Origin of the sequence: Smaragdicoccus niigatensis DSM 44881 = NBRC 103563, from assembly GCF_000380645.1 — a bacterium.
Taxonomy (GTDB): Bacteria; Actinomycetota; Actinomycetes; order Mycobacteriales; family Mycobacteriaceae; genus Smaragdicoccus; species Smaragdicoccus niigatensis.
This window is the reverse complement of the sequence record NZ_AQXZ01000012.1, coordinates 1-57,671: the sequence shown is the minus strand read 5'-3', so window position 1 is coordinate 57,671 and position 57,671 is coordinate 1. Positions and strand designations below refer to the sequence as shown.

At 65.2% G+C, this 57,671-nt stretch carries 56 protein-coding genes and 2 pseudogenes (1 of these 58 running past the window's edge); 26 read left to right on the top strand and 32 right to left on the bottom strand.

Features of this window, described 5'->3' with window-relative positions; genetic code table 11:
• The 6 genes from F600_RS0104540 to F600_RS26960 all read right to left on the bottom strand — a co-directional run.
• A protein-coding gene (locus F600_RS0104540; RefSeq protein WP_081628723.1) for a peptidoglycan D,D-transpeptidase FtsI family protein crosses the window boundary here: on the bottom strand, window positions 1-1,135 show its 5' portion. The gene continues 623 nt to the left of window position 1, outside the view; the window shows 1,135 of its 1,758 coding nt (coding positions 1-1,135); it begins with the start codon at window positions 1,133-1,135; its stop codon lies off the left edge, out of view.
• A gap of 157 nt (window positions 1,136-1,292) precedes the next feature.
• Window positions 1,293-1,994, bottom strand: a complete 702-nt coding sequence (ftsL, locus tag F600_RS26965) for a cell division protein FtsL (RefSeq protein ID WP_018159403.1) — start codon at window positions 1,992-1,994, stop codon at window positions 1,293-1,295.
• Complete coding sequence (gene rsmH / locus F600_RS0104530) at window positions 1,991-3,010, bottom strand: 16S rRNA (cytosine(1402)-N(4))-methyltransferase RsmH (protein WP_018159402.1); 1,020 nt, start codon at window positions 3,008-3,010, stop codon at window positions 1,991-1,993. The genes ftsL and rsmH overlap by 4 nt, the downstream gene beginning before the upstream one ends.
• Before the next feature lie 147 nt (window positions 3,011-3,157).
• Complete coding sequence (gene mraZ, locus F600_RS0104525; RefSeq protein WP_018159401.1) at window positions 3,158-3,574, bottom strand: division/cell wall cluster transcriptional repressor MraZ; 417 nt, start codon at window positions 3,572-3,574, stop codon at window positions 3,158-3,160.
• Window positions 3,575-4,127: 553 nt separating this feature from the next.
• Complete coding sequence (locus F600_RS0104520; RefSeq protein ID WP_018159400.1) at window positions 4,128-4,562, bottom strand: DUF3040 domain-containing protein; 435 nt, start codon at window positions 4,560-4,562, stop codon at window positions 4,128-4,130.
• A gap of 158 nt (window positions 4,563-4,720) precedes the next feature.
• Entirely contained in the window at window positions 4,721-5,188 is a 468-nt protein-coding gene (locus F600_RS26960) for an SAV_6107 family HEPN domain-containing protein (RefSeq protein WP_018159399.1), read from the bottom strand.
• 167 nt (window positions 5,189-5,355) lie between these two features.
• On the opposite strand from F600_RS26960, the gene F600_RS0104510 reads away from it, so the two are divergent.
• From F600_RS0104510 to F600_RS0104490, 5 genes and pseudogenes are all read left to right on the top strand, one after another.
• On the top strand, window positions 5,356-5,973 hold the full coding sequence (locus F600_RS0104510) for a GNAT family N-acetyltransferase (protein WP_026306162.1): 618 nt from the start codon (window positions 5,356-5,358) through the stop codon (window positions 5,971-5,973).
• Window positions 5,970-7,538, top strand: a complete 1,569-nt coding sequence (locus F600_RS0104505; RefSeq protein ID WP_018159397.1) for a phytoene desaturase family protein — start codon at window positions 5,970-5,972, stop codon at window positions 7,536-7,538. Before F600_RS0104510 ends, F600_RS0104505 begins: the two co-directional genes overlap by 4 nt.
• Complete coding sequence (locus tag F600_RS0104500) at window positions 7,535-8,329, top strand: carotenoid biosynthesis protein (RefSeq protein ID WP_018159396.1); 795 nt, start codon at window positions 7,535-7,537, stop codon at window positions 8,327-8,329. The genes F600_RS0104505 and F600_RS0104500 overlap by 4 nt, the downstream gene beginning before the upstream one ends.
• 31 nt (window positions 8,330-8,360) lie before the next feature.
• Window positions 8,361-9,032, top strand: a pseudogene (locus F600_RS26955) (LppM family (lipo)protein); the annotation flags it as partial.
• A gap of 190 nt (window positions 9,033-9,222) precedes the next feature.
• On the top strand, window positions 9,223-10,368 hold the full coding sequence (locus tag F600_RS0104490; protein WP_018159394.1) for a glycosyltransferase family 2 protein: 1,146 nt from the start codon (window positions 9,223-9,225) through the stop codon (window positions 10,366-10,368).
• On the opposite strand, the gene metF is transcribed toward F600_RS0104490, so the two are convergent.
• Window positions 10,318-11,280, bottom strand: coding sequence for a methylenetetrahydrofolate reductase [NAD(P)H] (metF, locus tag F600_RS0104485; protein WP_018159393.1), 963 nt, complete (start codon window positions 11,278-11,280; stop codon window positions 10,318-10,320). The two genes, F600_RS0104490 and metF, sit on opposite strands and share 51 nt — an antisense overlap.
• Before the next feature lie 141 nt (window positions 11,281-11,421).
• Between metF and F600_RS0104480 the strand changes: the two genes are divergently transcribed.
• The 4 genes from F600_RS0104480 to F600_RS0104465 are packed head-to-tail and all read left to right on the top strand — an operon-like array spanning window position 11,422 to window position 16,588.
• Window positions 11,422-12,567, top strand: coding sequence for a polyprenyl synthetase family protein (locus F600_RS0104480; RefSeq protein ID WP_018159392.1), 1,146 nt, complete (start codon window positions 11,422-11,424; stop codon window positions 12,565-12,567).
• Window positions 12,567-14,096 (top strand): phytoene desaturase family protein, encoded by a 1,530-nt coding sequence (crtI, locus tag F600_RS0104475; protein WP_018159391.1) that lies wholly within the window; start codon window positions 12,567-12,569, stop codon window positions 14,094-14,096. Before F600_RS0104480 ends, crtI begins: the two co-directional genes overlap by 1 nt.
• Window positions 14,097-14,105: 9 nt before the next feature.
• The gene (locus F600_RS0104470) at window positions 14,106-15,641 is read left to right on the top strand and encodes an alpha-(1->6)-mannopyranosyltransferase A (protein WP_081628715.1); all 1,536 of its coding nucleotides are present in this window, start codon (window positions 14,106-14,108) and stop codon (window positions 15,639-15,641) included.
• A complete protein-coding gene (locus F600_RS0104465) occupies window positions 15,638-16,588 on the top strand; it encodes a phytoene/squalene synthase family protein (RefSeq protein WP_018159389.1) in 951 nt (316 codons plus the stop codon). Before F600_RS0104470 ends, F600_RS0104465 begins: the two co-directional genes overlap by 4 nt.
• Before the next feature lie 143 nt (window positions 16,589-16,731).
• Here F600_RS0104465 and F600_RS0104460 read toward each other — a convergent pair whose 3' ends face one another.
• Complete coding sequence (locus tag F600_RS0104460; protein ID WP_026306160.1) at window positions 16,732-17,097, bottom strand: Rv2175c family DNA-binding protein; 366 nt, start codon at window positions 17,095-17,097, stop codon at window positions 16,732-16,734.
• Window positions 17,098-17,239: 142 nt separating this feature from the next.
• Here F600_RS0104460 and pknB point away from each other — a divergent pair, with 142 nt between their 5' ends.
• Complete coding sequence (pknB, locus tag F600_RS0104455; protein WP_018159387.1) at window positions 17,240-19,108, top strand: Stk1 family PASTA domain-containing Ser/Thr kinase; 1,869 nt, start codon at window positions 17,240-17,242, stop codon at window positions 19,106-19,108.
• 64 nt (window positions 19,109-19,172) lie between these two features.
• Here the strand turns inward: pknB and F600_RS0104450 are convergent, their stop codons facing one another.
• From F600_RS0104450 to F600_RS31050, 11 genes are all read right to left on the bottom strand, one after another.
• On the bottom strand, window positions 19,173-20,561 hold the full coding sequence (locus tag F600_RS0104450) for a class II 3-deoxy-7-phosphoheptulonate synthase (RefSeq protein WP_018159386.1): 1,389 nt from the start codon (window positions 20,559-20,561) through the stop codon (window positions 19,173-19,175).
• A gap of 23 nt (window positions 20,562-20,584) precedes the next feature.
• Complete coding sequence (locus tag F600_RS0104445) at window positions 20,585-21,088, bottom strand: polyadenylate-specific 3'-exoribonuclease AS (RefSeq protein ID WP_018159385.1); 504 nt, start codon at window positions 21,086-21,088, stop codon at window positions 20,585-20,587.
• A gap of 12 nt (window positions 21,089-21,100) precedes the next feature.
• The gene (locus F600_RS0104440; RefSeq protein ID WP_018159384.1) at window positions 21,101-21,832 is read right to left on the bottom strand and encodes a lysophospholipid acyltransferase family protein; all 732 of its coding nucleotides are present in this window, start codon (window positions 21,830-21,832) and stop codon (window positions 21,101-21,103) included.
• A 61-nt stretch (window positions 21,833-21,893) separates the two neighbouring features.
• Window positions 21,894-22,859: an ROK family glucokinase gene (locus F600_RS0104435; RefSeq protein WP_018159383.1), complete on the bottom strand. Its 966-nt coding sequence runs from the start codon at window positions 22,857-22,859 to the stop codon at window positions 21,894-21,896.
• 1 nt (window position 22,860) lies between these two features.
• On the bottom strand, window positions 22,861-23,193 hold the full coding sequence (locus F600_RS30110; protein ID WP_018159382.1) for a hypothetical protein: 333 nt from the start codon (window positions 23,191-23,193) through the stop codon (window positions 22,861-22,863).
• Between the two features lie 8 nt (window positions 23,194-23,201).
• On the bottom strand, window positions 23,202-24,356 hold the full coding sequence (locus tag F600_RS0104425) for an ArsA family ATPase (RefSeq protein WP_026306158.1): 1,155 nt from the start codon (window positions 24,354-24,356) through the stop codon (window positions 23,202-23,204).
• A 32-nt stretch (window positions 24,357-24,388) separates the two neighbouring features.
• The gene (locus F600_RS0104420; protein WP_018159380.1) at window positions 24,389-24,826 is read right to left on the bottom strand and encodes an SRPBCC family protein; all 438 of its coding nucleotides are present in this window, start codon (window positions 24,824-24,826) and stop codon (window positions 24,389-24,391) included.
• Between the two features lie 86 nt (window positions 24,827-24,912).
• Window positions 24,913-25,293, bottom strand: coding sequence for a hypothetical protein (locus F600_RS0104415; protein ID WP_026306157.1), 381 nt, complete (start codon window positions 25,291-25,293; stop codon window positions 24,913-24,915).
• Window positions 25,294-25,304: 11 nt separating this feature from the next.
• On the bottom strand, window positions 25,305-26,438 hold the full coding sequence (locus tag F600_RS0104410; protein WP_018159378.1) for a glycosyltransferase family 4 protein: 1,134 nt from the start codon (window positions 26,436-26,438) through the stop codon (window positions 25,305-25,307).
• 22 nt (window positions 26,439-26,460) lie between these two features.
• A complete protein-coding gene (locus tag F600_RS26945; RefSeq protein ID WP_018159377.1) occupies window positions 26,461-27,483 on the bottom strand; it encodes a basic secretory protein-like protein in 1,023 nt (340 codons plus the stop codon).
• Window positions 27,484-27,592: 109 nt separating this feature from the next.
• On the bottom strand, window positions 27,593-27,889 hold the full coding sequence (locus F600_RS31050) for a hypothetical protein (protein WP_081628712.1): 297 nt from the start codon (window positions 27,887-27,889) through the stop codon (window positions 27,593-27,595).
• Between the two features lie 74 nt (window positions 27,890-27,963).
• Here F600_RS31050 and F600_RS0104395 point away from each other — a divergent pair, with 74 nt between their 5' ends.
• Together F600_RS0104395 and F600_RS0104390 are read left to right on the top strand one after the other, a co-directional pair.
• Window positions 27,964-29,226, top strand: coding sequence for a DUF222 domain-containing protein (locus F600_RS0104395; RefSeq protein WP_162141388.1), 1,263 nt, complete (start codon window positions 27,964-27,966; stop codon window positions 29,224-29,226).
• 38 nt (window positions 29,227-29,264) lie between these two features.
• A complete protein-coding gene (locus F600_RS0104390) occupies window positions 29,265-30,974 on the top strand; it encodes a DEDD exonuclease domain-containing protein (RefSeq protein WP_018159374.1) in 1,710 nt (569 codons plus the stop codon).
• Window positions 30,975-30,983: 9 nt separating this feature from the next.
• Here F600_RS0104390 and trpD read toward each other — a convergent pair whose 3' ends face one another.
• Window positions 30,984-32,021 carry an anthranilate phosphoribosyltransferase gene (gene trpD / locus F600_RS0104385; RefSeq protein ID WP_018159373.1) on the bottom strand — a complete coding sequence of 346 codons (1,038 nt, stop codon included), beginning with the start codon at window positions 32,019-32,021 and terminating at the stop codon, window positions 30,984-30,986.
• A 206-nt stretch (window positions 32,022-32,227) separates the two neighbouring features.
• On the opposite strand from trpD, the gene ctaE reads away from it, so the two are divergent.
• From ctaE to F600_RS0104350, 7 genes are all read left to right on the top strand, one after another.
• Complete coding sequence (gene ctaE / locus F600_RS0104380; RefSeq protein ID WP_018159372.1) at window positions 32,228-32,839, top strand: aa3-type cytochrome oxidase subunit III; 612 nt, start codon at window positions 32,228-32,230, stop codon at window positions 32,837-32,839.
• A gap of 51 nt (window positions 32,840-32,890) precedes the next feature.
• Complete coding sequence (qcrC, locus tag F600_RS0104375) at window positions 32,891-33,754, top strand: cytochrome bc1 complex diheme cytochrome c subunit (protein ID WP_026306156.1); 864 nt, start codon at window positions 32,891-32,893, stop codon at window positions 33,752-33,754.
• Window positions 33,751-34,890 (top strand): cytochrome bc1 complex Rieske iron-sulfur subunit, encoded by a 1,140-nt coding sequence (qcrA, locus tag F600_RS0104370; RefSeq protein ID WP_026306155.1) that lies wholly within the window; start codon window positions 33,751-33,753, stop codon window positions 34,888-34,890. Before qcrC ends, qcrA begins: the two co-directional genes overlap by 4 nt.
• On the top strand, window positions 34,887-36,548 hold the full coding sequence (qcrB, locus tag F600_RS0104365) for a cytochrome bc1 complex cytochrome b subunit (RefSeq protein ID WP_018159369.1): 1,662 nt from the start codon (window positions 34,887-34,889) through the stop codon (window positions 36,546-36,548). The genes qcrA and qcrB overlap by 4 nt, the downstream gene beginning before the upstream one ends.
• Window positions 36,549-36,678: 130 nt before the next feature.
• On the top strand, window positions 36,679-37,170 hold the full coding sequence (locus tag F600_RS26940) for a toxin-antitoxin system HicB family antitoxin (protein WP_018159368.1): 492 nt from the start codon (window positions 36,679-36,681) through the stop codon (window positions 37,168-37,170).
• 14 nt (window positions 37,171-37,184) lie between these two features.
• Window positions 37,185-37,991, top strand: a complete 807-nt coding sequence (locus F600_RS0104355; RefSeq protein WP_018159367.1) for a DUF4097 family beta strand repeat-containing protein — start codon at window positions 37,185-37,187, stop codon at window positions 37,989-37,991.
• Window positions 37,992-38,110: 119 nt separating this feature from the next.
• Entirely contained in the window at window positions 38,111-38,344 is a 234-nt protein-coding gene (locus F600_RS0104350; protein WP_018159366.1) for a LamG domain-containing protein, read from the top strand.
• Window positions 38,345-38,435: 91 nt separating this feature from the next.
• On the opposite strand, the gene truB is transcribed toward F600_RS0104350, so the two are convergent.
• From truB to nusA, 10 genes are all read right to left on the bottom strand, one after another.
• Window positions 38,436-39,308, bottom strand: a complete 873-nt coding sequence (truB, locus tag F600_RS0104340) for a tRNA pseudouridine(55) synthase TruB (protein ID WP_018159364.1) — start codon at window positions 39,306-39,308, stop codon at window positions 38,436-38,438.
• Window positions 39,305-39,955 (bottom strand): 4'-phosphopantetheinyl transferase family protein, encoded by a 651-nt coding sequence (locus tag F600_RS0104335; RefSeq protein WP_018159363.1) that lies wholly within the window; start codon window positions 39,953-39,955, stop codon window positions 39,305-39,307. Before F600_RS0104335 ends, truB begins: the two co-directional genes overlap by 4 nt.
• A complete protein-coding gene (locus tag F600_RS26935) occupies window positions 39,952-40,956 on the bottom strand; it encodes a metallophosphoesterase family protein (RefSeq protein ID WP_018159362.1) in 1,005 nt (334 codons plus the stop codon). Before F600_RS26935 ends, F600_RS0104335 begins: the two co-directional genes overlap by 4 nt.
• A complete protein-coding gene (locus F600_RS0104325; RefSeq protein WP_018159361.1) occupies window positions 40,949-42,286 on the bottom strand; it encodes an MATE family efflux transporter in 1,338 nt (445 codons plus the stop codon). The genes F600_RS26935 and F600_RS0104325 overlap by 8 nt, the downstream gene beginning before the upstream one ends.
• Window positions 42,283-43,236: a DHH family phosphoesterase gene (locus tag F600_RS0104320; protein ID WP_018159360.1), complete on the bottom strand. Its 954-nt coding sequence runs from the start codon at window positions 43,234-43,236 to the stop codon at window positions 42,283-42,285. Before F600_RS0104320 ends, F600_RS0104325 begins: the two co-directional genes overlap by 4 nt.
• A complete protein-coding gene (gene rbfA / locus F600_RS0104315; protein ID WP_018159359.1) occupies window positions 43,223-43,669 on the bottom strand; it encodes a 30S ribosome-binding factor RbfA in 447 nt (148 codons plus the stop codon). Before rbfA ends, F600_RS0104320 begins: the two co-directional genes overlap by 14 nt.
• Before the next feature lie 10 nt (window positions 43,670-43,679).
• Window positions 43,680-43,970, bottom strand: a complete 291-nt coding sequence (locus F600_RS0104310) for a DUF503 domain-containing protein (protein WP_018159358.1) — start codon at window positions 43,968-43,970, stop codon at window positions 43,680-43,682.
• Window positions 43,971-43,981: 11 nt separating this feature from the next.
• On the bottom strand, window positions 43,982-46,942 hold the full coding sequence (gene infB, locus F600_RS0104305; protein ID WP_026306153.1) for a translation initiation factor IF-2: 2,961 nt from the start codon (window positions 46,940-46,942) through the stop codon (window positions 43,982-43,984).
• Between the two features lie 169 nt (window positions 46,943-47,111).
• Entirely contained in the window at window positions 47,112-47,405 is a 294-nt protein-coding gene (locus F600_RS26930; RefSeq protein WP_051090734.1) for a YlxR family protein, read from the bottom strand.
• Between the two features lie 80 nt (window positions 47,406-47,485).
• Window positions 47,486-48,487, bottom strand: a complete 1,002-nt coding sequence (gene nusA, locus F600_RS0104295) for a transcription termination factor NusA (protein WP_018159355.1) — start codon at window positions 48,485-48,487, stop codon at window positions 47,486-47,488.
• 158 nt (window positions 48,488-48,645) lie between these two features.
• Between nusA and F600_RS0104290 the strand changes: the two genes are divergently transcribed.
• From F600_RS0104290 to F600_RS0104275, 4 genes are all read left to right on the top strand, one after another.
• Window positions 48,646-49,098, top strand: a complete 453-nt coding sequence (locus F600_RS0104290; RefSeq protein WP_245541464.1) for a hypothetical protein — start codon at window positions 48,646-48,648, stop codon at window positions 49,096-49,098.
• Window positions 49,095-49,526 carry a ferritin-like domain-containing protein gene (locus tag F600_RS0104285; protein WP_018159353.1) on the top strand — a complete coding sequence of 144 codons (432 nt, stop codon included), beginning with the start codon at window positions 49,095-49,097 and terminating at the stop codon, window positions 49,524-49,526. The genes F600_RS0104290 and F600_RS0104285 overlap by 4 nt, the downstream gene beginning before the upstream one ends.
• A 30-nt stretch (window positions 49,527-49,556) precedes the next feature.
• Complete coding sequence (locus F600_RS26925; RefSeq protein ID WP_018159352.1) at window positions 49,557-50,492, top strand: EamA family transporter; 936 nt, start codon at window positions 49,557-49,559, stop codon at window positions 50,490-50,492.
• 80 nt (window positions 50,493-50,572) lie between these two features.
• Complete coding sequence (locus tag F600_RS0104275) at window positions 50,573-51,412, top strand: alpha/beta fold hydrolase (protein WP_018159351.1); 840 nt, start codon at window positions 50,573-50,575, stop codon at window positions 51,410-51,412.
• Here the strand turns inward: F600_RS0104275 and F600_RS0104270 are convergent.
• Complete coding sequence (locus tag F600_RS0104270) at window positions 51,391-52,287, bottom strand: TetR/AcrR family transcriptional regulator C-terminal domain-containing protein (RefSeq protein ID WP_018159350.1); 897 nt, start codon at window positions 52,285-52,287, stop codon at window positions 51,391-51,393. The two genes, F600_RS0104275 and F600_RS0104270, sit on opposite strands and share 22 nt — an antisense overlap.
• 84 nt (window positions 52,288-52,371) lie before the next feature.
• On the opposite strand from F600_RS0104270, the gene F600_RS0104265 reads away from it, so the two are divergent.
• Window positions 52,372-53,544 carry an FAD-dependent monooxygenase gene (locus F600_RS0104265; protein WP_018159349.1) on the top strand — a complete coding sequence of 391 codons (1,173 nt, stop codon included), beginning with the start codon at window positions 52,372-52,374 and terminating at the stop codon, window positions 53,542-53,544.
• Between the two features lie 72 nt (window positions 53,545-53,616).
• Here F600_RS0104265 and F600_RS0104260 read toward each other — a convergent pair whose 3' ends face one another.
• Window positions 53,617-55,356 carry an acyl-CoA dehydrogenase family protein gene (locus F600_RS0104260; protein WP_018159348.1) on the bottom strand — a complete coding sequence of 580 codons (1,740 nt, stop codon included), beginning with the start codon at window positions 55,354-55,356 and terminating at the stop codon, window positions 53,617-53,619.
• 135 nt (window positions 55,357-55,491) lie between these two features.
• On the opposite strand from F600_RS0104260, the gene ilvD reads away from it, so the two are divergent.
• Together ilvD and F600_RS26920 are read left to right on the top strand one after the other, a co-directional pair.
• The gene (ilvD, locus tag F600_RS0104255) at window positions 55,492-57,333 is read left to right on the top strand and encodes a dihydroxy-acid dehydratase (RefSeq protein ID WP_018159347.1); all 1,842 of its coding nucleotides are present in this window, start codon (window positions 55,492-55,494) and stop codon (window positions 57,331-57,333) included.
• Between the two features lie 102 nt (window positions 57,334-57,435).
• A pseudogene (locus F600_RS26920) lies at window positions 57,436-57,671 on the top strand (hypothetical protein); the annotation flags it as partial.

Below are 57,671 nucleotides of genomic sequence, written 5' to 3'. Positions count from 1 at the left end.
GGTCGCCCGGACTCTCGCCGGGCAGCCCGACCTCGGTGCGCTGACCGAGCCCGAACCGCTGGAGCATGTCCGCAAAGCGGTCTTCACCGACCCGCTTCGCGAGGATCAGAGTGCCGACGTTCGACGACTTGCCGAAGATACCGGTGGTCGTCATATTGTCGACGCCGTGCTCCCAGGCGTCCCTGACCTGGACGTCGTGGTACATCTGGATCTTGCCGTCCACCGGGATCACCTCGTCCGGCGTCGTCAGGCCGTATTCGATCGCCGCCGCGGCGGTGACGATCTTGTTAACCGATCCCGGCTCGTAAGGGCTCGTCACCGAGATGTTTCCGGTCTGCGCGTTGCGGCTCGACACGATGCCCTGGGCCGGGTTGAACGTGTCGCTGTTCGACATCGCGAGGACTTCACCGGTCAGGCTGTCGAGAACGACCGCCGAGACGTTCTTCGCGCCCGACTTCTCCTTCGCCAGCTGAACCTGCTGCTGAACGAAGTACTGGATGTCGGAGTCGATGGTCAGTTCGACGGTGCTGCCGTTGATCGCGTCCTTCTTGTCGCGCCAACTGCCGGGAATGATCGCGCCATCGGAACCGCGGTCGTAGGTCTGCGAACCGTTCACGCCGGCGAGCGTTCCGTCCATGAACGACTCGAGGCCGATGTTTCCGTGGCCATCCCAACCGGTCGAGCCGACCAGGTTCGCCGCGAGCGCGCCACCGGGATAAACGCGCACATCCTGCCGCTCGAGGCCGACCTCGTTCGGGTATTTGTCGTTGATATCGCGCGCAATCGTCGGGTCGATGGCTTTGGCCAGGTACACGAACGTCTTGTCGCTGCGCATCATGTCCAAGAGGTCGCTGGCGGGAGCCTTCCCGCCGAGCTTGGAGTTGATGTAGTTCGCGATCTCTTTGAGCTTCTCGTCGGGCTCCGGCCGGTCCGGGTACATCTTCTTGGCCTCGACGAGCTGCTTGCGCACTTCGATCGGCTGGAAGGTGAGGTTCTTCGCCTCCATCGTGAACGCGAGCGGCTTGCCGTTGCGATCGACGATCGGACCTCGGAAGGCCGGGAGAACCTGCTTCACCGTGTGCTGGCGCCCCGATTCCGCCGAGATCGACGAGGCCGAGATCAGCTGGATGCGCATCAACTGAACGGTCGCGATGATCAACAGAAGGAGCAGGATAAAGCGACCCGCACGGAACCGCAGGCGAGACGAGTGGTCTAGAGCCAGCCCCTTACGCCTTCTCTCGGCCGGCTTGGGGCCAGGGCCCCGTACTCGACCGGGAGCAATCGTCACTGGTTTACCTCTCGGACTCAGTACTAGCAGTCACGGTCGTCAATTGTTCCCCGGAAGGCTGCCCCGACGCGGCATTGACGGTTTGCGGCGTGCCGCCCGTCGCCGTCGTCGACAAGGACGGGGATGACGACGACTCGATGATCGACTCATCAGACGACGCCCGGCTGTCCGTGGCGATGATGGCGCGCTGGGTGTTCATGTTCGGCATCGGAGCGCCCGAGGCCGGCTTCGGCTCCCCCACGACCTTGACCGATCCGTCGGCGTTCACCACGAGGTGGGCGGGGTCGCCGGCCGGAACCATTCCGATCGTTCGAGCCCGGGCCGCGAGCTCGGGAGCCGACTCGGCAGCCTCGACGTCACGCTGAAGCTGGGCGAGTTCGGCCTGCAGCCGCTGGTTCGTGTCCTGTGCAGCGGTGAGCTCGTAGGTCGACTCAGCAGCCCGGGTCGTGAGGTACAGGGTCACGACCAGACCACCCGAGAGCAGCGCGATCATCGAGGCGACGAACGGCGCCCGCTTGGCCACGGCGACCGCACGGTCCCGGGTGACGGCTTCCTCGATGGGCTGTCCGGCACGCTGTGCGCGCCGTGCATAGGCACGCGTCGCCGCGGTCGTTCGACGGCTCGACCGTGCGGTCCGGGAGCCGCGGGTCGTCGACGAGGTCGACGAACTCGCAGCGGTCCGGTTAGCGCTGACGGTTGCCTTCATGCCGCGAGCCTCCTGGTGAGCCGTTCAGCTGCCCGCATCCGTACCGGCGCTGATCGTGGGTTCAGTTCGATTTCTGCTTCCGTCGCCTGCTCCGCCCCTCGCGTGAGGATGCGGAACTCGGGGCCCATGCCGGGCAGTTCGACGGGCAAGTCCAATGGGGTGCGCGAGGTGGTGCGCGGGGCGAGCTCGGCCTTGACGATCCGGTCTTCGAGCGACTGGTAGGACATGAACACCGCGCGGCCGCCGACGACCAGCGCGTCGAGCGCGGCCGGGATCGCGGCGCGCAAGCAGTCGAGCTCGCCGTTGACCTCCACGCGCAGCGCCTGGAAGGTGCGCTTTGCCGGGTGACCGCCGGTGCGGCGAGACGCTGCGGGGATGACGCGATACAGCAGCTCGACCAGAACGCCGCTCGTCGTGAAGGGCTGACGTTGACGCTGCGCGACGATCGCCGACGCGATTTTTCCGGCGAAGCGCTCCTCGCCGTAGTTCTTTAGGATGCGCGCCAGGTCACCATGGCTGTAGGTATTGAGGACGTCCGCTGCGGTGATGCCGGTCGACTGGTCCATGCGCATGTCGAGCGGAGCGTCGACCGAGTACGCGAAACCTCGGTCGGCTTCGTCGAGTTGCATCGATGAGACACCGAGGTCGAAGAGGATCGCGTGGACTGAGTCCGTCGTCGGTAACCCGGCCTGCTCGAGCGCGTACTCGATTCCGTCGTAGCGCGTGTGAACGAGGGTGATGCGGTCGACGAACGGTGCGAGACGTGCGCCGGCAAGCGCGAGCGCATTGAGGTCACGGTCGAGGCCGACGAGGTGCAGGCTCGGGAACTTGGTGAGGAACATTTCGGAGTGCCCGCCGAGGCCGAGCGTCGCGTCGATCATGACCGGGCTGTCTGCAGCCTCGATCGCGGGACCGAGCAACTCCTCGGCGCGCGACAGCATGACGGGGACGTGGCGGTCCTTCGGGGCACTTGGGGTTCCGGCATCCTGCCGGTCCTTGTGTGCCTCGCGGTCCACGTGGTCCTCCGCCTTCGCGTCGTCTGGTTTCGGGTGACTAGTTCGGTTTTGCGAATGCCGCGAGGTCCCTGCCAGGTCAAGACGAACCTGGCGCTGGGGAAGTGCGTCAGGGTCGCGACTGGCAGAGGCCGCGCGGCATTCGCGGGCCTAGAAGATGCCACTCACCTCGGAGTAGTCGTCTTCGTTCGCTGCGAGGTATTCCTCGTAGCGTTCCTTGTCCCAGATTTCGAAGTGCTTGTAGGCGCCGACGACGAGGCACTCTTTGGTGAGTCCGGCGTACTCCCGGTGACCAGGGTTGATCGTGATTCGACCCTGCGCATCCGGCCGCTGCTCATCTGATGCACCCGAGAAGATCCGCAGGAAAGCGCGACCCTTGGGGGTATCGCCCGCCTTGGCCGCGATCTTGGCCAAGACCTGCTCGAACTCTGCCGGCGGATAGACCGAAAGGCAGTGATCTTGGCCTTTCGTGACCATCATGCCTCCCGCCACAGCGTCCCGGAACTTCGCGGGCAACGTGAGCCGCCCCTTGTCGTCGAGCTTGGGCGTGAAAGTACCGACGAACACTCGGCACCCCCGCTCAATTCACCCTTGCTCTCCAATGCACCCCACTTTACCCCACTTTCCCCCACGCGTTGGCGGCACGCGGAACTCGGTGAAAGTTTTTTCGGGCTGAATTCGCAGGTCTGAGCGGTTTCCGGAAATGGGCGGTCCAGTGGACGATACCGGGCGATCAGGGGTCCGGAGGGCAGCCGCTCCCCCATCTCTACCTGCGTGTTTACCGTGCCAGCTGTAGGCGACGGACACGAAATGGTGTCAAGTGGGTGAAGGTGGGGAACGCCGGTGGGGCAAGGTGGGGGCTTGCCGGGTGGCCGGTGGGGCGAAGTGGGTGGTCCTTGCAAACGCACCCCAACCCCACGCTCACACCCCGTTCAGCACGCCAAACGGGGTGCAACCAGCCAAACAGTGTGCATCTCCCACGCCACCCCACAAACGCACGCTCACACCCCAATCAGCACGCCAAACGGTGTGCAACCAGCCAAACGCGGTACATCTCCGAGCACCGAGACAAGAAAAAGCCCGCATCCAGTGGATGCGGGCTTTTGAGTCCTTCAGTTATCTACGGCTGGTCGAAACGACGACGGAAGCGGTCTTCCATGCGGGCCGAGAATCCGGCCTGGCGCCGAGTCTGCCGAGGGCGTGATGATCCGTGCGGTCCGGCGGCTCGCGCAGGGCCAGAAGCACTACTGCGACCGTCGGGAACTGCTTTTACCGGGCTCCCACGGAGCAACATCACACCCGCACCGAACATCAGTCCGAAGCCGGCAAGGCTCACCGCCAGCGAAATGATTCCGACCTTCACCATGAAGAGGAACATTCCCGCAAATAGCATCACGAGACCCAGAGCGAACAACGCGGCAGCCTGGGTACGACGCCGATTGGACACGCCACGAACGTGACCGGTTCGCACAGTCGAGGCGAACTTGGGGTCTTCGGCGTAGAGCGCACTTTCAATCTGCTCGAGCATGCGCTGCTCGTGCTCGGAGAGTGGCACGGTCCCTCCTCCGGCACTCGTCACTGATCGTCACCTTTGCAGGCTGACGAGTAGCCCAATCGGCTACCTGCTCCCAATGATAGAAGCAGAACCGCCTCGCGGCCACCAGAGTTGAGAGAACTCGCATAATAGCGATCTGCTGCAGAAATCCCGTGTAACTACGCCGTGAGTCCTGTCGAGATCGTGTTTGGCGACGTCGACCACGCGTGATCTCCAGTTAGACGGGCGGTTTCCCCAAGATGATCTTCAACGTCGTGCAGGAACGCCGTCACCCGCGCGGAGAACTCGTCGGCCCGCTCGGCCGACATCGGACGTGACACACCTGACATGATCGCGGCGCGCAGCGGCGAATATTCGGCGAAATAATCGGCCCACATCGTGAATTCGGGGGCAAGGCGGGCCATGGTCGCCCATGCGCCTCCAGTGCCTCGGCGACGCCGCGCCGAGGGCGCGGGCACCACTTGCGCGATCACGGCCGCCGCTCCACGGAGCGCCGATAGATAGGCCGTGAGAAAACGGTCGGCCGGTTCGGTCTCACCGTTCGATTCGATCAGCAGGCGATCAGCTCGCTCGAGCCACGCCTTCGGGTTTTCTCCTCGGTGGAAACGGCTCATCTCGCCGGACATTCTGCCTCCGATCGGCTGATAACAATGCCGCCCAAAGGGTGAGATGTACTGGCGGCGTCCGCTTCCCTCGTACGCCACCAGCACACCCGTTTCACCCAATGGGAGTCGAACATCCATTCGACCGCTTGAATATAGCCGTACCCTCCGACAAGTTCATTCGCGAAGAGGTGAGAACCGTCGACACAGGCCAGGCTCCCCGGCCGACGCTGGTGGACCTCTCGGCGAGCGACTTCCGCCGCAACCTCCCCGAAGCTCTCAACATCTACGTCCAGGCGATGAACTACCCCCGCGGCACCGAACGCAGCCGCGCGCCGATGTGGACCGAGCACACCACGCGACGCGGGTGGCAGGGCGCGGCGGTGATCGTCAGTCGCGAGGGCAGACAGCATCTTGCGGGCGTGGCGTACGGATACCGCGGCGAGGCCCAGCAGTGGTGGCAGGAGCAGGTCCGGCACGGAATGCGCGCGGGCGGCTGGCCAGAAGCGCAGATCAAGAACCTTCTCAGCAACTACTTCGAACTCACCGAACTACACGTCCGGCCCGATGAACAAGGTCAAGGATTCGGCGAGGCACTCTTGCGCCACCTGCTCCGAAACCGGACCGAGCACGCCGTTCTGCTCTCGACCCCCGAGGTGGCCGGCGAGTCGAATCGCGCATGGCACCTGTATCGACGACTCGGATTCCACGATGTCGTGCGGCACTTCACGTTCACCGGAGACGCGCGCCCGTTCGCGGTCCTCGGTCGAGCACTTCCACTACACGCCGACGATGGACGTCACGCGTGAAGGTCGTCGACGTCGCGGTCGTCGGGTCTGGGCACAACGCCCTCGTCGCAGCGGCCTACCTCGCGCGGTCTGGCCTGGGTGTTCAGGTCGTCGAACGCGACACCGTCATCGGCGGCGCCGTCTCGACCGTAGAGCGATTCCCCGGCCATTTCATCGACCGCGGGTCGTCCGCACATCTCATGATCCGGCACACCGGGATCATCGAGGATCTCGATCTCGCCGCACACGGCCTCTCTTATGTGGATTGCGATCCGTGGGCGATCGCGCCCGCACGCGCCGCGTCCACCGCACCGGCCATCGTCTTCCACCGCGACCTCGACGCCACGTGCACCTCGATCGCTGCCGCGTGCGGAATGTCCGACGCGGACGCCTACCGCAGGTTCGTCAGCGTGTGGGGGCCCCGCAGCGAGCGGGTCATGCGTGCCTTTGCCGCAGCACCGACGCCAGGGCATCTCGTCCGGTCGTTCTGGGGACTCGCCAATCGCAAGACCGCCGACGAACTGTCGCGCCAGTTCCTCTCGTCGGGGAACGCCTTGCTCGACGAATACTTCACCGACGAGCGACTCAAAGCCGCACTCGCCTGGTTCGGAGCCCAATCCGGCCCGCCGATGTCCGAACCCGGCACCGCACCGATGGTCGGTTTCGCCGCACTCATGCACACGCTCCCACCCGGGCGCGCGATCGGCGGCAGCGGTGCCCTCACGCAGGCATTGGCCGGACGTATTCGTGCCGACGGCGGCCTCATCACGACCGGTGACGCAGTCGAGTCAATCGCCCGGACCGGATCGACGTGGGAAGTCCGTAGCGCGGGCTCGACAATTCGGGCGCGTCGGGTCCTGGCCGGCTGCCACATCCTCACCACACTCGACCTGCTCGACCGCGGGGGCTTCGACCCCAACGCGCTCGCCTCGTGGCGCAAACAGATTCACGTCGGTCCCGGGATCGGCATGGCCGTTCGCCTCGCCACCTCCGCTCTCCCGACGTATCCAGTTGTCCCGCAGAACCTTTCCGCTACGGGTCTCCAGCTTCTGGTCGACGACCGTCGACAACTCGAGGCGGCCCACGGCGCGGCCCGGGCAGGTGAGCTCCCGCCGACGCCCGCTGTGCTCGGCATGAGCTTCACCGCCCTCGACCCGTCGACCGCTCCGCCCGGCCAACACCAACTGACGCTGTGGGCGCAGTGGCATCCCTATGAATTGAGCAACGGACGCAACTGGGCCGACGTCGGCGAGGCAGCAGCCGAACACATCGTCGCGGAAGCCGAACGCTTCGCACCTGGCCTGACCGAATCGATCACCCACCGCTATGTGCAGACTCCCGCTGCCTTGTCCGAGGAGTTGGGGCTGATCGGCGGCAACGTCATGCACGTCGAAATGTCGTTGGCCAACATGTTCATGTGGCGCCCGACTCCTCAGCTCGCGCGCTATCGAGTTGCGGGCGCGCCCGGCCTGTATCTGACCGGCGCATCGACGCATCCCGGCGGCGGCGTCCATGGCGCCAGTGGACGGTCGGCGGCACGGACGATCCTCGCCGACCGCCGTAATCCGTTCCGGGGCCGACGATGAATCGCAACGCGCCGGCAGTCGCGCTCGCCGGCACGGTTCTCGCGCAGATCGTCTACCCGCTCACGCACGGTTCGGTCCGCGATGTCGTGACCGTGCTCGTCGTCACCGGCACTGCTGTCGTCGCACTGACGCACGTCATCGCGACCAGCGGACGCGCCACCGCACTCCGCTACGCGCTGACCGTGGGTGGAATCGGCTACGCCGCCGAAGTAATCGGCACCGCAACCGGCTTCCCGTTCGGCTGCTACTCATACACACCGGACCGACTCGGCCCGCTCTTTTTCGACGTCCCACTGCTGATTCCGGTGGCCTGGATCGGCGGCGTATATCCGGTATGGATCGTCGCCCGCCTGCTGGTCCGCACGCGGGCACTGCGGATCGCCGCGGTCGCGGTGGGGGTCACCGCATGGGATCTCTACCTCGACCCGCAGATGGTCGTCGAAGGTTACTGGACCTGGTGCCGCGGTCAGGTCGTGGTTCCGGGTATGGGAACGATTCCGTTCACCAACTACGCCGGTTGGCTCGGCGTCGCGCTGGTCATGGCAGTCGCCCTGGAATTCGTCACTGACGCTACGTCCGAACCGGAGATGCCGATGATTCCGGTCCTCGCTTACCTCTGGACCTGGGTCGGATCCGCGACGGCACACATCGTTTTCCTCGATCCGACCCTGCGGAAGACCGCAGCTTATGGATTCATCGGCATGGCCATCCTGGGGATTCCCGCTGCGATGTGGACACGGACCAGACTTTTCCCCGCAACGCGGGCGTCGGCCGACGACTTGCGGCGCTGAGACTGGCACGATGTTCGCTGTGCTGTCTGCAATGACATCAGTCCCGCCGTCCGAGTCACGGTCGTTCCGTCACCGTGCCTGGCCGCTCGCGATCCTGCTGCTGCTCGCCATGCCCTTTTTGAGCGCATGTCTGCGGGTCCAGGTCTCGATGGCCGTGTCCGACAACGACCGGGTATCCGGTCAGATCGTGGTCGCCGCAGAACCCAAGAACGACAAGGACAAGGGGCCGCAGCTCAAAGAGCCGTCGACTCTCGGCGACCGCCTCCATGTGCAGCCGTACAACCGCGACGGCATGGTCGGCAGCCAGGTGATCTTCAGCGAACTCAACTTCGGCGAGCTGGCCGACCTCAAGGCGATGTCCGACGACACTGCTGGAAAGTTCGAGCTCAAGCTCGTGCGCGCCGGCGACCTCGTCGCGCTCGACGGCTCGGTCGATCTCAAGGGGCTGCCTGAGGAAGGCACGGACGTCACGTTCACGATGGCCTTCCCCGCGCGCATCTCGACGACGAATGGAACCCGTGTCAGCGACTCGGTGGTCAGCTGGCGGTTCACTCCCGGCGAGGTCAACACGGTCCGGGCCGAGGTCCGGTACACCGACCCGAACACGCGCAGCTTCGCCGGGTGGGCAGGCATCGTCGGCGGTGTCGCGATCGGTGTCGCTCTCGTCATTGGCGCCATGGCGTTCCTGACGCGGAGTCCGCAGGCCGCGGGTGCCGCGGCGGCCGCGGCCGAACGTGCCATCCAGCGACTGCGCGAGAAGAAGATGCCCAAGCTTCCGAACGTTCCGAAGTTGCCGAAGATCGGCTCCAAGTCCCAGAAGTCTGAGTCGGACGCTTCGTCCGACGACAAGGCAGCTGAGCCGCAACCCGCATCCAGCGACCAAGGCTCCTGATATGACCAAGCGGTTCGGCTTCCCAATTGCGGCAGCCGGAGCGTCCCTCGCCGTCAGCGGGGCCGTCATTGCCGTGCACAACCTGCGGGCGTTCCGTTTTCTCGACCCGACCGCGGACACGTCCGAGAACGTCGCCGTCCTGATTCCGGCACGCAATCAGGCGCTCGAGATTCCGGATCTCATCGCCGATCTGAAATCGCAGATCGGCGTCTCGGAGATGTCGGTCGTGATTCTGGATGACGACTCGTCAGACGAGACGTTCGACGCCGCGGTGTCAGCCTGTCGCGAGGATGCGCGTTTTCAGGTTCACCGCCAGACGGGTGATCCGCTGCCGGGGTGGCTCGGCAAGTCGGCCGCCTGTCATGAACTGGCCCAGATTGCCGACGACGCCTCGATCTTGGTTTTCATCGACGCCGACGTTCGCCTCGAACCGCACGCGATCAACGCCGCGGTAGGTGCCCTGCGTTCCGCCGACGCGGCGCTGATCTCCCCCTGGCCCCAGCAAATCGCCGAATCCCCCGCCGAACGGCTCCTACAGCCGCTGTTGGCCTGGTCGTGGGCCTCGACGCTGCCGGTTTCCGTGGCAAACCGGAGCCGCCGCCCGTCGATGGCGGTGGCATGTGGGCAGTTCCTGGTTTTCGACGCTCGCGCCTACCGCCAGATCGGTGGACATGCGAGTGTCGCGAGTTCGATCACCGAAGACCTGGCGATCGCGCGCGAGCTACGCCGGAACGGCCACCGAACCGAACTCGTCGGCGCCGGATCGCTCGCCCAGTGCCGCATGTACGACGGCTGGGGCAGCGCACAGGACGGCTATTCGAAATGGCTGTGGTCGCAGTTCGGATCACTGTTCGGAAGTCTCGGCGTGCTCAGCGGACTGAGCCTCGGCTATCTCATCCCGCCCGTCGCGATGATCGCCGGCAAGGGCAGGGTGCGTGCGGTCGGAACCGTGGGTGTGGTCGCGGCGATCGGATCGCGCGTTGCCGCCGCAGCACTCGAACGACGCACCTATCCGCAGGCCGTCGACCTCAAGCAAGCCGCGAAGCACCCCGCGTCGATCGCGGCGTACAGCTATCTCACGCTGCGGTCGCACTACCTACATCGACGCGGCAAGCTGGCCTGGCGTGGCCGATCGCTTCGCACCTAGACCGGTGAGGCCGAGGTTCGTCAGCACCTCGTTCGTCGCTTTTGCGAAGTTGAGAGTGATGAAGTGGATTCCCGGTACGCCCTCGGCGATGAGTCGCTGGCACATCTCGGTCGCGATCGCGATGCCTTCCTCGCGAACCGCCGCACGGTCCTCGTCCGCGCCGTCACCCGCAGCGCGTGCAAGTCGGTCGTTCATCTCCTTCGGCAGCGCGGTGCCCGCGAGCTCGACCATCCGTCGGACGGAGTTCAGCGAAGTGATCGGCATGACCTCGGGAATGATCGGCTTCGCGCCCTGCTCGGGGTCGCAGGCGACGATCCGGTCGCGCATGCGGAGGTAGTCCTCGACGTCGAAGAACACTTGCGTGATCGAGTAGTCGGCACCGGCGCGCAACTTCTCGACGAAATGCCGGGTGTCCGACTCCAGGTCGGGTGAGCGATAGTGCCCCTCGGGGTGCGCAGCGACGCCACAGTGGAATCCGCCCAGGCGGCGGAGAAGAGCCACGAGTTCGTGCGCGTACTCGACGCCTTCGGGGTGCTTGTGCCATTCCCCGAGCGGATCGCCCGGCGGGTCACCGCGTAGCGCAAGCAGATTCGTGATGCCCGACGCCGCATAGGCCCCGATGATCGCGCGCAACTCGGCGACGCTGTGATTGACCGCGGTGAGGTGGGCGACCGGCAGCAATGTCGTCTGCTCGGCAAGCTTGGCGGTGATGCGCAGCGTCCGGTCGCGGGTGGTGCCGCCGGCACCGTAGGTCATCGACACGAACGCCGGATCCATGCGCTCGAAGTGCCGAATGGTGCGCCACAGCCGGGCCTCGCCCTCGGCGTCCTTCGGCGGCGAGAACTCGACCGACCACGGCAGAACTCCGCGCGGGTACGTGCGCAGGCGTTCGATCACCGACTGCTTTTTCATCGCAGCCGGTCAGCCGGTCGAGTGCCACGAGATTTGTGCAAGGTCACCCCGCAAGCATAAGCGCAGCACGATTTGCACCTGCGCGGCCAACTACAGTGAGACGTGATTCATGGGCATCGAAGCGGAACCGGAGGCGGGGGTTTGGCGCTGTCGAAGAACAACGGGGCCGTTCGACTGGGATCGGGGTCCTATGGCCCGGTCGCACCGACTGGGTCGGCCTCGGAATCGATCGTGGCCGCCGCCGAGGAGACCCTCGGCCGGTTCTTCGCGTCGAGGGCCTCGATCGTCGAGTCGATCGGCGGCGCATTTCCCGAGGTCGTGGACGCTTTACGGCGGTACGTGCTGCAGGGCGGGAAGCGGGTACGACCGGCGTTCGCGTGGCTCGGATTCCGTGGTGCCGGCGGCCCGGCGAGCGGCCCGGCCGCGGACGCAGCGTTCGGCGTCGCGTCGGCGCTCGAACTTCTCCACGCGTGTGCGCTGATTCACGACGACATCATCGATGCCTCGCTCACTCGACGGGGCGTGGCCACGGTCCATGTCGACTACGCCGGCCGTCATCGACGCGCGGGTTACTCCGGAGACAGCGCCCGCTACGGCGAGAGCATCGCGATCCTGCTGGGCGACCTCGCGTTGTCGTGGTCGGAAGACATGGTGACCGAATCCGGGGTCGAGACCGAGGCTGGGGTTCGACTCGAATCGGTGTGGTCGGCGATGCGCACCGAGGTCATCGCAGGGCAACTCCTCGACATCGAAGCCGAGGTTCGCGGCGACGAGACGGTCGAGGCCGCACTGCGGGTCAGCCGGTACAAGACCGCGGCGTACACGATCGAGCGTCCCCTGCAACTCGGTGCGGCGCTGGCCGGCGCGGACGAGGACCTCATCGCGGCCTACGGCCAGTTCGGGCATGACCTCGGCATCGCATTCCAACTGCGCGACGATCTTCTCGGCGTTTTCGGCGATCCGGCGCTGACCGGCAAGCCGTCCGGCGATGACATCCGCGAAGGCAAGCGCACGGTGCTGCTCGCGGTCGCGCTGGCCAAGGCGGACGTCGAAGATCCGGATGCGGCGCACGTCATCCGCGAGAGCCTCGGAACCGAGGTCTCCGCCGAGCGCCTCGACGACATCCGCGCAATCCTCACCCGACTCGGCGCCGTGGCTGAGGTCGAACGCCGCATCGACGAACTCATGAAGTCCGCCTTGGCGGCACTCGACGGCAGCACCGTGACCGACGAGGCGAAAGTCGCCTTGGCCGCCATGGCGATCTCGGCGACCCGGCGGTCGGCCTGATGCGTACCGTCACCCGTCCCGCCGACCACGTCGTCGTGGTGGGCGCGGGCCTCGCGGGACTGTCCGCGGCCCTGCATCTGCGGGGCGCGGGACGCGAGGTCACCCTCATCGAACGTTCGGACACCGTCGGCGGGCGCGTCGGAACGTATTCGCTGCCCGGCTACGAGATCGACAACGGCGCAACGGTTCTCACACTCCCGCACCTCATCACCGAAGCGCTCGAGGCGGTCGGCGCCACCGCCGACGCGCTCGACATCGTGAAGATCGAACCCGCCTACCAGGCGCGATACGCGGGCGGCCGGACCATCCGGGTCTACTCCGATCAGCGCGAGATGGAGAACGAAATCATCGGAAAGGTCGGCGCCGGACGGCACCTCCGGGGCTATCGCCGACTTCGTCACTGGCTCGAGCGCGTGTACAACGCCGAGTTCGACAGCTTCATGGCAGCGAACTTCGACACTCCGCTCGACATGATCCGCACCGGAAAATCACGTCTCGACCTGGCCAAACTCACCTTTCTCGGCGGTTTCGGAAAGCTCGAGAACCGAATTCGCCGGTACGTCCCCGACCCCGATCTCCGGCGCCTGTACACCTTCCAGGCGTTGTACGCCGGCCTCCCGCCGTCCAAGGCCTTGGCGATCTACGGCGCCATTCCGCACATGGACACCTCGCTGGGCGTCTATTTCCCGCGAGGTGGAATGCGGCAGATCGCCGAGGTCATGTCGAAGGCGTTCGTCGACGCGGGCGGCGAGCTGTTCACGGGCACCGAGGTCACCGAGATCGAGTTCACGAAGTCTCGTGCGACCGCCGTCCAGACGACGGGTGGCCGAATCGAGTGCGACGCCCTCATCGTCACGACCGACCTCGGCGAACTCGAGAAGCTGATCCCCCGCCGGCGTCGCTTCCCTCGCCGACTCCACGCCTCGCCCTCCTGCGTCGTGATCCACGGCTCGATCCCGGTCGCCATCGCCGCTCAGATGCCGATTCAGGCGCACCACACCATCGAATTCGGAGCGGAATGGTCGCGCACGTTTGACGAAATCACGGCACCGGAGGGTCTCGGCCGCCTCATGACGGACCCCTCGCTGCTGCTGACGCGCCCGGCGCTGACCGACCCGAGCATGCGTTTCATGCGCCATGGACAACTACAGGAGCCACTCTCGATTCTGGCGCCGTGCCCGAACCTCGACTCCGCACCGCTCGATTGGGATGCCCTGACCGAGTCGTATGTACAGGACCTGTTGGCCACCCTCGAAAGCCGGGGATACCCCTGGCTGCGCAGCGAGTTCCGGATCGACCGAGTGGACACCCCCGCAACCTGGAAGGCGGCGGGCATGCTCGCCGGGAGTCCGTTTTCGGCGGCGCATCTGTTCCGGCAAACCGGACCATTCCGGACCCGGAATCTGCTCCGCCGAACCGACAACATCGTTCTGGCGGGCTGTGGCACAACTCCCGGTGTGGGAGTTCCCACGGTGCTTCTGTCAGGAAAGCTTGCGGCACAGCGTATGGGGGCTGAAACCAGCCGCTAAGCTGACGCTGTGTCGCAGCCCGCAGCCGAATCCCGCCTAGCATCGGTGCGTGACCGGCTTCGGGAGTTCCTCCCCACGGACGCTGGTCGGGCCGCGGTTCTCGGGTTCTACGCTTCGCTGCTGATCACGTTCGGCGGCCTGGGCGCGGGAGCGGTTCGCCGCGACGATCCCCTGCTGGAAATGGCGCAGTTGTCGTGGCTGCGATTCGGGCATGGACTCTGGCTGTCCCGACTGGTCTGCATCATCGGCGTCGGACTGATGATCATGGCGTGGATGCGCCTCGGTCGCGAAACGATGGCCGGTCGCGCCCGCCTCAACGATCTCCGATTCGTCGTTCTGGCGTGGACCGCGCCCTTGCTGCTATCGGTCCCGTTGTTCAGTCGCGACGCCTACTCGTACCTCGCTCAGGGCGCCCTGCTGCGCGACGGCTTCGATCCGTACGCCGTCGGCCCCGTGGCCAACCCGGGCATTCTGCTGGAGAACGTCAGCAGCGTCTGGACCGCTACGACGTGTCCGTATGGCCCGCTGTTCCTTCTCATCGGCGACGGCATCACGAAGATCACCGGGGACAACGTGGTCGCGGGCACCATGATGTTCCGGCTGGCGATGCTGCCCGGTCTCGCGCTCATGATGTGGGCGATCCCCCACATCGCCACCCACCTCGGCGGAAAGCCGCCAGTTGCCCTGTGGCTCGCGGTCCTCAACCCGCTCGTGCTGATCCATCTCATCGGCGGCGTGCACAACGAACTGCTCATGGTCGGCCTGATGGCGGCCGGCATCGCACTGGCCCTCGAACGGCATCATGGCGCCGGGATCGCGGTCGTCACGGTCGGCGCTGCCATCAAGGCAACCGCGGGCATAGCCCTGCCATTCATCATTTGGATCTGGATGATCCACGAACGCCAGGACCGTGAGGCGGAGGGTCGCAAACCGCTGCCACCCTTCGTCATGTTCGTCAAGAACTCGGCGCTCGGCGGATTGATCTTCCTGGTGATCTTTGCCGGGTTGTCACTCGTTGCCGGAGTCGGAATCGGCTGGCTCACAGCGCTTTCCGGTTCGGCGAAGATCATCAACTGGCTGTCGCTGCCGACGATCCTGGCGCACATCGTCACCTGGTTCACGCCGTTGGACCTGTCGTCGGTCCTCGCCGTCACCCGGTCCCTGTGTGCGCTCGCGCTCGCGGCCATCCTGGTGTGGTCATGGTGGCGCTATCGCCGCACCGAAGCCGAGGCCGTCATGGGCATTCTGGTCGCGTTCGTCGCGATCGTGGTCCTGTCGCCAGCTGCGCTGCCGTGGTACTACTCGTGGCCGCTCGCGCTCGCCGCGGGTTTCTCGCTCAAGCGGTCGACCATGGCCATCATGACCGGGCTCTGTGCGTGGCTCATGCTGATCTTCCTGCCCGACGGCAACACCGGCCTGTACAACCTCGTTCACGTGCTCGTGGTGACGTTCGTGGCGATTCTGGCGGGTTGGTCGCTCGTCAAGCCTGATCCGCTGCGCGTCCGCACCGCGGAGCGCTATCTGGCGGAGCACGTCGACGCATGAGGTCTGAGGAGACTCTGCGTGCGGCGTATACGCACGCACGGAACGTCGCGGCTGGACATGGACGGACGTACTACCTGGCGACGCGCATGCTTCCGGCGGAGCGCCGTTCTGCCATCCACGCGTTGTACGCGTTCGCCCGCATGGTCGACGACGTCATCGACGTCGAAGCGGGACACCAGCTTTCGTACACACACTGCGCCGAGCAACTCGACCTGCTCGAGCACTATCTCCGTCAGCTGACCTCCGGCGTCGAACTGCCGGACGACCACGACATCGACGACGAGACCCGGCACGTTCTCGCCGCCCTCACGGACACGATTCGCCGGTTCGACATCGCGTCGGAGCCTTTCTGGGATTTCTTCGCCTCAATGCGCATGGATCTGCCCGGCACGCCCACGTATCACCCCTCGTATCAGACGATGGCCGACCTGAAGGCCTACATGCGCGGCTCGGCAGCCGGCATCGGGCTGCAGATGGTCCCGGTCCTCGGGACGATCGTCGATGTGCATGAGGCCGAGCCGTACGCGGCTGCGCTCGGTGAGGCATTCCAGGTCACGAACTTCCTGCGCGACGTCGGCGAAGACCTCGACCGCGATCGTGTCTACCTCCCCGCCGATGAACTCGCAGCCTTCGGCGTCGACGAGGACCTGCTCCGCCACTGCCATGCGACCGGAACGACCGACCGTCGACTCGTTCGGGCCCTCGCACATTTCATCGCGCTCAATCGCGGCCAGTACCGGTACGCGGTCCAGGGCATCCCGATGCTCAGTCCGATCGCCCAGCCGGCGATCTGGGCCGCCTATCGGCTGTACTCGTCGATCCTCGACTACATCGAGGAGGGTGGATACCCGGTCTTGCACACCCGGGTCATCGTGCCCAACCGCCGCCGGCTCGCGATCGCACTCCCCTTGGCCGGAAAGGCACTCGCACACCGCGCGGTCGGCTGAAGTCGGGACTGCCCGGGTGTTCGCCGGACGGCCCGCAAACGCACCCCTAACTCACAGCTGCGCGCCGATTGGCGGGCTGGGCGGCGTACGTCTGCAAATTTGGCGCGCAGCTGTGGCGCTGGGCCGGATGCGATCCCAGTTAGTTAGAACGCCATCGCCTGTGCACGACGGATGACCTCGCGCGCCAGGTGTCCGTGCAGCGCGTCCATCGGCTTGCCCGGCAGCGACGGGTCGTCGGTGAAGAGGAAGTGCAGGACCTCCTCGTCCTGCCATCCGCCGTCGCGCAGCACCGCGATGAGACCGGTCAACTGCTTGAGCACATGGTCGCCATCGATGAACTGCGCCGGGATACCGAACTCCTTGTCGCGCTTGATCGCGATGAGCTGATGATCGCGAAGCATCTGAACGACCCGCGAGTGTGGCAGGCCCAGAGCCTGCGCGACGGACTCGATGGAGAGCAACTGAATGTCTGCCCCGAAGATGTCCGGACAGTGTGGGAAAGAACTCACGGTACATAACGTTATCGCCACTACCGGCGACTATGACGCAGCGGGGCGGATGGTCGATGCGTCGATTTGTCGTTTCTCGCTACCATCGAAATCAGACGCCGGGCCTTTTTCGGCATCAGGACGAACTGGCGAAGGAGGTCGAGTGGGAAATCCGGGCGCAACGTCGCAGACCGATCGCTTGATCGGAACCCTCGTCGACCGACGCTATCGCATCGACGAACGGATCGCGCGGGGCGGAATGTCGACCGTGTATCGCGCTATCGACACGCGTCTCGACCGCCCCGTCGCGATCAAGATCATGGACCCCGGATTCGCCGGCGATGAGCAGTTCCAGGCGCGTTTCGAATTCGAAGCCCGGTCGGTCGCCCGGCTGAAGCACCCGGCACTGGTCGCCGTCTACGACCACGGGCGCGACGGTGACCTCCCCTTCCTCGTCATGGAGCTCGTCGACGGCGGCACTCTGCGCGACTTACTGCGCGAACGTGGACCGATGCCCCCGCACGCGGTACGTGCGGTCGCCGAACCCGTTCTCGATGCTCTGGGTGTCGCCCACGCCAGCGGACTCGTCCACCGCGACATCAAGCCGGAGAACGTTCTCATCTCCGACACCGGCGAGGTGAAGATCGCCGACTTCGGTCTGGTCCGGGCCATCGCGGCCGCGGGCACGACCTCGAACAGCGTCATTCTCGGAACGGCTGCCTACCTCTCGCCGGAACAGGTCGCGACGGGTCAATCCGACACTCGGGGCGACGTCTACGCGATGGGCATCTTGATCTTCGAAATGCTCACGGGCCAGACACCGTTCACGGGCGACACCTCCCTCGCCATCGCGTATCAGCGACTGCACAATGACGTCCCGCGACCGAGTTCGCGCATCCAGGGAGTGCCCTCGGAGTTCGATGAACTCGTCACCGTCGCAACGAACCGCGACGCATCCGGACGCTATGCCGACGCCGCGCACATGGCAGATGCATTGCGCGACATCGCCGCGAAACTGCATCTGCCGGCATGCCGGGTGCCCGCCCCACATCGACCGCAGCCGGCCGCACCGGTACCGCGCGCGATGCCGAGCGTGATTCCGGCCGGTAGCGCGGCCACCACCACGGTTGTCCCACAGCAGCCTGCACAGCCCAAGCAACCCAACCCGACCAGGGTGTTCACGGCCATGACGCCGCGACCCGAATACCTGCCGTCGGAAACGGCCGGACGGGTGCCTCCCGCACCTCGCTATCAGCCGCCGCCGGCACCGCGATACTCGCCACCAGCGGCACCGCGGGTCCCCGGACAGCAGTACTCACCGTTCCCGGGTGCGGTTCACAACCGCAAGAAGTCGCGCCGAATCGTGCTGGTGTGGCTGACGCTCATCGTGGCGGTTGCGCTCGCACTTGCCATGGGCGGCTGGTTCGCCGGTATCGGCGCTGCCGCAACCATCCCGAATGTGGATGGGTTGTCAAAGCAGCAGGCGCAGAAGGAGATCGAGAAAGCCGGGTTCTCGGTGGCGTTCTCCGACGGCTACTCGAACTCGGTCGGGCCCGATCTGGCGATCGGAACCGATCCGGCCGGCGGATCGTCGGCGCACCAGAAGAGCACGGTCACCCTAATCCTGTCGAAGGGCCAGCCGCGCGTTCCGGAACTGCCCAAGAACGCCGATCGCACCAAGGTCGTCGACATGTTGAGCAAAGTGACGTTGAAGGCGGTCGACACCGAACCGGTATTCAGCATCAAGGTGCCGGCCGGCAAGGTTGCCCAGCTGACTCCCGCGCCTGGCGCTGTAGTCCCGGTCGGGAGCACGGTGAAGATCGCCGTGAGCAAAGGTCCGCCCCCGAAGGTGACGATCCCGGCGGTGACCGGAAAGACGATCGCCCAGGCACGCACGATCCTCACTGAATCCGGGCTCGAAGTCACGGTTCGTCAGTTCACGAGCAACGACGCATCGACCGTGATCACACAGTTCCCGGTCGCCGGCCGCGAAGTCGATCCCGGCTCGTCCGTCACGCTTTTCGCGCTCTAACGCACATCGGGCAGGAAATCCGGCGATGACCGCCGGTTTTCCTGCCCGATAGCAGCTTCCGCGCTCAGTCGCGCAGCATCTCCGCCACGAGGAACGCCAGCTCCAGCGACTGCGACGTGTTCAGGCGCGGGTCGCATGCCGTTTCGTATCGGCCCGCGAGGTCCAGGTCAGAGATGTCCTGCGCACCGCCGAGACACTCGGTGACGTTCTCACCGGTCAGCTCGATGTGGATGCCACCCGGGTGCGTGCCGAGGTCACGGTGCACCTCGAAGAAGCCCTGGACCTCGTCGACGATGCGGTCGAAGTGACGCGTCTTGTAACCCGTCGAGCTCTCGTGGGTATTGCCGTGCATCGGGTCGCACTGCCAGATCACCTTGTGGCCGGTCGCCTTGACCTTCTCGATGATCGGCGGCAGCAGGTCGCGGACCTTCGAGTTGCCCATGCGCGAGATCAGCGTGAGGCGGCCGGGCTGGCGGCGTGGGTCGAGGCGCTCGACGTACTCGACGGCCATCTCCGGCGTCGTCGACGGGCCGATCTTGAGACCGATCGGGTTCGCGAGCAGTTCGGCGAACGCGATGTGCGCGTGGTCGAGCTGACGCGTCCGGTCGCCGATCCACAGGAAGTGCGCCGACAGGTCGTACAGCGACGCAGTTCCCTGCTCGTCCTTGCGCATTCGGAGCATCGCGCGCTCGTAGTCGAGAACGAGGGCCTCATGACTGGCGTAGATCTGCGCGCTCTTGAGGCTCGGGTCGGAAACACCACACGCACGCATGAACGCGAGACCGCGATCAATCTCGCGTGCCATCGCCTCGTAGCGAGCACCCGCGGGCGACTCCGCGACGAAGGCGCGATTCCAGTCGTGCACCTTGTGCAGGTCGGCCAGACCGGACCCGGTCAACGCACGAACCAGGTTCATCGCGGCGCTTGCGTTGGCGTACGCACGGACGAGACGGCCCGGGTCATGCACGCGAAGCGCCGGGTCGGGCTCGATCGAGTTGACCATGTCGCCGCGGTACGAGGGCAGACCAAGCGAGTCAAGGTCCGCCGAGCGCGGCTTGGCGTACTGACCTGCGATTCGCGCAACCTTCACGACCGGCATGCTCGCGCCATAGGTCAGCACGACCGCCATCTGCAGCAGCGTCCGGATGTTGGCCTTGATGTGCGGCTCGGTGTTGTCAAAGAACGTCTCCGCGCAGTCACCGCCCTGAAGCAGGAAGGCCTTGCCCTCCGCTACCTGAGCGAGCTGCTCAAAGAGGCTGTCGACCTCTTCAGGGACGCAGACCGGGGGGACACTCTCGAGGACCGTTCGCGCGGCAGCGGCCTGGTCTGCGGGCCAACTCGGCTGCTGCTTGGCGGGCTTGGCGAGTGCTTCGTCAAGGTCGCGGCGCAGGTCCGAAGGTAGCGGTGGCAGGGTAGGCAGCTGATCGATAGGAAGGTCGACACTCCAACTCACCTGTCAAGGATATGGGGTCGCTTCTAACGCTTTCCAGCCTGGTCCGAACGCACGGCTTCAATGGCCTGGTACTTGGCCAGATTGTGGCGCGCGTCGGCGAGCGCGTCGTGCGCTTGCGCAGGTAGCGGCGGCAGCGTGGGACTGCCGTGCATCTCCCAGTAATGACGGAGATCGCGGGTGTACCGCGGCATGACGTCTGGCAACGCCGTCATCGGGCCCCACAGCTGACACAGCGCAACATGGTCGTATGCACTGACCCACGCCCATAGTTCCGGCCGCGCGTTGCGCGTCGGAACCAGGAACTTCAGCAGTGAGTCACGAATTCGATCGCGCGACATCCACGCGGGATCGGCGGGCGACGGCAGCTTCGGCAGGACGTTACGACGGACCCACGGACCGGCGCGGTCGGGATCGAATTGGGTGGAGACCGCGTAGAACTCGCGACCGTCCTCCCCGACCACACCGATCGAGATCAGATCGATCGTTCGCCCATCCTCGATGAACTCGCAATCGTAGAAGTACTTCACCAGGCGATGCCGCTACCCGGCCCGAGTATCCGGGATGCGGTCTGCGGTGGCCTTGGTCGACGACTTCTTGTTCTTGATCGTTGAGGCGTAGACGTCGACGTAGGTCTGGCCCGACATCTTCATGAGCTCGTACATGATCTCGTCGGTGATCGCGCGCTCGACAAAGCGGTTGCCGGCGAGGCCGGCATAGCGCGAGAAGTCCATCGGCTTGCCGAACTTCACGGTCACCTGGACGCGGTACCAACGGTTCGAACCGGGAGGTGACACCTTGTCGGTGTTGATGACCGCCATCGGGATCACCGGCAGGCCGGTGTCCAGCGCGAGGCGGGCAACCCCGGTCTTGCCCTTGTAGAGACGGCCGTCCGGCGAACGCGTGCCCTCGGGGTAAAGGCCGACCAGGCGGCCCAGCTCGAGCTGCTGTTTGGCCGTGTTGAGGGCAGCCTCGGCGGCGTCCGCGCCACTACGGTCAATCGGCACCTGGCCGGTCTGCGTGTAGAAGAACTTCTCCAGCGCGCCCTTGAATCCAGGGCGGGTGAAGTACTCGGACTTGGCGAGGAACGTGATGCGACGCTTGACGGCGACCGGCACGAACAACCAGTCGGCGATCGACAGGTGGTTGCCCGCCATGATCGCTGCACCGTCATCAGGGACGTTCTCGAGGCCCTCGATGATCACCTTGTTGTACCGCTTGATCCACGGTCCGACGAGAACGTACTTCAGCAGCCAGTAAAACCAACCGGTCATGTCTTCCTTTACGTTTCGTCGCTCGGCCCCGGATCGCGGCAGCACTCGAACACTGGCAACTCTAATTCACCAGCGCCGCGCGAGCCAGATCAGCGGCTCCTATCAGTCCAGCAGATTCACCGAGCTGAGCGGTTCGTATTCGCGCTCTTGTCCTATGTGCAGCGCCCGTGATGAGCGCGCCATAGTGCTCACGCGCAGTGTCGAGAAACAGTTGCGCAGAACTACTCACGCCCCCGGCGATAACGATGAGATCGGGGTCGAAGACGTCACTGACCATCGCCAATCCCACCCCCAGCCACTGCGCGAACTCGTCCATCGCCGCCAGCGCGATCGGGTCCCCGTCGGCTGCTGCCGTGGCCACCCGACGCCCGGTGATCGTGTCCGGATCGATCATCGCCTCCTGCATGAGGATCGAGGATTCTTCCGGTTCCGTGGCCAACAGCTCGATCGCGGTATCCGCCAAAGCTGTTCCACTGCAATAACGTTCCCAGCAGCCATGCTTCCCGCACGGGCAGCCCCGGCCATTCGGTACGACCTGGATATGGCCCAACTCCGGAGCCACCCCATAGCTGCCTCGGTAGAGCTGACCGTCGGTCAGCAGCGCACCGCCGATGCCAGTCCCGATCGCAACCAGCACGATGTTGTGGCCGCGTACCGCAGCACCGAACTTCCACTCCGCCCACGCCGCTGCATTTGCGTCGTGCTCGAGGATGACGGGCAGTCCGACCCGGTCAGAGAGTATTCGGCCGATCGGCGCGTCGACCCAGGGCAGATGCGGCGCGAACCGCACGATCTGCCGGTCCAATGTGACGAAACCCGCAACCGCAAGTCCCACTGCACCGACGGTATGGCGGGATGCCAACTTGTTTACGGCCCGCGTGATGCTGTCTTCCAGCGCCCACGCCGAATTCGGAGTCGGCATGCGAACGCTGTCCAGAATCTGACCCGACTCATCGACAACCGACGCACGAATGCTGGTTCCGCCGATGTCGATACCAACTGTTAAGGCACCGACGGCTGGTGTCATGTCAGGGCTTGATCGTGATCGGGATTTCGGTGAACTCGGTCGTCGAGTCACCAGCCGGCGCAGTCTCCGCGGGCTTGTGTTCGGGGGTGCCGAGCCCGCTCATCGCGTCCTTCAGAACGCTGAGCAATGCACCGCCCTGCGTGGCGATCGACGCAAACAGGTCCTGCTCGTGGCCTTTGACCGCATTGGCAGCCCGACAGATCGGGCACCACGTGCACGGAGTCTGCTCGGACTGGGCGGCGGCCGCCGACTTCAACAGCGGCTCGATCTTGCCGATCGCGTCGTCGAGTAGAGCGCGAAGATCGACTCCTCCGGCGCCTTCGAAATCGACCACCAGACCCCCTAGCTTTTCGCGGAAAACATGACGACGAGATACTGCCCGTCGAATTCCGCACCGACGACGGTACACGCGCGCAGGTCCGGGTCCAGCGGAATTCGGCGGCGGGCACCGTCCGCTCCGACGATCAGATCGGAACTGATCCGAGCCAACGTCACCGACCTTGGATCGGCAACCGGAAGGAAGAATCTCAGCGCCGTGCCGCCATCGCGCGGCACGACCGAAACGCTGCGCACCTCGATGTGCTCATCCGGTGGCAGCAGTCCTTCGCTGAGTGACTCCAATGCGGCACGGCCGATTGGCTCGGCGACCAGGTCGTCAACGAGTTGCACCGGGATCTCCGAGATCGCAGCCCGGATTTCGGCGATGACCTGCTGCTGCTGAGTGCGGCGGGAGGCGAGCCACCCACTGGATTCGGCGGCGGATTCCGGCACCACACGATTGACGATGATGTCGCTGACCCGGAAGCCGGCGAGTGCCACCGCCGAACGCGTCCGCATCAACTCGGCGAAACTCACGCGATCGGGTGTCGTCACGAGGTGGATCGACGTGCGGCGCGCATCGCCGAGCAAGCTGCGGACAGACTTGACCGTCGAAGACATCCGTTCGACTCCGCCGGCCATCATCGCGGTGCGCAGTCCAGCCGAGAGCGCTTCGTTCGACCGCTGCTCCTGCGGCCACATCCGCTCGAGATACCCGAGCAGGATTTCCGGAGCGGTCAGGGCCGACATCGCCTCCGCGGTCGCCGGGCAGTCGATGATCACGACGTCCCAGTCGTCGTCGGCAACGAGTTCCGCGAGTTCAGCGAGCGCGAGGATCGGCTCGACGCCCGGCAGGCCGGCGACTTCCCGGGGATCAAGCGGCGTCACCGGAGAAACCTGACCCAAGGCCTGCCCGACACCCGCCAGCTTCACGAGGTTCCGGTATCGCTCTTCGAGTAGCGCGAGGGTGTCGATCTCCAGGACATCGAGCCCGAAATCGACGCGTTGGATCGACGACGGTTGGCCCGGTTTATGTGAGGTCTTCAGATCGAGAATCTGGGTGAGCGAATGGGCCTGATCAATCGAGGCGAGGAGGACATGCTTACCCTCGGCCGCGCGGGCGAACGCCGTAGCCGCAGCGAGAGTCGACTTCCCCGCTCCGCCTTTGCCGAGGAAGATCTCGACCCGGCACTCCGAATCCAGACCACCGTTCAGCTCTCGACCCTCTTCTTCAGTTCCAGAAGTGCGGTGTCGGTGATGACGCGCTCGCCCATGCGCTTGATCACCCCGATGACCGGGATGTTGAGGTCGAGCGTGAGTTCATAGGTGACGGTCGTCGACCCATCGTCCTCAGTTTGCAGCGAATACCGCCCAGCCTGCGTCTTTTGCAGCTCGCTGCGGACCAGCTCCCAGGTGACCGAAAGCCCGTCGGGCGCCCAGCTGTACTGCAAGGCATAGGTGTCCTTGACCGGGCCGGCATCGAGAACGTAGTGCACGAGGATCGCGCGTCCATCGCTTTGGCGCTCGAGCACCGCGACTTCTTTCGCGGCCTCGACCCACTCCGGGTACCGCTCGAAGTCGGCGATGACCGCCATGATGTCTGCCGCCGGCGCATCGATCGTGATCGAGCGCATCGTTTCTTCAGCCACGTTGCTGCCTGATTCCTCTGCGTTTGGGTTCGGGACGACTCCATGGCGACGGGAGTGGTTTCAGCGAGCGAAGCGATGGGCGCATGTCAGACGCCGATGGCTGCCGGTGGGATACCAGCGGGGCGACCCGCTTCGATCTCGCGCTTCAAGTCGAACGACATCGCTTTTCCGCTGACGCGGTACTTCCGGTTGAGGGCGACCAGGTTGACCGGCGTCGCCGTGGGTTCGGCGTGAACGAAATAGTGCACGATGACGCCGTCGAGCATCGGTTCGAGCCACACTTCCATGGTTCCGTCGATCTCGCCCGAGATGATCCAGCGGACGCCCTTCGCACCGCGGTCCTCGCGAACGGACACCGACAGTTTGGGCCACCAACCACGCCACCGATTCGGCGCCGCAATTGCCCTCGCGACAACCTCGCCGGGTGCCGCGATGAACATTTGGTCGGAGACCTGGATGCTACTCACGAGTAGAAAGCCTAATCGTCGGAGAGTAATCGCCGCAGACGCCCTGCCAAGACGTCCCATTGCCAGTTCTGCTCGACCCACTTTCGACCGGCCTTGCCCATCTCGCGAGCCTTGTCCGGATCCGCCAGAACGTTCGCGACCTTGTCAGCCACGTCGATCGGCGAACGCCCGTTGGCGACATACCCGGTCTTGCCTTCGATGACGGTCTCGGGAGCGCCACCGGAATCGCCGGCGACGACGGGAATCCCACTGGCCGACGCTTCGAGGTACACGATGCCGAGGCCTTCGACGTCGAGTCCACCGCCGCGCGTGCGGGATGGCATCGCGAAGACGTCGGCGAGGTTGTGGTGCGCGGCCAACTCCGCAGACGGAACCGATCCCGTGAAGATGATGTGCTCGGAGACACCGGACGACTCCGCCAGGCGATGCAGGGTTTCGGCGTACGGACCACCGCCTGCGATGACCAGCACCGCCCCGTCGATCCGCTGGCGAATGCGAGGCAAGGCACGGATGAGTGTGTCCTGGCCCTTGCGTGGCACCAATCGGGAGAGGCACAAGATCGTCGGACGGTCCCCTAGGCCATAGCGGGCGCGCAGTTCCTCGCGTGCCGCCGAGTCCGGTTTGAACAGCTGGTCGTCGACGCCGGGTGGCACGTGTTCAAGGGCTGCGTGAGCACCGAAAGCCGAGGCGAACCGACGCCGCGTGTACTTGCTGACGTAGGTGACGACATCAGTCGTCTCGCCGATCACCCGCAAGGCCTGCCGGCCGCCGGGCACCATCGACCAGCCGACTTCGTGGCCGTGTGTGCTGGCGATGATGCGCTTGGCACCCGCCGACCGCAATCCGGCAGACATCAATGCCAGTGGAGCCGCGGCACCGAACCAGACGGTGTCGCACTCGTACTCACGAATGAGGCGCTGCGCTCTTCTGGCGACAAAGGGGGTCGGCAGCATGAGCGTGGTCGGGTGACGGACGACCGGAAACGGCTGCTTGGCGTCGTATTTGAGGTGGCTGTCTCCGCGCCAGCGAGGCGCGTAGACCACGAGATCATCGGCGGGCAGCCGGGAAACCAACGCCTCCAGATACGACTGGATACCCCCGGGCCGGGGCGGAAAGTCGTTGGTCACCAAGAGGGTCCGCGCCATGCGTCCACCGTAGCGGGGAGGGTCACCGCGCATGTGTGATCGTCCACTCATGCCAGGATTGCCGGAACTCGGCGGCATCGAGCGCACAGACCTCCCGGGTCGCGGCGTCGGGCACCGCCCCGCCCGCGAGCAGATCGTAGAAGCGTGCCGCGGAACCAACGCCACACCGGTCGTCGACGAAGTCGAAAACCGTACGCGCCGACGCGTACGCCCGATTGGCCTGCGGTCCGGAGAAGGCAGCGTCGACCGGGAGGTCGCCGCTCTGTTCCTCGATCGGTCCACGGTCGCGGTAGGCGACGAAGTCCGCGAAGCCCTCAGTCACCCAGATCGGCGTCCCCGGGTTCGTGCGTGCACGCGTCGCCACGTGCACGAGTTCGTGCCGCAGCACGACATCGAGTTCGTCGCGGCCAAGCCGCGTCGCCGCGGCCGGCGAGACGACGATCCGCTGACCGGACACTTGACCATCGGCCATATCGTCCGACACCGTTGCCGCCGCGGTTCCCTGCGCTCCGCCAAGCGCCGAGTACTCCGCGTCGCTCGAGGTCAACCACACGACGACGTTCTGCTGCCAGTCGCCGGACGTCGCGCGCGCGACGTCCGTGACGGCAGCCGGAAGCTGCTCGGCAACCCGACCGCGCAATGCGTCGTCGACGGGATGCGAAAGGACGACGGTCGTATCGGTGGCGGTCGCTGCGGTTGGTCCAAAGTCCCAGGGGCCCCGATACGTTCGCGCGCCGGGCGAGTCAGCGAATCCCTTCACGAACCAGAGATCGCCATGACGAGTAAGAGTCATGACCAGAGGTCGTCGCGCTGGCAGTCGGTCACCACCGCGAATCTTGTACTCCAGTACCGCAGCAACCGAACCCGGAACGTCCGGGACCGCGTCGAATCGGTAGTGCCATGACTCGAGCGGCACGCCCGCAAGATTCTGTGTGCGGGCTACCTCGCCCTCTATGAATGCCGTCGAAGCTTCCGGATCGAGGAACCCGCGAACCGAGTCGGAGTCGGCAGCCTTCTCGGCGGCGGCGAGCCTATCGACGAGCATCTGTGGCGACGTCGCAGGGTGCGGCCTGGATGCCGAAGGAGCCGAGCACCCAGCGACGAGCAACACGACGAGCAGTCGCGGAAACAACCTGGTCGTCCCGACTCCCTCCCTACCCGGTCCGCAGTTGAGTCTTCTCGCGTGGCACCAGCCGCAAGTGTGGCACCAACCCGGCGTCGCCAAGTGCCGACAACGCTTGCGTCTCAGCCTGATCGAATTCAACCCGGCGAAGCGGCCGGAACGGAACGACGGTCTTGTCCTCGGTGGACAACGGTCCCAGGAGGACGGTCACGACGCAATCCCCACACGCCGGGCCGCGAACGGCGCAGTCGTTGCAATCCACGATCACTGCTCTCCCCTGTTCTCCGGCCCGCGCCGGCTTGTGACGGTGACAGCAGAGACCGTAAATCCGACCTACGACAAGTAGCTCGCGCCATGAAGCGCGGTGAGCTACTTGTCAGAGGTCGAATGTATGTTCGAGTAGTGAGTTCGTTAACGCTTCTGATCAGGCCCGATGTCGATGTGTCGTCGATGTCCAAGGGCGAATTGGTTGACCTCATCACCGCCCACGAAACCGCGAAGTCTGCGGCCGCGGCGGTGCAGGCCCGCGCGGCTGTCGAGCTGTTGCGCCTGGAAACCGCCGAGTATCCCGGTCGGGCGTCGGCGCTGGTCCAACGCAGCGTCGGCACCCAGATCGCCCTCGCGCGGAAGGACTCGCCCCTGCGGGGGCGCCGCCACCTGTCCCTGGCGAAGGCGTTGTGTACGGACCTGCCGCACACGATGGGCGCATTGGAGCGAGGCGAACTCTCTGAGTTCCGTGCGCACTTGATCGCCCGCGAAACCAACCACCTCACCAGTGATGACCGCCGCACGGTTGACCACGAACTCGCGGGCGGGCTCATGGGTGCTGGTGACAGCAAAGTGGCCGACCTCGCACGCGCCGCCGCGCAACGCGCTGACTCAGCGGCTGCCGAGCGCCGCGCACAGAAGGCCCGCAACAACCGTTGGGTCGGTGCGTGGGCCAAACCCGACGCCATGATGATGGTCAAAGCCTTGCTGCCCTTCGAACACGGCCTCGCGGTACATCGAGCACTCCGCGCCCATGCCGAGCAGGCACGCCGCGACGGGGACAAGCGTCCGATCGGTCAGGTGATGGCCGATGAGTTCGTGCAGCGACTGCTCGGCAAGTCGGTCGATCACCTGATCAACATCGAGATCGGGCTCGTGATGAACGAACGCACACTGCTGCGCAACGACAACGAAGCCGCGTATGTGCCCGGGTTCGGTCACATACCGGCAGGTATCGCACGAAAGTTGCTCGCCGACGCCGACAAGGCATGGATCCGCAGACTGTTCGTCGAACCCACCTCCGGTGAACTCGTGAACATCGAGTCCAAGCGCCGCCTGTTCAGCGGCAAGTTGCGTCAACTCGTCCTCACCCGCGACCGCACGTGCCGAACCCCGTACTGCAACAACCAGATCCGGCATATCGACCACACCACGTCGTGGTCCAAGCACCGCGAAACCCAAGCGTCTGGTGGACAAGGGTTGTGCGAGTACGGCAACTACGTCAAGGAAAACCCGGGCTGGAGCTGCGACGTCATCCACATCGGCGTGGCTCGCCGAACCCGATTCACCACACCGACGGGACACCATTACGACTCACCACCACCAGCACAACCTGGCAGTGGGCGCGCCACGATCGAGATCGAACTCAAGCGAGGACTCCGCGACAGGCGCGCGTGAGGGCGAATCTTGTCAGAGGTCGGCGCTACCTTGCCCGGGTGACTGTCGCAGCCGCCGCTCAGCTGAGCTTCGATCAACTCGATACCCCGTTGTGCGACACCACTTTTGTCGTCGTCGACCTGGAAACCACCGGGGGCAGTGCCGCGGCCGACGCCATCACCGAAATCGGCGCGGTCAAGGTTCGCGGCGGCGAGGTCATCGGCGAACTCGGGACACTCGTCAATCCTGGACGCGCGATTCCTCCGCAGATTGTCGAGATCACCGGCATCACGTCCGCGATGGTGGTCGATGCGCCACGCATCAACACCGTCCTGCCGTCGTTCTTCGAATTCGCCCGGGGTTCGGTGCTCGTCGCGCACAACGCGCGATTCGACATTGCGTTTCTCAAAGCTGCCGCCGCTGACCTGGGCATCCCGTGGCCGGGCTTCACCACCCTGTGCACCGTCAAGCTCGCGCGGCGCGTACTTCGCAAGGACGAGGCTCCCTCGGTTCGCCTCTCCGCGATGGCACAGCTGTTCAATGCCGCGACGACCCCGACTCACCGCGCGCTCGACGATGCGCGCGCCACCGTCGACGTGTTGCATGGCCTGTTCGAACGTCTTGGCAACCAAGGGGTCCACAGCTATACCGAGCTGATCGACTACCTCCCGGACGTCTCGCCCGGTCAACGCGCGAAGCGCGGCATGGCGGCCGGGTTGCCCCGAACTCCGGGCGTCTATCTCTTCAAAGGGCCCGGGAACGAGGTGCTCTACGTCGGGACCGCCGTGAATCTGCAACGCCGCGTTCGCAATTACTTCACCGGGTCAGAATCGCGCGGTCGAATGAAGGAGATGATCACCCTCGCCGAAAAGGTCGATTACGTGCAATGCGCACACGGTCTCGAAGCCGGTGTCCGCGAGTTGCGCCTGCTCGCTGCACATGCGCCGCCCTACAACCGGCGGTCGAAGTTCCCCAAGCGCGTGTGGTGGTTGAGCCTCACCGACGAGCCCTTCCCCCGGTTCACGATTCGCCGAACCGCCGACGACCGCGCACTGGGTCCGTTTCGGACCCGAACCGAAGCGAATGACACTGCGCTCACACTGGCCGATGTCTGCGGTATCCGCACGTGTACCGACCGACTGCGCGCCGACGACGCGCATGGATCGAAGTGTCCGCCGGCGGTGGTCGGTGGCTGCCCGGCGTCCCGAGGTGCCGTCAGCCTCACTGCGGCCGCATACGCACAGCACGTCGAACTCGTCGATGGCCTCATCGCCGGATACGCCGACGCTCCGGTGACCGATCTCTACACCCAGATCGAGGAACTATCCGCGATGCAGCGGTTCGAGACCGCGGCCCGACTCCGCGACCGCACCGCTCTCGTCATCGATGCCGCGAGACGTCGCCAACGCCTCGCCTCGCTGGCCCGGATCGACGAACTCGTCGCGGCGCGACCGGACGGCAATGGCGGTTGGGAATTGGCGATCGTCCGCTGTGGACGCCTCGCCGCGGCGGGAAATGCGCGGCGCGGGGTGGCGCCGATGCCGGTCGTCGATCTGTTGACCGCGGGAGCCGAGACACCCGACGTTTCCCCTGGTCCGCTGCGTGGAGCGCTGGCCGAGGAGACTGCGCTGATTCTCCGATGGCTCACCGAAGAGGGGGTCCGGATCGTGCGGACGTCGGACGGCTACGCCGAGCCGGTCCGGTGTGCGGCGAGGTGGCAGAACTGGTCTGCCACCGCCCGCCGCGCCCGGCATCTCGCCGGAATCTAGCCCCGGAATCTAGCTCTTCGCGCCGATCCGCTGGCTGGTGGTCGCCCACTTGGCCAGCAGTTCGGCGGCCGCGCCACTGTCGATCGCGGCCTCAGCCCGGCTGATGCCGGCCTTGATCGCGTCAATCACATTTCCGTTGAAGCCCTCGAACGCCGCGATCGCCGCACCGGCGTTCAGAACGACAGCGTCCCGAACCGCGCCGGGCTTACCGGCGAGCACATCACGCGCGATGGCCGCGTTGACCACGGCGTCTGCGCCGCGGAGAGCGTCGAGACCCACGATCGGAAGTCCGAAGTCCTCCGGAGACAGCGTCACTTCGCTGATCTGACCGTCGGAGACGACGTAGGCGTGAGTGGTCGAGGTCGTGGTGATCTCGTCCAGTCCGTCATCGCCGCGAACGACAAGTGCGGTCGCGCCACGGCCGGCGAACACCCCGGCGACGATCGGCGCGAGATCGGCGAACGCACAGCCGACGAGTCCGGCGCGCGGACGCGCCGGGTTCGAGAGCGGTCCAACGACGTTGAACACCGTGGGAATGCCGATTTCCTTGCGCGGCGGGCCGGCGAACCGGAAGGCCGGATGGAAGACCGGTGCAAAGCAGAAACCGATCCCGACTTCGTTGACGCACTGGGCGACACCGTCGGGACCGAGGTCGATCTTGACGCCGAGCGCCTCGAGCACGTCCGCACCACCCGACTTCGACGAAGCGGCGCGGTTGCCGTGCTTGACCACCCGGATGCCAGCGCCTGCGACGACAATCGAGGCCATCGTCGAAATGTTCACGGTGCCGGCGCGGTCGCCGCCGGTGCCGACGATGTCGACCGAGTTGGAGTCGACCGGGACCGCCGCGGCGTGCGACAGCATCGTGTCGGACAGACCCATCAGCTCGTCGGGCTTCGGGCCCTTCATTTTCAGGGCGACACCGAACGCGGCAATCTGGGCCGGCGTAGCACTGCCGGACATGATTTCGTTCATCGCCCACGACGCGCCCTCGGCACCGATGTCGCCACCAGTGGTCAGGGTGTCGAGTACCTCAGCCCAGCTCATCGATTTCCTCCTGCGATCGCGGTCGAGGCAAGCTTAGGCGAGGCTCGCAATAGCGGCGCAAAAGCGTGAGCGCAACCCACGATTTCGGTGGCTTATTGGCCAAAAACGCTTGTGAGACCGTACAGTTCGAGGCTGGGATACGACACGACACAACGAGTTTCGTACCCCGGCACATCTTCGGTACTACGAAGGGTCATACTTTCCCTGTGACGACCGCAGTTAGCACCCCCGGATCGGCAATCACCCAGCGCGTTCACTCGCTGAACCGGCCGAACATGGTCAGCGTCGGGACCATCGTCTGGCTCTCGAGCGAACTCATGTTCTTCGCCGGGCTGTTTGCGATGTACCTGGTAGCGCGCGCCAACGCGAGCGGCAACTGGCCGCCGGCGCCGACGCACCTCAATATGGCTCTGGCCATCCCGGTGACGACGGTCCTCATCCTGTCGTCCTTCACCTGCCAGATGGGCGTCTTCGCCGCCGAGCGCGGTGACGTCTTCGGCCTCCGCCGCTGGTACCTGGTCTCGCTGATCATGGGCGCCATGTTCGTGTGCGGTCAGGGCTACGAGTACACGAACCTCGTCCGCGAAGGCACGTCGATCTCCAGCAGTGTGTACGGCTCGGTCTTCTACATCACCACGGGCTTCCACGGTCTCCACGTCATCGGCGGTCTCATCGCGTTCGTGTTCTTGATCGGTCGCACCTTGGTCAGTAAGTTCACGCCCGCACAGGCCACCGCCGCGATTGTCGTGTCGTACTACTGGCACTTCGTCGACATCGTGTGGATCGGCCTCTTCGGCATGATCTATTTCGTTCGCTAGCGACACACCAGCCCCGAGTAGCTAGACGTCAACTCAACCAAAGGGATCCAGATGAGTTCATCGCCTCCACGGGAAGGCCACAAGGTGCGGCGTAATCGCAAGCTCCGTCGCCGTTTCGCCGGTGGAATGGCCCTGCTCCTCGGCCTCGTCGCTGCCGGCTTTCTCGCTGCCGCGCTGACGCCGTCGCCGCAGGTCGCCTCCGCCGAGGACGACATGACCGCACAGGTGAAAGAGGGCAAGGCGCTCTACGAGACGTCCTGCATCACCTGCCATGGAGCGAACCTGCAGGGCGTCAACGACCGCGGACCGAGCCTGATCGGTGTCGGTGAAGCCGCCGTCTACTTCCAGGTCTCGACCGGTCGTATGCCGATGGCTGCGAACACCGCACAGGCCAAGCGCAAGCCGGCGAAGTTCGACGCCGACGAGGTCGACGCGATCGGCGCTTACGTCGAGGCCAACGGTGGCGGCCCGGTGATCCCTAAGGACAAGAACGGCAACATCGACGAAGCCTGGTTCCGTGGCTCGCACGAGGTTGGCGTTTCGGAGCCCAGCGGCAGCACTGCCCGCGGTAGCGAACTCTTCCGTCAGAACTGCGCTTCGTGCCACAACTTCACCGGTAAGGGTGGCGCGCTGTCGTCCGGCAAGTTCGCGCCGGCGCTGATCAAGCCGTCGTCGTCGCAGATCTACGCCGCGATGCTGACCGGCCCGCAGAACATGCCGAAGTTCTCGGACCGCCAGCTCACCCCGAATGAGAAGCGCGACATCATCGCGTACATCAAGAACGCCACTGAGGTGCAGCAGCCGGGTGGATACGGGCTTGGTGGATTCGGACCGGCTACTGAGGGTCTGGCCGCGTTTGCCATCGGAATGGTTGCTGTTGTCGGTGCTGCACTGTGGATCGGATCGAGGTCATGAGCGACAGCAATAAGTACACCAATGAGCAGCTCGCGGCGATGAGCCAAGAAGAGCTGTTCAAGCACGGCGTTGAGCTCGACGGCGTCGACGTTGCGTTCCGCAAGGAGCGGTGGCCCATCAAGGCCACGCGTGCGGAGCGCCGCGCTGAGCGACGGGTCGCGTTCTGGTTCCTGCTCTCCGGACTCTCAGCGATCGCCTTCATCGGCATCTTCCTGTTCTGGCCGTGGGAGTACCAGGGTCTCGGCGAAGACAAGTACGGCCTGTACTCGCTGACCACGCCGCTGTACGGTTTGACGCTCGGTATTTCGATCGTTTCCGTCGGCATCGGCATGATCCTGTACGTCAAGAAGTTCATGCCGGAAGAGATCTCGATCCAGGATCGGCACGACGGTCCGTCGACGGAAACCGACCGCAAGACGGTGGTCGCGGTGCTGTCGGACGGCTGGCAGAGCTCGACCCTCGGGCGTCGCAAGATGATCATCGGCAGCGCGGGCTTCGGTATGGGACTCTTCGGTCTCGCCGCGATCCTTCCGTTCGTCGGCGGCATGATCAAAAACCCGTGGAAGCCGATCCGCGAGACCTACAAGGGACCGCAGCCGGCGCTGTGGATCTCGGGCTGGACGCCGAACTACAAGGGCGAGACGATCTACCTCCGCCGCGACACCGGTCGCCCCGAGGACGTCGTTCTGATTCGCCCCGAGGACCTCGACGCCGGCGGTATGGAGACGGTCTTCCCGTTCCGCGAGTCGGAGCGTGGAAACCACGAGGAGCTGCTCAAGGCCCTTCGTGGCATCCGTAACGCGGTCATGCTCATCCGTCTCCGTCCGGAGGACGCCGAGCATGTCCAGAAGCGCAAGGGTCAGGAGAGCTTCAACTACGGCGACTACTTCGCCTACTCGAAGATCTGCACCCACCTCGGTTGCCCGACTTCGCTGTACGAGCAGCAGACCGGGCGCATCCTTTGCCCGTGCCACCAGTCGCAGTTCAGCGCATTCGAGTGGGGCCGTCCGATCTTCGGACCTGCTGCTCGCGCCCTTCCGCAGCTGCCGATCACGGTCAACTCGGATGGATATCTTGTTGCCCAGGGTGACTTCGTCGAAGCCCTTGGACCTGCATTTTGGGAGCGTCGTTCATGAGCATCGCTGACAAGATCGCGGCCTCTGCAGCAAAAGCCGCTGACAATGTGGACTCGCGATACCACCTAGCACCTGGCCTGCGTCGACAGATCAACAAGGTCTTCCCGTCGCACTGGTCGTTCATGCTCGGTGAGATCGCGCTCTACAGTTTCATCATCCTGATTCTGTCGGGCTTCTACCTCACCATGTTCTTCGACCCGTCGATGACGGAAGTCACCTACAACGGTGTCTACGCACCACTTCGTGGTGTCGAGATGTCGCGGGCCTTCGAGACCGCGCTGAACATTTCGTTCGAAGTTCGCGGCGGTCTGTTCATCCGCCAGATCCACCACTGGGCAGCGCTGCTGTTCGTGGCGTCGATCATCGCCCACCTGCTGCGCATCTTCTTCACCGGCGCGTTCCGACGTCCGCGTGAAGCGAACTGGATCATCGGCTGCTTGATCCTCGTGCTGGCGATGTTCGAGGGCTTCTTCGGATACACCCTCCCCGACGACCTGCTGTCGGGTACCGGCCTCCGCGCCGCCATGGGTGGTATCACGCTGTCGATCCCGGTCGTCGGTACGTGGATGCACTGGGCATTGTTCGGCGGCGACTTCCCGGGTGACATCATCATTCCGCGCCTCTACATGTTCCACATCCTGCTGTTCCCGCTTCTTCTGCTCGCTCTGGTCGCCGTGCACCTTGCCCTGGTCTGGTACCAGAAGCACACGCAGTTCGCCGGCACCGGTCGTACCGAGCACAACGTCGTCGGACTCCGCATCCTGCCGCTGTTCGGTGTGAAAGCCGGAGCCTTCTTCTTCCTGAACTTCGGTGTCATCGTCATGATGGCTGGTCTGCTGCAGATCAACCCGATCTGGAACATGGGCCCGTACAACCCGTCACAGGTGTCGGCCGGTTCGCAGCCCGACTTCTACATGATGTGGACGGACGGCATGGCGCGTCTGTGGCCGGCGTGGGAGCTCTACTTCGGCGGCTACACCGTCCCGGCAGTGTTCGCGGTCGCGATCGTCATGGGTCTCGTGTTCGGTGTGCTGTTCGCGTACCCGTTCCTCGAGGCGAAGCTCAGCAACGATCACGCGCACCACAACATCCTGCAGCGCCCGCGTGACAACCCGATTCGTACCGGTATCGGTGCGATGGCGGTCGGGTTCTACATGGTGCTGACGCTGTCCTGCGTGAACGACATCATCGCGTACAAGTTCTCGATCTCGCTCAACGCGACGACGTGGATGGGCCGCATCGGTGTCCTCATCGTCCCGCCGATCGCGTACTACGTGGCGTACCGCTGGGCCCTCGGACTCCAGCGCCAGGACCGCGCGATCCTCGAGCACGGTATCGAGACGGGTATCGTCAAGCGTCTTCCGCACGGTGAGTTCATCGAGATCCACCAGCCGCTCGGACCGGTTGACGACCACGGTCATCCGCTCCCGCTCTCCTACCAGGGAGCTGCGGTGCCGCACAAGATGAACCAGCTCGGCCTGGCCGGCGCTCCGGGACGCGGTTCGATCCTGACCGCCGACCCGGCAGTGCAGACACAGGCTCTGGACAAGGCAGATCACGAGGCGCACCACAAGTCGCTCGAGATGCTGCAGCAACTCCAGGACCGTATCCACGGAAACGGCAGCAACGGCAGTAGCAACGGCGAAGCCAAGCACTAAGCCAACACCACAAGGCAGCCCCAGCGAGAAATCGCTGGGGCTGCTTTGTGTTTCCGGCACCTTGGCGCCGACACCATGTGTGACATCACTTCTACTTGATATGACATCACTGTGATGTCATAGTGGAGTCATGGAAATCGCCCACTACGTCGGACAGGTGCAGCGGCATATTGCCGCCGCGGCTGAACTCGCCGACGACTCAACCAAGCAGACGGTGGCTGCGTTGGCGACCGCGGCGGAGGCCGGGATCCGGCTCGCGATCCTTTCGGCTGTCACGGACGCGGCCGCCGAGGTCACGACGGCACTTCTCGACTCAGACAGCGGACAGGCCCCGCAGATCACGGTCGTGCTCGATCGCGACGAAATCCGGGTCGACGTCGCCACCACTACCCCGGCGGTCGCCGTGAGTGAGCCACGCGTCGACGACGGCGACGCGACAGCGCGGATCTCGCTGCGCCTTTCCGAAGCGCTCAAGGCCGACATCGACCGCGCGGCGGCTGCCGACGGCGTCTCGGTCAACACCTGGCTCGTCCGCGCGGCCGCAGTGGCTCTGCCAGGTCGTACTCGGTCCTCGAGCCCGCAAGCACGAAACACCCGTATCACCGGCTGGGTAACCGGCTAAGCAAAGGATCAACAATGACTATCAAGAACTTCCCGGTCACGGGACCGCTGGCCCTCAACTTCCGCGTCGGCAATGCCAACGTCATCATTCGTGCAGTCGCCGGCATCACCGAAGCCACGGTGAGCCTGACGCAGCGCGATGGCGGTACCGAGATCATCGACCAGACCGTGGTCGAACTGAAGGGCACCGAGCTGGTGATCCGACAGAGCCAGCAGACGTTCGCCGAGTTCCTCGCACTGTTCCGCGGCCGTCACGCCGAGCTTCTCATCGACGCCACCGTGCCCGAGGGTTCGCGGGTGCGTATCGCCAGCCGTTCGTCTGAAGTCACCATCGAAGGCCGCACCGGCACCGCGGATATCGCCACCGGCGCGACCAACCTGGTCTTCGACGAGATCGATGGTGACCTTCGCTTCCGCACGGGTAGCGGCCAGGCCAGCGGCCGCCGCGTCGTCGGCGCCGTCATCCTGCGCAGCGGCTCCGGCAACGCCTCGCTCGGTGAGGTCGGTTCGGTGGAAATGGGCACGGGCGCGGGAACGCTCGAGATCGGCGTCGCGCACGGTTCGGTCCGCATGCGCACTGGCTCCGGCACCGCGTCGATTCAGACCGCCGAGGGGGACGTCGATTTCGTCAGCGGCTCGGGCGGACTGACTGTGGGACTGCCCGAGGGCAAGCACGCACACATCGACGTCATGACCGGCAACGGACGCCTCGACACCGACCTTCCGGTTTCGGAGCAGGCGCCGGCCAACGGTACGTCGACATCGATTCGCGCACGGACCGGTAGCGGCGACATCCGACTCCACCGTTCGGTCGCGGCGTAACCACGTTCGACCGTGGATCGCTGCCCCCGGGATTCATTTCGGGGGCAGCGATCGCGTCAGTTGAATAACGAGATCCCGAACGGCAGGACCGTGCCGTTTGGTTGCTTTCCCATTGATGAATGCGAATCCGCCTGCGCACCATGCATACCCGACGTGCGCAGATGATCGGTCTCGCAATTCCGATCCTGTGCGCGACTCCCCTGGCCGCACCACCCCAGGCGCAGGCGGCAACCATCGTGTTCGCTGACGAGTTCACTGGACTATCGGGGTCGGCGCCGAACCCGGCGCACTGGTCGTATGACGTCGGCAAGGGAATCTCGGGAAATTCGACAAGCCGGAATACGTCATCTTGAACATCGCGACTGGAGGTGACTGGCCCGGGCCGGTCGACGCATCGACGCCCTTCCCGGCCGACATGTTGGTCGACTGGGTCCGAATCACCGCCTAGGCCGGACGCACTACAAAGACCGTCCGCGCCGACTTCCCGCGGTTCTCCACCAGCGCGATGACCTCGCCATTTTCGTCCGCGACGCCGTAGACGCCCTCGAAGTCGTGCTTCGGAATCGGGCGACCGTGGCTGATGTCGTCGACGTGGGTCGGTTCGATCGCCGCAACGGGAAACGCCTGCCGGATCGCGTCATCGATCTCGAGGCTGGGCGTGGGATCGTCCGCAAGTTCGTCGAGCGTGCGGGCGACGTCGAGCCCGAACGGACCGACCACCGTCCGCCGAAGTGCCGTCAGATGACCACCGACGCCGAGGGCAGCACCCAGATCTCGAGCAAGCGATCGAATGTAGGTTCCCGACGAACAGTCGACGACCACGTCCAGATCGATGAACTGACCTCGTCGCGACTCGATGACCTCGAACCGCGAGACCGTCACCGGCCGCGCGGGAATGACGACGTCCTCCCCCGCGCGGGCCAACGCATAGGCCCGCTTTCCGTCGATCTTGATCGCGCTGACGGTTGCCGGAACCTGCATGATGTCACCGGTCAGGACTGCGATCTGAGCCTTGATGTCCGCATCCTCGACGGCCGAAACGTCAGCCGACGAAATGACCTCACCTTCCGCATCATCGGTGGTCGTGGCCTGACCGAGTCGAATCGTCGCCGCATAGGACTTCGTCGTCAGGCTCAAAAGTCCGAGCAACTTGGTCGCGCGCTCGACGCCGAGAACGAGCACACCGGTCGCCATCGGATCGAGCGTGCCCGCATGACCGATCTTCCGGGTCTTCATGATCCGCCGACAACGCGACACCACGTCGTGGCTCGTCATGCCGGCGGGCTTGTCCACAATGAGCAGTCCGCCCAGGATCACGCGGCGATCACCGCCACGATATGTGACCCCGTGATCTTCCACCGACCGCGGAACTCGGTCACCGGAGGGCCCGCGAGAGCTTGCCCCGGAATCAGAATCCGTGAGTGGAACGTCCCCACTCCCGGGCTCTCCTCGGCGAACGTGATGTGCGCATCCTCGAAACCCAGCCAGCGGTTCGTCAGCGGGAACCAGGCCTTGTAGGTGGCTTCCTTGGCACAGAACAGCAACCGATCGAAATTCCAGTCACCGTCGGTCGATTTCAGCCAGACCCGTTCCTCGGGCACGCTCACCGAATCGAGCACACCGGCCGGCAGTGGGCCATTCGGCTCCGCGTCGATGCCAACGGTTCGGATTTGCATCGCATGCGCGAGAACCGCGGCCCGGTACCCATCGCAGTGCGTCAGGCTGCCGACGATGCCGCGCGGAAACAGTGGCATTCCACGCTCGCCCCGGCCAATCGCCACCGGTGCGACCCCGAGCTTCTCCATCGCAACCCGGGCGCAGTGCCGCGCACCAGCGAACTCGGCCTTGCGCTTCGGAACCGCTCGCTCGATGAGCGACATCTCCCCTGGGTGCGGCTGCAGCCCCGGCGGGTCCGCGAACAATTCCGCGCTGGCGACGCCAGCGGGCAGTAGGTCAGCGATCACTGCGGGGCGGTCCTCCTGGGTGCATTGGAATCGAGTCTGCGCCGGAGCTTGGCCGACTCGCGCTTGGCGCGGTGCTGTTCGTACTTTGCACGCATCTCCGGAGAAATCTTAAAGTGCCCGCCGAACTCGTTGAGACTCCCCGGCGGGTAGTCCGGCGTCGGCAGGATCTGGCGCTTGAGATTGTCCGGCAGTCCGCGGAACTCCCACTCCATCGGATAGCCCCACGAGACCTCCTCGAACCGGACTCCGTCGTAGTACGTCGTGCGCGGGATGTGGAGGTGGCCGTAGACCGCACACACCGTATTGAACTCGGTGTGCCACGTCGCGGTGTCCTTCGTACCGCACCACAGCGAGAACTCCGGGTAACGGAGGATCTCCGTCGGCGCGCTGACGAGCGGCCAGTGATTGATCAGTACTACCGGCGTTCCGGGCGCAAGCTGTTCGAGCCGGTTCCGCGTGTACTTGACGCGCGTGTGGCACCACGCGTCGCGCGTGAGGTACGGATCGGGTTTGAGCAGGAATTCGTCGGAGCACACGACGTTGGCGTCATACGCGATCTTCAGGCCCTCGGCCTTGTTCGTCGCACCGTCCGGCAGAAACGAATAGTCGTAGAGCAGGAACATCGGGACCAGCGTGATCGGGCCCGAATCGTCATGCGGCCAGACCGGGAACTCATCCTCCGGCGTCACGACGCCGAGTTCACGGCACATCGCGACGAGGTAGTCGTAGCGCGCTGCGCCAAACATTTGAACCGGATCACGAACCGTCGTCCACAGCTCGTGGTTACCCGGGACCCAAATGACCTTCTCGAACTTGCGACTCAGCGCCGCCAGGGTCGCTCGGATGTCGTCAGACTTCTCGGCAACATCACCGGCGACGATCAACCAGTCGTGCGGTGTCGTCGGCTGGATTCGGTCGATGAGCGGCTTGTTCTTGTTATGGCTCACGTGGATGTCACTGACCGCCCAGAGTGTCGGACGTTTCTCCGTCTGCTCAGTCAAGGATTGCACCCTTCTCTACCTGCGGAACCCGCGCGCCGGCGATCGCCCACTTGCCGGAGCTGGTCCGCCAGACAACAGCCAGCACTCGCAGAGTTATGAACGCGCCGAGGCCCGCCCAGATTCCGCGGAGACCCCAATCGAACGCGAATGACAGCCAGATGAGTGGCAAGAACCCGACCAGTGCACTCGCGAGCGTGATGTTCCGCAGGAAAGCGGCATCGCCTGCCCCGAGGAGTACCCCATCGAGTGCGAAGACAATGCCTCCAAGCGGAATGAGCGCGACCAGAATCCACCACACCTCATGCGCCCGCGACACGACGGTCGCATCCGGTGCCAGCAGCGGCGGAAGCAGACCGTAGAGCGCTGCGACGACTGCCGCCACCACGAGGGCCATCACCGCCGACCATCGCGTCAACCGCCAGGCCAAGGCCTTGGCTTCGTCGACGCGACCACTCCCGAGCGCCGCGCCGACCAATGCCTGCGCCGCAATGGCGATCGAATCGAGCAGCAGCGCAATGAGATTCCAGAGTTGAAGCACGACTTGATGCGCACCGACCGCGGCCGCACCGAACCGCGCCGCGACCGCCCCGGCAGACAGGAAGCACACCTGGAACCCCAGGCTCCGGGCAATCAGATCGCGGCCGAGCCGCAGCTGGTCGCGCATGACCGCGAAGTCCGGGCGCAGGACGACGCGCTCCGCGAGAAGAGCCCGAAGAAACAGCACCGCAGTCACCGATTGCCCCGCGACATTGGCGACCGCGGACCCTGGCACGCCGAGGTGCGGCAATATCAGCCAGCCATGAACGAGAGCTGGGCACAGCAAAGCCGACACGACGAGCCCGGCGGCGACATATCCGAGGGGCCGAGCGGTGTCGGAAACACCCCGCAACCAGCCACTTCCGGCGAGCGCAACGAGAATGAGCGGAACGCCGAAGAGCGCGATTCGAAGCCACTCGACCGCGATCGACGCGATATCCGGACCACCGATGATCTCCGCCACGGGCTGAGCCAGTGCCTGCATCGCCACAACGATCGCCATGCCGATTCCGAGAGCGAGCCACGTGGACTGCACCCCCTCGCCCGCTGCCCCGCGCCGACTCCCCGACCCGTACAGCCGCGCCGACCGAGCCGTCGTGCCATAGGCGAGAAAAGTCAGTTGAGCGCCGACCTGAGCGAGGATCAGGCCGCCGATCGCCATCCCCGCGAGTGATTGCGCACCGAGACGTCCGACGACCGCGAGGTCATAGAGCACATAAAGTGGTTCGGCGACGAGAGCGCCGAACGCAGGTACGGCCAGGCGCAGAATCTGTCGCGATTCCGTCGGGGTCACCCGAGCTCCGCGAGCAACTCCCGCAGTACGTCCGCGGCAGTTCCAGTCGCCGAATAGCCCGCGGCATAACGGTGACCGCCGCCCCCGAGCCGGACCGCGATCGGCGAAACTTCCACCCCACCTCGTGAGCGCAGGGAGACCGTCCACCAGTTCGGAGCGCGCTCCTTGAGCACCGCAGCGACGAGCGCTTCACTCGCCGTCCGCACGAGGTCGACCAGGCTTTCCGCGTCTTCGGGGGCGGTGCCGGCGAGGTCCTCCTGGGTCGCCATCGCGTACACCAGGCCAGCGCCGTCCGCAGCGTCGGGAACGAACGTCGCCGACGACAGAACGCGTCCGACGAGGTGCAACCAGGTGAAGCTGTGCGTATCGAGCAGTTCGCGGCTGATCTCCGCGCCATCGATACCGGTCGCGAGCAGGCGCTCCGCGAGAGTGTGGGTACCGGGGTTGACCCACCGGAAGGCACCGGTGTCGGTCACGAGGCCGGCGTAGAGGCAATGTGCGATCTCGGCATCGATCGGGGCGCCGAGCGCATCGAGCAAGTCCGCGATCACGGCCGTCGTCGAACTCGCGGAAAGGTCCACGAGATTGACGGAGCCGTATCCGGTATTCGACGCATGGTGGTCGATGACGAGGACGTCCCCGGTCAGCAGATGCTGTAACCGGCCGACCCGATCCGGACTCCCACAATCGACGGTGACCACCAGGTCGGCTGTATGAAGCTGCTCCGGCGCAACGAGGAACCGCTGCCCCGGAATGCCATCGAGCGAGGCCGGCAGGCGATCCGGATAGGAGAACGTGACCTGGACCTTGACGCCGAGGCGGTCGAGTGCCAGCGCGAGCGCGAACCCACTTCCGATCGAGTCGGCGTCAGGCTGGCTGTGGCACAGCACAGCCACCGTTGTCGCGTCGTTCAGCAGTTTTACTGCAGACGACAGCTCACTCGTCGTCACGGGGCTCGCTGCTCTTGTACGGATCAGCCTCACCAGCGGGGGTGGCGCCGACCGCAATGCGAGCGAGCTCTTCATCTGCCGCGCGAACCTTCGCGAGCAGGTCCTCCATGTGCTTGGACGTCTCGGGAATCGTGTCCAGAACGAATGCCAGAGACGGGGTGTAGCGCACCCCGGTGCCGGCGCCGACCTTCGTCCGGAGCTTTCCCTTGGCCTTGTTCAAGGCCTCGGCAGCACCGTCGAGATCAGGTGTCCCGTCCAGCTTCTCCGCACGCACGGTATAGAAGACGGTGGCCTCACGCAGGTCGCCTGTCACCTTGCAGTCGGTGATGGTGACGTACGTCAGACGAGGGTCTTTGATCTCATGTTCGATGGCGGTGGCCACGATCGTGGAAATCCGCTTCGCCAGCTTGCGAGCACGTGCCTGATCGGCCATTAAACCCTCCTCAATCCTCGGGTCCGAGAACCCGTCGGCGCACCGACAGAATCTGAAGCTCCGGGTGGGCGGCCATCGCACGCTCACACCGATCGAGCACTTCCGTGATGTGCGCGATGGTAGAGCTTGCGACAGCCACGCCGACCTCAGCTCTGCGGTATAGGTCCTGATCCCCAGTCTCCGCTGCGCTCACACCAAAACGCTGGAGCTCAGCGACGACCGGCCGGATCACGGACCGCTTTTCTTTTAGGGAGTGGACATCCCCAAGAAGGATGTCCACTTCCAAACTGCCTACGAACATTCGGCCCCACGCTAGTCGCGCGGCTTTTCCTTCAGCTCGTACGCCTCGATGATGTCGCCTTCGCGGAGGTCGTTGAAGGTCAGCGTCATACCGCATTCGAAGCCCTCGCGGACCTCGGTGACGTCGTCCTTCTCACGCCGCAGCGAAGCGATCGTGGTCGTTTCTACGATGACGTTGTTGTCCCGCAGAATACGAGCCTTCGCGTTGCGCTTCATGATGCCGTCGCGAACCATGCAACCCGCGATGAGACCGAACTTCGACGACCGGAAGAGGGCGCGAATCTCGGCGCGACCGAGCTGGACCTCTTCGTAGATCGGCTTGAGCATGCCCTTGAGGGCCTTCTCGACCTCATCGATGGCCTGGTAGATGACCGAGTAGTACCGGATCTCCACACCTTCGCGGTTCGCGAGCTCGGTGGCCTTGCCCTCCGCACGGACGTTGAACCCGATGATGATCGCGTTCGACGCAGCCGCCAGGTTGACGTTGGTTTCGGTGATACCACCGACACCGCGGTCGATGACGCGGAGGCGAACCTCGTCGTCGATCTGGATCTGCATGAGGGCCTCTTCGAGGGCCTCGACCGTACCGGAGTTGTCACCCTTGAGGATGAGGTTGAGCTCGCTGGTTTCCTTGAGCGCGTCATCGAGGTTCTCGAGGCTGATGCGCTTGCGGCTCTTCGCAGCCATCGCGTTGCGCTTACGCGCATTACGACGGTCGGCGATCTGGCGGGCGATGCGGTCTTCCTCGACCACGAGCAGGTTGTCACCTGCACCCGGAACCGAGGTGAAACCGATGACCTGGACGGGACGCGACGGCAGTGCCGCCTCGACGTCGTCGCCGTTCTCGTCGAGCATTCGACGAACACGACCGTAGGCATCACCAGCGACGACCGAGTCACCGACGCGGAGCGTTCCGCGCTGGATGAGGACGGTGGCAACCGGACCACGACCGCGGTCGAGGTGCGCTTCGATAGCCACACCCTGTGCGTCCATGTCGGGGTTCGCACGCAGGTCGAGCGACGCATCGGCAGTCAGCAGGACGGCCTCGAGCAGCGCGTCGATGTTGGTGCCCTGCTTGGCCGAGATGTCGACGAACATCGTGTCGCCGCCGTACTCCTCGGCAACGAGACCGTACTCGGTGAGCTGGCCGCGGATCTTCTGCGGGTCAGCACCTTCCTTGTCGATCTTGTTGACCGCCACCACGATCGGCACGTCAGCAGCCTGCGCGTGGTTGATCGCTTCCACCGTCTGCGGCATGACGCCGTCGTCGGCCGCGACCACGAGGATCGCGATGTCGGTGGCCTTCGCACCACGAGCACGCATGGCGGTGAACGCCTCGTGACCCGGGGTGTCGATGAAGGTGACGAGTCGTTCGTTGCCTTCGAGCGAGGTGAGCACCTGGTACGCACCGATGTGCTGCGTGATGCCACCGGCTTCGCCCTCGCGGACGTTCGCCTTACGGATCGTGTCGAGGAGTCGCGTCTTACCGTGGTCGACGTGACCCATGACGGTCACGACCGGCGGACGGATGACGAGATCGTCCTCGTCGCCAGCGTCCTCGCCGTAGGTGAGGTCGAAGCCTTCGAGAAGCTCGCGGTCCTCGTCCTCCGGGCTGACGACCTGAACGGTGTAGTTCATCAGGCTGCCCATGAGCTCGAGCAACTCGTCGCCGACGGACTGCGTCGCAGTCACCATCTCGCCCTCGTTGAACAGGGCCTGGACGAGTGCCGCCGGGTTCGCGTCGATCTTCTCGGCGAAGTCCGACAGCGAAGCTCCACGAGCAAGACGGATGATCTCGCCGTTTCCGCGCGGCAGACGCACGCCACCGATCGACGGTGCCTGCATCGAGTCGTACTCTTGGCGCTTCTGACGCTTCGACTTACGACCGCGCTTCGGCGCGCCACCCGGACGACCGAAGGCACCAGCGGCACCGCCGCCACGACCACGACCACCGGGACCGCCGCCGCCACCGGGAGGGCCACCTGTGCCACCCGGACGGAAGCCACCGCCGCCGCCACCAGGTGCGCCACCGGGACCACCGGGACGACCAGCACCGGCACCAGCACCCGGACCACCGGGACGGAAACCGCCGCCACCAGGACCGCCGGGACGACCGCCGCCGCCACCGGGACCGCCGGGACGACCCGGACCGCCGGGACGACCGCCACCAGCACCCGGCGCGGGACGCGCCGAACGCTGCGGCATCGCACCCGGGTTCGGGCGCGGAGGCATCGAGCCGGGGTTAGGACGCGGACCGCCGGCACCGGCCGGAGGACGCGGGGGCATGCCACCAGGTCCCGGACGCGGGCCGCGCTCGCTGCCCGGTCCCGGACGCGGACCGCCCGGATGCTGCGGACGCGGAGCAGCGCCACCCGGCTGAGCCGGACGCGGAGCCCGCTCCGGTGCCGGAGCAGACGAGAAGGGGTTGTTGCCGACGCGCGGCTGACGCGGGCCGGGGACAGCTCCGCCGCCCGGACGCGGACCGGGGGCAGCACCGCCCGGACGCGGGCCAGGAGCAGCGCCACCCGGGCGCGGACCAGGCGCAGCGTTCGGACGCGCACCAGGAGCAGCGCCACTCGGACGCGGACCGGGAGCAACGTTAGGGCGCGGAGCCGGAGTGAACTCCGGCGTTGACGGACGGGCAGCCGGCGCAGCCGGAGCCGGGGCAGCAGCAGCTGCCGGCGGTACTACCCGCGGTTCAGGTTCGGCCGGGCGCGACGGCGCAGGCCGCGGACCCGGACGGGGGCCAGCCGGGCGCGGAGCAGCAGACTCCGAGACGGACGCAGCCGTCGAGGCTGCCGGGCTGGGCTTCGAGCCACCGAACGATTCACGCAGTCGACGTGCGACCGGTGCCTCGATGGTCGATGAAGCTGATTTTACGAACTCGCCTTGCTCCTTGAGCCGGCCCATGAGTTCTTTGGACGTAACACCGAGTTCCTTCGCCAACTCGTGTACGCGGGGCTTTCCTGCCACTGCTCTCCTCACTAAGAGGCCGAGCGTGGCTACCATCTTCGGTGCCCGCGCGGCCTCGGTTTACTTCCGACGCACGCTCATTGCTGGTGCTTCACGGTGTGCTCATGTTTGCTGTTGCCTCTTCTGTCGAGGTGTTTTCACACCTTCAGTGCTCGTCGGCCTGATCGGCTTAGCGAGAGAGTTCCCTCTCCAGTTCGGCGAGATCAAACCGGCCGGACACCTTCAGTGCCCTGCCGAATGCTCGGCGTCGTTCTGCAGTCTGCAGGCACTCGGGACTGCGGTGAATCCATCCACCGCGACCCGGGAGCCTGCGCGCCGGATCGGGGATCACCGAAATTCCGTCGCCGGAAGAACGTGCCACGAACCGAAGCAGATCGACGGCCAACACGCGCGTACGGCACCCGACACACGTCCGGATTGGACCCGGTGAATGTGCGGATACCGAAGAGCTATGTTGAACCACTGTTTACTGTACCGCCGGAGTGCTGGAGAACCGAAACTGGCTGGGTGTCTGTCGTCGGCACTTCGTCCGACGGCCCCAACCTAGTGCTGGGGCTGTGTCTCGGCGTCGCTGCGGATGTCGATCCGCCACCCGGTCAGGCGTGCTGCGAGCCGCGCGTTCTGACCTTCTTTGCCGATCGCAAGCGACAACTGGAAATCTGGAACGACGACCCGAGCGGCCTTCGCATGTGCATCCACGACGGTCACTGATGCAACCTTCGACGGGGACAAAGCATTCCCGACGAACTTCGCGGGGTCTTCGTCGTAGTCGATGATGTCGATCTTCTCGCCCGACAGATCGCTCATGACATTGCGGACGCGCTGGCCCATCGGACCGATGCAGGCGCCCTTGGCGTTGAGCCCGCCGATCTTGGACCGAACCGCGATCTTCGACCGGTGACCTGCTTCGCGCGCGACCGAAACAATCTCGACCGAACCGTCGGCGATCTCGGGAACGTAGAACGCGAAGAGCTTCCGAACGAGGTTCGGGTGTGTGCGCGACAGCGTCACGCGGGTACCGCTCTGGCCGCGCGAGACGTCGATGACGTAGCACTTGATGCGGTCGCCGTGGTCGTACCGCTCCCCTGGCACCTGCTCGGCCGATGGGATGACCGCATCGGTGCCGCTGGCGTCGGTGCCGATGCGGACGACGACGAAGCCGCGGGTGTTGGCCCGGGTGTCGCGCTGCACGACACCGCTGACGATCTCGCCCTCGTGGGTGGCGTATTCGCCGAAGACCTTGTCCTGCTCGGCATCGCGCAAACGCTGCACGATCACCTGGCGCGCGGTCATCGCGGCGATCCGGCCGAAGCCTTCCGGGGTGTCGTCGTATTCGGAGATCAGGTTGCCGTCGGCGTCGGTCTCGCGGGCCATGACCCGAACGAGGCCGGTCTTCTTGTTGACGTCAATGCGTGCGTCAGGCTGATGGCCTTCGGTGTGCTTGTACGCAGTCAGCAGTGCGGTCTGGATTGCGGCAATGACGGTGTCGAGAGGAATTCCCTTTTCCGTCTCGATTGCACGCAGTGCAGCGATGTCGATATTCATGTGCCTGCCGATCTAGGTTTCAGTTGTCGGGTTCAGTTGTGACGCCCCGAGCAGCGCGGACTCCGCACTCTCGGAGAAGGACAACATAAGGGTAACGCCATATTTCACTGGCCGAGTCCGCGCGACCGGCGCAGCGAAGGGCGAGGCAGGATGGTCGGGTGCGGATCTCGAGGCGGCAGGCGCTGCAAATTCCGATGGTCGGCGCAGTCGTCGTCGCGGCCGGCTGCGGACGGGAGCGAATGGCGACGCCGCCGCCCCCCGACCCCCTCATCGAACTCGCCGCACAGGCCCGCTTCGACGCGGATTTCGCGACGTCCGCGATCGCCACGAATCCCGACGACCACGCCGCTCTGACCGAGGTCGCCGCGCAGCGCACCGCGCACGCCGAGGCATTGGAGGCCGAGATCGCGCGACTGGCCAGCCCGTCGGCGACGACCACCCCGAAGTCGACACCCGCCGACATCTCGTTCACCGGCGACCTGCCCACCTTGCTGCGCCGGTCCCAGCAGAATGCGGCCGCGGTCGCACGGAAGACACACGGCTACCGTGCCGGACTGCTGGCATCTATCAGCGCTGCGTGCGCTGTCCAGATCGAGGTGTTGCTGGAATGAGAGAACCCGAACTCAACGCCCTCCGCCTGGCCTTGGAGACCGAGTACGCCGCGATCTTCGCGTACGGAGTGATCGAGGCGTTCGCCGGACCGAACGAGGACATGGCGACGGAAGATCTTGCGGCGCATCGCACGCGGCGTGACGCCACCATCGCACTACTGACTCGCGCCGGAGCCGACGGACTCGAGGCCCAGGCCGGCTACTCGCTACCCGACCCGGTTACCGACGTTGAATCCGCGGGCGCTGCGGCGATTGCCGCGGAGTCAGACACCGCGACCGCGTGGCGTGGGGTCGCCGAACGTGCCGACAGCCCCGACACGATCACGACTGCCGTCACCGCACTCACCGAATCGGCCATCCGGATGGCGAAGTGGCGTCGGGCCCTCAAGCTCACGCCGGAGACTTACGCCTTCCCCGGGCAGACCTGAGCAATCGCTCATCCCCTATCATGGGATGATATGAGGAATTTTCGCCGGGTCGCCGCGCCGCTCTTGCTGCCGATCACGTCGGCGATGTGCTTCGGTTTCTCTGGCCCGTTCGCGAAGTCACTCATGGCGGCCGGATGGTCGCCGGGGGCCGCGTCGATCCTGCGCTGTGTCGGAGCCGCTTCGGTGCTGCTTGTTATCGGGCTGGCGACCGGCGCCTCGCGAAAATGGCCAGGCCGGTCCGCGGTCGCGTACGGGTTCTTTGCCGTCGCGCTCGCGCAGACGACGTTCTTCCTGTCGCTGACTCGGCTCCCGGTTGGCGTGACGCTCATGATCCAGTTCTGTGCACCGGTCGTCGTCATCCTGTGGGAGTGGCTGGTCCGAAAAGCGCCACAGAGTTCGACGACGCTGGCCGGTGCCGCGCTCGCGATCGCCGGTGCCGTCCTCGTCATCAATCCGTTTGGCAGCTCCGGCATCGACCCGATCGGCGTCGCCTGGGCGGTGGCTTCGATGATCGGGCAAGTCGGGTTCTTCCTGTTGTCGACGGACGACTCGGACGCCGACCCCATCGGATTCACTGCTGTCGGACTGCTGGTGGGCGCTGCGATCGTCGGCACGTTGTCGGCGTTCGGGGTCGTCGAGTTCACCGTCAGCACCGCGCCGGTCACGCTGGGTTCCCACGAACTGCCCTGGTGGGCGGCTTTTCTTCCGCTTGCCGTGGTCGCGACCGCGTTCGCCTACCTCACCGGTGTCGCGGCAGTCGCCGCCCTGGGCTCGACGTTGTCTTCGGTGATCCTCTTGAGCGAGGTTCTCTTCGCCGTCGTCTTCGCCTGGCTCCTTCTCGGCGAGACGATCACGTCGGTTCAATGCATCGGCGGTGCGGTACTCGTGACCGGTGTTGCGATCGCCAAACTTCGTAGTCGCGAGACCGGACTCAAGACCGCTGAAGTCGCCGTCGCGACGGCGTAGGGCATGCCGCCCAAGCCCGTCTGGCGCCAAGGGCGACGAATGGGGCTTGGGAGGTACGCCCAACGTGCTGGAATGAGGCTATGAACTGGTTGCGCGCGACCACCGACGACGGGCAGACCTTCGTCTACGCCGAGCGGGGCACCGGTCCCCTGGTGATCCTCTGGCACGGCTACCCGGACACGCCGCACGGCTGGAGTTCGACTGCCGAGCACCTGGCCGCGGCCGGATACCGCACGATCACGCCGTGGCTGCGTGGGTACCACCCGGACACGGTTGTCGAGGGTCGGGATTACAAGAGCAAGACACTGGCTTTCGAGACCTCGCGCTTGCTCGATGCCCTCGGCGAGGAGCACGCGGTCGTCGTCGGACACGACTGGGGCGCAGCCCTCACCTACGGCGCGGCCGCGTACACCCCAGAACGCGTTCGCGGGATGGTCGTCGTGGCGATCCCACATCTGAGCCTCATCAAGCCCGGACCGAAGTCGGTGTGGGACGCCCGCCACTTCGCTGAGCTGCGTCTGCCGTTCGCGCGGCAGTGGGTGCAGCGCAACGACTTCAAGTACATCGCCGACGAGTACCGCCGCTGGGCACCGAACTGGTACGGCCCGGAACGAAATCAAACCCTCGCCGACGTCAAGACGTGCTTCGCAGAGAACCCGAGCAACCTCGACGGGGCACTCGCCTACTATCGCGCGTTCACTGGCCAGTCCGGTCGCGCGGGCCACAAGATCGACAAGCGCGGTCTGGTCGTCGGCGGCACGGCAGACCTCGTTCCGGCATCGGCTTTCGAGCAGACGCCGGAGAAGCTCGGCGAGGGTTCGACCGCGCTCATCGTCAAGGGCGCCGGGCACTGGCCGCACCGCGAGGACGAACCGGCGTTCCTGCAGGCCCTGAAGGACTACCTCGCGTCGCTCGACTGACTGACCTGCCAGGCCACGCCATCGAGAAAGCACCGGACACCCATTTCGAAGATGGTGTCGTGGTCGTAGGGGTAATCCTGCTGGACCAGTTCGTTCATCCGCGGAAACCGATCACTCGGCATGAGTTCGAGCAATGAGTCGGTCTGCGTATCGGCCCATTCGTCGTTGGTGATCCCGGTCGCTGCTTGATCGGCAAGTTCGGTCTCAACGGTTTCCGCCAGTCCGCGCACGAGATTCATCAGTCCCAGATGCATGGTCAACGAGTCGGCCGGCGAGAATCCGGCCGTTCGTAAGGCGTCGATGATCGCCTCCGAGTACGGCAGCGCGTTGGGAAGTGGCTGCGGCCGGGTCATCGACATGGCGCTCGCCAGCCAGGGGTGCCGGCGAAGACACTGCCAGAACTGACGCGTGAGCCAATCGAGGCGCTCGCGCCAGTGGCTCGGATCGGACTCTGCAATGACGAGGTCGGCGCACGCAAGGTCCATCATCCGAAGCACCAGATCGTCGCGCCCGGAGACAAACCGGTAGAGCGCCATCGTCGCGACGCCGACTTCGCTGGCGACCCGACGCATCGAGGCGGCCTCGAGGCCCTCGCTGTCGGCGATCCGCAACGCTGCGGCCACTACGGCGTCGACCGTCAACTCCGGCTCAGCGCGCGCTGATTCGTCTGGCGAAAGCACCACACTCCCGCGTCCGGGTGTCGACGCCACGACCCCGGCGTCTTGCAACAACGCAAGAACTCGGCTCGCGGTGGCCATCGCGACACCGAAATCGCGCATGATCGTTCGGGTCGACGGCGCTCGATCACCCGGCCGGAGACGGCCGGTGGCGATGCGTTCGGAGAGGACCGCAGCGATCTCCTCGGCCCGTTTCATGTGCGGTCCGCACTAGTGCACTTTGCGCATTCATGCATGGAAACAGTGTAGTGATGATGCGTTCGTACGCCGTACATTCGCACTATGCGAATTCTGATTTCGGGAGCCAGCATCGCCGGACCCGCGTGCGCTCTCCTCCTCTCCCGTCAAGGACATGACGTCACCGTTGTCGAGCGCGCACCGCGTCTGCGACCCGGTGGCCAGACCGTCGATCTTCGCGGCGCCGGTCGCACCGTGATCGAACGAATGGGTCTCGCCGATTCGGTCGCCGAGCAACTTCTCGATCAACGCGGCCTCGCGTACGTCGACGACGCCGGCCGACATCGAGCGGTCATGCCCGTGGAAGCGTTCGGCGGGCATGGGATCGTGTCGAGCCACGAGATCCTGCGGGGCGACCTGGCGAAGGTGCTCTACGACGCGACCACGTCCTCGGTGTCGTACGTCTGGGACGACACCGTCACGGCCATCGAGGACGGCAGAGTCTCCTTCGAGAAACGCCGGACCGAGACGTTCGATCTGATCATCGGTGCCGACGGCCTGCACTCTGCGGTCCGGAAGGCGGCTTTCTTGGATGTCGACGTCCGGCCGATCGGAATTCAAACGACCTGGTTCACCGCAGCGGTCGACCAATCCATCGATGGCTGGTTCCTCATGCACAACCAACCGGGTGGGTTAGTGGCGACGGTGCGGCCATCGCACAATCCCGCCGAGGTGAAGGCCGGCCTGAGCGTGCGCACCAATGTCGAGATCGACCGACGGAATCCGGAAGCCCAATGGCAGTTCTTCGAGGAGCGTTTCGCCGAGTCGGGGTGGCTCATCCCCCAGCTTCTGCGCGAGATGCGTACGGCGCCGGACTACGCGTTCGACTCGCTGGCGCAGGTTCGGATGCAGAGTTGGACGACGGGTCGCGTCGCGCTCGTCGGAGACGCCGGCTATTGCCCCACCGCACTGACCGGCCTCGGCACGACATTGGCGCTGGTCGGGGCATACGTCCTGGCGGGTGAACTCGACCGCCACGACGTCGAGACCGCACTCGGCAACTACGACGCGATCATGCGGCCCTTCGTCACGGACGCGCAGAATCTGCCGCCCATGGGAACGCGCGGCTTCGCGCCAGGAACGCGATTCGAGATCGCGCTCGGCCGGGCATCCATCCGCGCCATGAACCGTTGGCCGATGCGGTCGCTCTTCGCCGCCGAGTTCGCGAAGGCGGGGGCGATAGATCTGCCGGACTACGAGATCGCCCTAGCGAACTAAAACAGGAAGGCGACCTGACGGCTTGTCCATCGATATATCTCGATAGACAAGCCGTCAGGTCGTTTGGCCGTTCTACTCCGACATCTCGTATGCGCCGTCGAACGCCTTGACCTGCTCCCACACCCGCGCAGTGCGCTCAGCGTCGACCGCCGGACCGCGAACCGCGCCAAGCGCCCACGCCCGCTGCGCTTCGGTCGTCGCCGACTTGCCGTGCAGTTCGACCGCGTAGGCCGAGTAGTCGCGAACCTGAACGGCGAAGATCTCATCGACGATGTCGGCGTCGAGACCGAGGAGCTCGGCCTGCTCCAGGATCAGCTGGCCGTAGACGATGAGCGAGAACAGGTGTCCGATCACCAGGAGGAAATCGAGGTCCTTCTGCTGCTCGGCACTCGGCGCCGCGGTCATCAGCAGCGTCTTGAGCGCCTTGGCCTGCTCATAGAAGACGGCGACATTCGGCGTCGAGGAGTTGCGTTCGTACGCCTTCGTCCAGTCTTCGAACTGGATCTTGCCGGCTCCGCCGACCGGACCCTGCGCCCAGAAGAAGGAGTCGTCCACCGCGTCGTCGCGCGTCGGGATGGCCGGGTATTCCTTCGGGTTGAACAGGTAGTTCGGCATGAACTTGAGGATCTGCCCGACGTTGACGTGCACCGTACCCTCGAGGCGCGGCAGCCAGCCGATGAAGCGGTTGGCCTGGTGGAAGTACGTGCGCTTCTCGTATCCCTTGGCCGCCATGACGTCCAGGAGCAGCGTCATGACCTTCTCGCCCTCCGACGTGACCTTCGACTTGGTCATCGGGTTGAAGAGCAGGTAGCGACGGTCTTCGAGGCTCGCGCTACGGAAATAGTCGATCGAGCGGTTGCTGAACAGCTTCATGGCGACGATGCGCGAGAACGCCTCGACGAAGTTGGCCTGCACGTGCGAGAAATCGGTGACCGGGTTGCCGTACAGAATGCGGTTGTTCGCGTGGGTGATCGCCTCGTAGAACGAGTGCTCGACCATACCGACCGAACCACTGCACAGGTTGAACTTTCCGATGTTGACCGTGTTCAGCGCTGCGGCGAAGGCTTCCTTGCCGGTGTGCAGGATGTCCTCTTCGGTGACCACATAGTCCTCGAGGTGGAACGTGCTCACGTACATCTGGCCGTGCGTGACGTTCTCGATGAGGTGGTAGTTCGAGTGGCGACTGTCGGCGGCGAAGAACACGTAAGCGTCCGGTCCTTCGAGGTCCGTGCGCCGGCCGAACACCGACACCATGCTCGCGACGTTGCCGTTGCCGATGTAGTACTTGGTGCCGGTGGCGGTGAAACCGCCCTTGCCGTCCGGGGTGAGCAGCATGTCGGTGTTGTAGATGTCCGCACCGTGCGCACGCTCGGACAGGCCGAAAGCCATGACATCGCCGGCCGCGAGATCGTCCGCCGCCTTCTTCTTGGCGGCGTCATTGTCGCTCATCCAGATCGGACCGAGGCCGAGGATCGTGACCTGCTCGGCGTACCAGTAGGCCAGTCCGTAGAAACCGAAGATCTCACTGAGGGCCGCGTTGCGAGACGTGTCCCAGCGGCGGTTCGGGTCTCCGCCGGCCCAGGCGGCGGGCGTCAGGAACGTCGAGAAGAGCTTCTCGCGCTTGGAGAAGGCGATGAAGTCTGCGGTGAACTCGGCGTCGTGGTCCCGGCGAAGCAACTCCTGCTTGCCGACTCCCTCGAAGTAGTCGATCGTCGCGCGCAGCAGGCGACGGGTCTCGTCGTCGAACCGCGTCGGGTCATAGGTGCTGGGGTTGAGGAAGAGGTCTTTAACGGACGTCGCAGTTTCCGGCATGCAGCGAAGCTAACAGGTCCGATTGCGTCAGGGAACAGCACACATGCCCTTAGTCATCATTCACATGACCGTCCTCGACGAGGTGAGGTGCGCCTTGGGAAATAGTCGGTCGCATGGGCCAGTAACCTGGTAAACGTGCCTCAGCTCCGATCCCGAACCACCACCGTAGGACGCAACGCCGCGGGTGCCCGCGCACTCTGGCGCGCGACCGGCATGACCGACAGCGATTTCGGAAAGCCGATCGTCGCGATTGCAAACTCCTACACCCAGTTCGTTCCCGGCCACGTCCACCTCAAGGACGTCGGCGAGATCGTCGCCGAAGCTGTACGCGCCGCTGGTGGCGTCCCCCGCGAGTTCCACACGATCGCCGTCGACGACGGCATCGCGATGGGTCACGGCGGCATGCTCTACTCGCTGCCCTCGCGCGAGATCATCGCCGACTCGGTCGAATACATGGTCAACGCGCACACCGCCGATGCGCTCGTGTGTATCTCGAACTGCGACAAGATCACCCCCGGCATGCTCAACGCCGCGCTTCGTCTCAACGTCCCGACGGTCTTCGTCTCGGGTGGTCCGATGGAGGCTGGTAAGGCCGTCGTCGTCGGTGGCGTCGCCCATGCGCCGACCGATCTCGTCACCGCGATCTCGGCGAGCGCGAACTTCGACGTGACTGAGGAAGGCCTCGACGAGGTCGAGCGCAGCGCATGCCCGACATGCGGTTCCTGCTCGGGCATGTTCACGGCCAACTCGATGAACTGCCTCACCGAAGCCCTCGGCCTCGCACTGCCCGGCAACGGCTCGACTCTCGCCACGCACGCGGCTCGCCGCGCGCTGTTCACCCGCGCGGGAACCGTCGTCGTCGAGGCGGCGAACCGCTGGTATCGCGACGACGATGCGTCGGTCCTCCCCCGCAACGTCGCCAACGAGAAGGCCTTCCGCAACGCGATGGCCCTCGACGTCGCAATGGGCGGCTCGACCAACACGGTCCTGCACACGCTCGCCGCGGCGCAGGAAGCCGAGGTCGACTTCGACCTTTCGACGATCGACGAGATCTCGCGCCAGGTCCCGTGCCTGTCGAAGGTGTCGCCGAACAGCGACTACCACATGGAAGACGTGCACCGCGCCGGCGGAATCCCCGCCATCCTCGGCGAACTCCGTCGCGCCGGACTACTCGACATGGACGTGACGACGATCCACACCAAGTCGTCCGAAGAGTGGCTCGACACCTGGGACATCCGCTCGGGCAAGGCCTCCGAGGAAGCGATCGAGCTGTTCCACGCGGCACCCGGTGGCGTGCGCACGACGACTCCGTTCTCCACGAACAATCGCTGGAAGTCTCTCGACACCGACGCCGAGAAGGGGTGCATCCGCGGCAAGGAGCACGCCTACACCGTCGAGGGTGGCCTGTGCGTTCTGCGCGGCAACATCGCCCCGGACGGTGCGATCCTCAAGACCGCCGGCATCGACGAGGACCTGTTCACGTTCCAGGGCCCGGCGCGCGTCGTCGAGTCACAGGAGGAGGCCGTGAGCCTCATCCTCGGCAAGAAGGTCAACCCGGGCGACGTCATCGTCGTGCGGTACGAGGGCCCGACAGGTGGTCCGGGTATGCAGGAAATGCTGCACCCGACCGCGTTCCTCAAGGGCGCCGGCCTGGGCAAGGTGTGTGCGCTCATCACCGACGGCCGCTTCTCGGGTGGCACCTCGGGTCTGTCGATAGGGCACATCTCGCCGGAGGCCGCGCACGGCGGCGTGATCGGACTCGTCGAAGAGGGCGACCAGATCCGGATCGATGTGCGAACTCGTGCACTCGAGGTCCTCGTCGACGACGAGACCCTCGCCGACCGTCGCGCCAAGATGGACGCTTCGGAGCGTCCGTGGCAGCCCAAGGATCGCGTCCGCCCGGTCACAACCGCGCTGCGTGCCTACGCCGCCCTGGCAACCTCGGCCGACAAGGGTGCAGTCCGCCGGATTCCGTAATTCGCTGCTCAAAAAGTCGTCTGACAGCCTCGGAAGCCCCATATATGGGGCGGGCTCAAGTGATCGCTGCAACACCTGTCTCTTTTGAGAGGTGCTGTAGCTGTGTGTGCGCAGTTGAAGCGTCGCCGTGGACGTCCGCGTGGCGGGAGTTTGCCGAGCGAGGTGCGTGAAGCGTTCTGGCGGGCGGTCGGTGCGGGCAAGACGCCCTCGCAGGCCGCAGTCGAGGCGGGCGTCAGCGAATCGACCGGGTTGAAGTGGGCCAAGGAGGCTGGCTACCAGTCCGCATGGGCACGGACGGCATCACCCGAGGTTCACGCACTGTTCTGGCGTCATGTGTT

What these genes read in the sequence shown, in the direction of transcription:
- ftsL (WP_018159403.1), bottom strand. Translation starts at nt 1,994, where the DNA reads ATGAAGGCAACCGTCAGCGCTAACCGGACCGCTGCGAGTTCGTCGACC.
- F600_RS26960 (WP_018159399.1), bottom strand. Translation starts at nt 5,188, where the DNA reads ATGTCCGGCGAGATGAGCCGTTTCCACCGAGGAGAAAACCCGAAGGCG.
- F600_RS0104500 (WP_018159396.1), top strand. Translation starts at nt 7,535, where the DNA reads ATGAATCGCAACGCGCCGGCAGTCGCGCTCGCCGGCACGGTTCTCGCG.
- F600_RS0104490 (WP_018159394.1), top strand. Translation starts at nt 9,223, where the DNA reads ATGACCAAGCGGTTCGGCTTCCCAATTGCGGCAGCCGGAGCGTCCCTC.
- metF (WP_018159393.1), bottom strand. Translation starts at nt 11,280, where the DNA reads ATGAAAAAGCAGTCGGTGATCGAACGCCTGCGCACGTACCCGCGCGGA.
- crtI (WP_018159391.1), top strand. Translation starts at nt 12,567, where the DNA reads ATGCGTACCGTCACCCGTCCCGCCGACCACGTCGTCGTGGTGGGCGCG.
- F600_RS0104465 (WP_018159389.1), top strand. Translation starts at nt 15,638, where the DNA reads ATGAGGTCTGAGGAGACTCTGCGTGCGGCGTATACGCACGCACGGAAC.
- F600_RS0104440 (WP_018159384.1), bottom strand. Translation starts at nt 21,832, where the DNA reads ATGACCGGTTGGTTTTACTGGCTGCTGAAGTACGTTCTCGTCGGACCG.
- F600_RS0104435 (WP_018159383.1), bottom strand. Translation starts at nt 22,859, where the DNA reads ATGACACCAGCCGTCGGTGCCTTAACAGTTGGTATCGACATCGGCGGA.
- F600_RS0104410 (WP_018159378.1), bottom strand. Translation starts at nt 26,438, where the DNA reads ATGGCGCGGACCCTCTTGGTGACCAACGACTTTCCGCCCCGGCCCGGG.
- F600_RS26945 (WP_018159377.1), bottom strand. Translation starts at nt 27,483, where the DNA reads ATGCTCGTCGATAGGCTCGCCGCCGCCGAGAAGGCTGCCGACTCCGAC.
- trpD (WP_018159373.1), bottom strand. Translation starts at nt 32,021, where the DNA reads ATGAGCTGGGCTGAGGTACTCGACACCCTGACCACTGGTGGCGACATC.
- qcrC (WP_026306156.1), top strand. Translation starts at nt 32,891, where the DNA reads ATGAGTTCATCGCCTCCACGGGAAGGCCACAAGGTGCGGCGTAATCGC.
- qcrA (WP_026306155.1), top strand. Translation starts at nt 33,751, where the DNA reads ATGAGCGACAGCAATAAGTACACCAATGAGCAGCTCGCGGCGATGAGC.
- qcrB (WP_018159369.1), top strand. Translation starts at nt 34,887, where the DNA reads ATGAGCATCGCTGACAAGATCGCGGCCTCTGCAGCAAAAGCCGCTGAC.
- F600_RS26940 (WP_018159368.1), top strand. Translation starts at nt 36,679, where the DNA reads ATGGAAATCGCCCACTACGTCGGACAGGTGCAGCGGCATATTGCCGCC.
- F600_RS0104355 (WP_018159367.1), top strand. Translation starts at nt 37,185, where the DNA reads ATGACTATCAAGAACTTCCCGGTCACGGGACCGCTGGCCCTCAACTTC.
- F600_RS0104350 (WP_018159366.1), top strand. Translation starts at nt 38,111, where the DNA reads ATGCGAATCCGCCTGCGCACCATGCATACCCGACGTGCGCAGATGATC.
- rbfA (WP_018159359.1), bottom strand. Translation starts at nt 43,669, where the DNA reads ATGGCCGATCAGGCACGTGCTCGCAAGCTGGCGAAGCGGATTTCCACG.
- F600_RS0104310 (WP_018159358.1), bottom strand. Translation starts at nt 43,970, where the DNA reads ATGTTCGTAGGCAGTTTGGAAGTGGACATCCTTCTTGGGGATGTCCAC.
- nusA (WP_018159355.1), bottom strand. Translation starts at nt 48,487, where the DNA reads ATGAATATCGACATCGCTGCACTGCGTGCAATCGAGACGGAAAAGGGA.
- F600_RS0104285 (WP_018159353.1), top strand. Translation starts at nt 49,095, where the DNA reads ATGAGAGAACCCGAACTCAACGCCCTCCGCCTGGCCTTGGAGACCGAG.
- F600_RS26925 (WP_018159352.1), top strand. Translation starts at nt 49,557, where the DNA reads ATGAGGAATTTTCGCCGGGTCGCCGCGCCGCTCTTGCTGCCGATCACG.
- F600_RS0104275 (WP_018159351.1), top strand. Translation starts at nt 50,573, where the DNA reads ATGAACTGGTTGCGCGCGACCACCGACGACGGGCAGACCTTCGTCTAC.
- F600_RS0104270 (WP_018159350.1), bottom strand. Translation starts at nt 52,287, where the DNA reads ATGAAACGGGCCGAGGAGATCGCTGCGGTCCTCTCCGAACGCATCGCC.
- F600_RS0104265 (WP_018159349.1), top strand. Translation starts at nt 52,372, where the DNA reads ATGCGAATTCTGATTTCGGGAGCCAGCATCGCCGGACCCGCGTGCGCT.
- F600_RS0104260 (WP_018159348.1), bottom strand. Translation starts at nt 55,356, where the DNA reads ATGCCGGAAACTGCGACGTCCGTTAAAGACCTCTTCCTCAACCCCAGC.